Origin of the sequence: Microbispora sp. NPDC046933 (genome assembly GCF_040644635.1) — a bacterium.
GTDB lineage: Bacteria > Actinomycetota > Actinomycetes > Streptosporangiales > Streptosporangiaceae > Microbispora.
Genome location: NZ_JBEYWW010000050.1, coordinates 1 through 56,701, shown reverse-complemented (window position 1 = coordinate 56,701; position 56,701 = coordinate 1). Strand labels below are relative to the sequence as shown.

At 70.0% G+C, this 56,701-nt stretch carries 47 protein-coding genes; 11 read left to right on the top strand and 36 right to left on the bottom strand.

From position 1 onward, the window contains the following. Positions 1–90 precede the first annotated feature (90 nt). Positions 91–1,314, bottom strand: a complete 1,224-nt coding sequence (locus tag ABZ857_RS40275; RefSeq protein WP_357054890.1) for an aminotransferase class III-fold pyridoxal phosphate-dependent enzyme — start codon at positions 1,312–1,314, stop codon at positions 91–93. Between the two features lie 46 nt (positions 1,315–1,360). Continuing rightward, positions 1,361–2,266 carry a sugar kinase gene (locus ABZ857_RS40270; protein ID WP_357054887.1) on the bottom strand — a complete coding sequence of 302 codons (906 nt, stop codon included), beginning with the start codon at positions 2,264–2,266 and terminating at the stop codon, positions 1,361–1,363. Positions 2,267–2,318: 52 nt separating this feature from the next. Between ABZ857_RS40270 and ABZ857_RS40265 the strand changes: the two genes are divergently transcribed. Next, the gene (locus tag ABZ857_RS40265) at positions 2,319–2,909 is read left to right on the top strand and encodes a TetR/AcrR family transcriptional regulator (RefSeq protein WP_357054884.1); all 591 of its coding nucleotides are present in this window, start codon (positions 2,319–2,321) and stop codon (positions 2,907–2,909) included. Between the two features lie 44 nt (positions 2,910–2,953). On the opposite strand, the gene ABZ857_RS40260 is transcribed toward ABZ857_RS40265, so the two are convergent. Further along, positions 2,954–4,456, bottom strand: a complete 1,503-nt coding sequence (locus ABZ857_RS40260; protein WP_357054881.1) for an FHA domain-containing protein — start codon at positions 4,454–4,456, stop codon at positions 2,954–2,956. Between the two features lie 187 nt (positions 4,457–4,643). Further along, positions 4,644–5,813: a site-2 protease family protein gene (locus ABZ857_RS40255; RefSeq protein WP_357054878.1), complete on the bottom strand. Its 1,170-nt coding sequence runs from the start codon at positions 5,811–5,813 to the stop codon at positions 4,644–4,646. A gap of 160 nt (positions 5,814–5,973) precedes the next feature. Here ABZ857_RS40255 and ABZ857_RS40250 point away from each other — a divergent pair, with 160 nt between their 5' ends. From ABZ857_RS40250 to ABZ857_RS40240, 3 genes are all read left to right on the top strand, one after another. Further along, entirely contained in the window at positions 5,974–6,834 is an 861-nt protein-coding gene (locus ABZ857_RS40250; RefSeq protein ID WP_357054876.1) for a RecB family exonuclease, read from the top strand. A gap of 86 nt (positions 6,835–6,920) precedes the next feature. Then, on the top strand, positions 6,921–8,150 hold the full coding sequence (locus ABZ857_RS40245; protein ID WP_357054873.1) for a sensor histidine kinase: 1,230 nt from the start codon (positions 6,921–6,923) through the stop codon (positions 8,148–8,150). Positions 8,151–8,247: 97 nt separating this feature from the next. Continuing rightward, positions 8,248–8,931, top strand: coding sequence for a response regulator transcription factor (locus tag ABZ857_RS40240; RefSeq protein WP_357054870.1), 684 nt, complete (start codon positions 8,248–8,250; stop codon positions 8,929–8,931). A 207-nt stretch (positions 8,932–9,138) separates the two neighbouring features. On the opposite strand, the gene ABZ857_RS40235 is transcribed toward ABZ857_RS40240, so the two are convergent. The 8 genes from ABZ857_RS40235 to metH all read right to left on the bottom strand — a co-directional run bounded on the left by ABZ857_RS40235 (position 9,139) and on the right by metH (position 20,273). Then, the gene (locus ABZ857_RS40235) at positions 9,139–10,176 is read right to left on the bottom strand and encodes a dipeptide ABC transporter ATP-binding protein (RefSeq protein WP_357054867.1); all 1,038 of its coding nucleotides are present in this window, start codon (positions 10,174–10,176) and stop codon (positions 9,139–9,141) included. After that, the gene (locus ABZ857_RS40230) at positions 10,173–11,198 is read right to left on the bottom strand and encodes an ABC transporter ATP-binding protein (protein ID WP_357054864.1); all 1,026 of its coding nucleotides are present in this window, start codon (positions 11,196–11,198) and stop codon (positions 10,173–10,175) included. Before ABZ857_RS40230 ends, ABZ857_RS40235 begins: the two co-directional genes overlap by 4 nt. Further along, positions 11,195–12,208, bottom strand: a complete 1,014-nt coding sequence (locus ABZ857_RS40225; RefSeq protein WP_357054861.1) for an ABC transporter permease — start codon at positions 12,206–12,208, stop codon at positions 11,195–11,197. Before ABZ857_RS40225 ends, ABZ857_RS40230 begins: the two co-directional genes overlap by 4 nt. Before the next feature lie 109 nt (positions 12,209–12,317). Continuing rightward, positions 12,318–14,087: an ABC transporter substrate-binding protein gene (locus ABZ857_RS40220; RefSeq protein ID WP_357054858.1), complete on the bottom strand. Its 1,770-nt coding sequence runs from the start codon at positions 14,085–14,087 to the stop codon at positions 12,318–12,320. A 72-nt stretch (positions 14,088–14,159) separates the two neighbouring features. Beyond that, positions 14,160–15,158, bottom strand: a complete 999-nt coding sequence (locus tag ABZ857_RS40215) for an ABC transporter permease (protein ID WP_357054855.1) — start codon at positions 15,156–15,158, stop codon at positions 14,160–14,162. A gap of 366 nt (positions 15,159–15,524) precedes the next feature. Beyond that, on the bottom strand, positions 15,525–16,004 hold the full coding sequence (locus ABZ857_RS40210; RefSeq protein ID WP_357054852.1) for a cellulose synthase: 480 nt from the start codon (positions 16,002–16,004) through the stop codon (positions 15,525–15,527). Positions 16,005–16,089: 85 nt separating this feature from the next. Continuing rightward, positions 16,090–16,731 (bottom strand): HAD family phosphatase, encoded by a 642-nt coding sequence (locus ABZ857_RS40205; protein WP_357054849.1) that lies wholly within the window; start codon positions 16,729–16,731, stop codon positions 16,090–16,092. Between the two features lie 80 nt (positions 16,732–16,811). Beyond that, positions 16,812–20,273, bottom strand: a complete 3,462-nt coding sequence (gene metH, locus ABZ857_RS40200; protein WP_357054846.1) for a methionine synthase — start codon at positions 20,271–20,273, stop codon at positions 16,812–16,814. A 217-nt stretch (positions 20,274–20,490) separates the two neighbouring features. Between metH and ABZ857_RS40195 the strand changes: the two genes are divergently transcribed. Then, positions 20,491–21,345 carry a PAC2 family protein gene (locus tag ABZ857_RS40195; RefSeq protein WP_357054844.1) on the top strand — a complete coding sequence of 285 codons (855 nt, stop codon included), beginning with the start codon at positions 20,491–20,493 and terminating at the stop codon, positions 21,343–21,345. 201 nt (positions 21,346–21,546) lie between these two features. Here the strand turns inward: ABZ857_RS40195 and ABZ857_RS40190 are convergent, their stop codons facing one another. Further along, positions 21,547–23,358 (bottom strand): FAD-dependent monooxygenase, encoded by a 1,812-nt coding sequence (locus ABZ857_RS40190; RefSeq protein ID WP_357054841.1) that lies wholly within the window; start codon positions 23,356–23,358, stop codon positions 21,547–21,549. A 294-nt stretch (positions 23,359–23,652) separates the two neighbouring features. Next, positions 23,653–24,777, bottom strand: coding sequence for an NAD(P)/FAD-dependent oxidoreductase (locus tag ABZ857_RS40185; protein WP_357054838.1), 1,125 nt, complete (start codon positions 24,775–24,777; stop codon positions 23,653–23,655). A 138-nt stretch (positions 24,778–24,915) separates the two neighbouring features. Between ABZ857_RS40185 and ABZ857_RS40180 the strand changes: the two genes are divergently transcribed. Then, positions 24,916–25,626, top strand: coding sequence for a TetR family transcriptional regulator (locus ABZ857_RS40180; protein ID WP_357054836.1), 711 nt, complete (start codon positions 24,916–24,918; stop codon positions 25,624–25,626). Here the strand turns inward: ABZ857_RS40180 and ABZ857_RS40175 are convergent. After that, entirely contained in the window at positions 25,616–26,761 is a 1,146-nt protein-coding gene (locus ABZ857_RS40175) for a HAMP domain-containing sensor histidine kinase (protein WP_357054833.1), read from the bottom strand. The two genes, ABZ857_RS40180 and ABZ857_RS40175, sit on opposite strands and share 11 nt — an antisense overlap. Then, a complete protein-coding gene (locus tag ABZ857_RS40170; protein WP_357054830.1) occupies positions 26,758–27,420 on the bottom strand; it encodes a response regulator transcription factor in 663 nt (220 codons plus the stop codon). The genes ABZ857_RS40175 and ABZ857_RS40170 overlap by 4 nt, the downstream gene beginning before the upstream one ends. Before the next feature lie 140 nt (positions 27,421–27,560). Here ABZ857_RS40170 and ABZ857_RS40165 point away from each other — a divergent pair, with 140 nt between their 5' ends. Continuing rightward, positions 27,561–29,084 (top strand): hypothetical protein, encoded by a 1,524-nt coding sequence (locus ABZ857_RS40165; RefSeq protein WP_357054827.1) that lies wholly within the window; start codon positions 27,561–27,563, stop codon positions 29,082–29,084. Here ABZ857_RS40165 and ABZ857_RS40160 read toward each other — a convergent pair. The 7 genes from ABZ857_RS40160 to ABZ857_RS40130 all read right to left on the bottom strand — a co-directional run bounded on the left by ABZ857_RS40160 (position 29,081) and on the right by ABZ857_RS40130 (position 39,022). Then, positions 29,081–29,914 carry a CbiX/SirB N-terminal domain-containing protein gene (locus ABZ857_RS40160; RefSeq protein ID WP_357054824.1) on the bottom strand — a complete coding sequence of 278 codons (834 nt, stop codon included), beginning with the start codon at positions 29,912–29,914 and terminating at the stop codon, positions 29,081–29,083. The two genes, ABZ857_RS40165 and ABZ857_RS40160, sit on opposite strands and share 4 nt — an antisense overlap. After that, positions 29,911–31,089, bottom strand: coding sequence for a uroporphyrinogen-III synthase (locus ABZ857_RS40155; protein WP_357054821.1), 1,179 nt, complete (start codon positions 31,087–31,089; stop codon positions 29,911–29,913). The genes ABZ857_RS40160 and ABZ857_RS40155 overlap by 4 nt, the downstream gene beginning before the upstream one ends. Beyond that, positions 31,086–31,457 carry a nitrite reductase small subunit NirD gene (gene nirD, locus ABZ857_RS40150; protein WP_357054818.1) on the bottom strand — a complete coding sequence of 124 codons (372 nt, stop codon included), beginning with the start codon at positions 31,455–31,457 and terminating at the stop codon, positions 31,086–31,088. The genes ABZ857_RS40155 and nirD overlap by 4 nt, the downstream gene beginning before the upstream one ends. Next, a complete protein-coding gene (nirB, locus tag ABZ857_RS40145; RefSeq protein WP_357054815.1) occupies positions 31,454–33,907 on the bottom strand; it encodes a nitrite reductase large subunit NirB in 2,454 nt (817 codons plus the stop codon). The genes nirD and nirB overlap by 4 nt, the downstream gene beginning before the upstream one ends. A 14-nt stretch (positions 33,908–33,921) precedes the next feature. Further along, on the bottom strand, positions 33,922–35,331 hold the full coding sequence (locus ABZ857_RS40140) for an FAD-dependent oxidoreductase (protein WP_357054813.1): 1,410 nt from the start codon (positions 35,329–35,331) through the stop codon (positions 33,922–33,924). Then, positions 35,328–37,430, bottom strand: a complete 2,103-nt coding sequence (locus ABZ857_RS40135) for a molybdopterin oxidoreductase family protein (RefSeq protein WP_357054892.1) — start codon at positions 37,428–37,430, stop codon at positions 35,328–35,330. Before ABZ857_RS40135 ends, ABZ857_RS40140 begins: the two co-directional genes overlap by 4 nt. 236 nt (positions 37,431–37,666) lie before the next feature. Next, positions 37,667–39,022 (bottom strand): MFS transporter, encoded by a 1,356-nt coding sequence (locus ABZ857_RS40130; RefSeq protein WP_357054810.1) that lies wholly within the window; start codon positions 39,020–39,022, stop codon positions 37,667–37,669. A 463-nt stretch (positions 39,023–39,485) separates the two neighbouring features. On the opposite strand from ABZ857_RS40130, the gene ABZ857_RS40125 reads away from it, so the two are divergent. Next, a complete protein-coding gene (locus tag ABZ857_RS40125) occupies positions 39,486–40,295 on the top strand; it encodes a peptidoglycan recognition family protein (protein WP_357054807.1) in 810 nt (269 codons plus the stop codon). A 30-nt stretch (positions 40,296–40,325) separates the two neighbouring features. On the opposite strand, the gene ABZ857_RS40120 is transcribed toward ABZ857_RS40125, so the two are convergent. Beyond that, the gene (locus ABZ857_RS40120; protein WP_357054804.1) at positions 40,326–41,162 is read right to left on the bottom strand and encodes an EamA family transporter; all 837 of its coding nucleotides are present in this window, start codon (positions 41,160–41,162) and stop codon (positions 40,326–40,328) included. 68 nt (positions 41,163–41,230) lie between these two features. Here ABZ857_RS40120 and ABZ857_RS40115 point away from each other — a divergent pair, with 68 nt between their 5' ends. Both ABZ857_RS40115 and ABZ857_RS40110 read left to right on the top strand, forming a co-directional pair. Continuing rightward, on the top strand, positions 41,231–41,812 hold the full coding sequence (locus ABZ857_RS40115) for a cupin domain-containing protein (protein ID WP_357054801.1): 582 nt from the start codon (positions 41,231–41,233) through the stop codon (positions 41,810–41,812). A gap of 100 nt (positions 41,813–41,912) precedes the next feature. Further along, the gene (locus tag ABZ857_RS40110) at positions 41,913–42,560 is read left to right on the top strand and encodes an FMN-binding negative transcriptional regulator (protein ID WP_357054798.1); all 648 of its coding nucleotides are present in this window, start codon (positions 41,913–41,915) and stop codon (positions 42,558–42,560) included. A 29-nt stretch (positions 42,561–42,589) separates the two neighbouring features. Here ABZ857_RS40110 and ABZ857_RS40105 read toward each other — a convergent pair whose 3' ends face one another. The 9 genes from ABZ857_RS40105 to ABZ857_RS40065 form a co-directional block, all read right to left on the bottom strand. After that, positions 42,590–42,847 (bottom strand): UDP binding domain-containing protein, encoded by a 258-nt coding sequence (locus ABZ857_RS40105; RefSeq protein ID WP_357054795.1) that lies wholly within the window; start codon positions 42,845–42,847, stop codon positions 42,590–42,592. Between the two features lies 1 nt (position 42,848). Further along, positions 42,849–43,559, bottom strand: coding sequence for a PIG-L family deacetylase (locus tag ABZ857_RS40100; protein ID WP_357054792.1), 711 nt, complete (start codon positions 43,557–43,559; stop codon positions 42,849–42,851). Between the two features lie 18 nt (positions 43,560–43,577). Then, positions 43,578–44,351, bottom strand: a complete 774-nt coding sequence (locus tag ABZ857_RS40095; RefSeq protein WP_357054789.1) for a class I SAM-dependent methyltransferase — start codon at positions 44,349–44,351, stop codon at positions 43,578–43,580. A gap of 268 nt (positions 44,352–44,619) precedes the next feature. Beyond that, the gene (locus ABZ857_RS40090; protein WP_357054786.1) at positions 44,620–45,879 is read right to left on the bottom strand and encodes a nucleotide sugar dehydrogenase; all 1,260 of its coding nucleotides are present in this window, start codon (positions 45,877–45,879) and stop codon (positions 44,620–44,622) included. 234 nt (positions 45,880–46,113) lie between these two features. Next, a complete protein-coding gene (rfbB, locus tag ABZ857_RS40085; RefSeq protein ID WP_357054783.1) occupies positions 46,114–47,088 on the bottom strand; it encodes a dTDP-glucose 4,6-dehydratase in 975 nt (324 codons plus the stop codon). Beyond that, positions 47,085–48,152 (bottom strand): glucose-1-phosphate thymidylyltransferase, encoded by a 1,068-nt coding sequence (locus tag ABZ857_RS40080; protein ID WP_357054780.1) that lies wholly within the window; start codon positions 48,150–48,152, stop codon positions 47,085–47,087. The genes rfbB and ABZ857_RS40080 overlap by 4 nt, the downstream gene beginning before the upstream one ends. Before the next feature lie 147 nt (positions 48,153–48,299). Beyond that, a complete protein-coding gene (locus ABZ857_RS40075; protein ID WP_357054777.1) occupies positions 48,300–48,758 on the bottom strand; it encodes a GtrA family protein in 459 nt (152 codons plus the stop codon). A 60-nt stretch (positions 48,759–48,818) separates the two neighbouring features. After that, entirely contained in the window at positions 48,819–49,511 is a 693-nt protein-coding gene (locus tag ABZ857_RS40070; protein ID WP_357054774.1) for a WbqC family protein, read from the bottom strand. Between the two features lie 5 nt (positions 49,512–49,516). Further along, entirely contained in the window at positions 49,517–50,578 is a 1,062-nt protein-coding gene (locus ABZ857_RS40065; RefSeq protein WP_357054771.1) for a glycosyltransferase family 2 protein, read from the bottom strand. 391 nt (positions 50,579–50,969) lie between these two features. Between ABZ857_RS40065 and ABZ857_RS40060 the strand changes: the two genes are divergently transcribed. Continuing rightward, positions 50,970–51,833, top strand: coding sequence for a formyltransferase family protein (locus ABZ857_RS40060; protein ID WP_357054768.1), 864 nt, complete (start codon positions 50,970–50,972; stop codon positions 51,831–51,833). A 79-nt stretch (positions 51,834–51,912) separates the two neighbouring features. Here ABZ857_RS40060 and rffA read toward each other — a convergent pair whose 3' ends face one another. The 3 genes from rffA to ABZ857_RS40045 all read right to left on the bottom strand — a co-directional run bounded on the left by rffA (position 51,913) and on the right by ABZ857_RS40045 (position 56,651). Continuing rightward, positions 51,913–53,133 carry a dTDP-4-amino-4,6-dideoxygalactose transaminase gene (gene rffA / locus ABZ857_RS40055; protein ID WP_357054765.1) on the bottom strand — a complete coding sequence of 407 codons (1,221 nt, stop codon included), beginning with the start codon at positions 53,131–53,133 and terminating at the stop codon, positions 51,913–51,915. Between the two features lie 131 nt (positions 53,134–53,264). Then, on the bottom strand, positions 53,265–54,851 hold the full coding sequence (locus tag ABZ857_RS40050; RefSeq protein ID WP_357054762.1) for a hypothetical protein: 1,587 nt from the start codon (positions 54,849–54,851) through the stop codon (positions 53,265–53,267). A 201-nt stretch (positions 54,852–55,052) separates the two neighbouring features. After that, positions 55,053–56,651 carry a hypothetical protein gene (locus tag ABZ857_RS40045; protein WP_357054759.1) on the bottom strand — a complete coding sequence of 533 codons (1,599 nt, stop codon included), beginning with the start codon at positions 56,649–56,651 and terminating at the stop codon, positions 55,053–55,055. Between the last annotated feature and the right edge of the window lie 50 nt (positions 56,652–56,701).

Here is a 56,701-nt window from a genome sequence, read left to right as displayed (position 1 = left end):
CGCTCCGCCCACACCAAAATGATGGACCACAGTTGGACGGCGCGGCACGCCCGTCGGGGCGCCCCGGCCACGCCGGTGTCGGCGGGTCCCTCAGCCGGCTCCGTACGCGGCCCTCAGCTTGGCGAAGGCGGCGTCGGTGCCCTGGAGGGCCCGGTCGATCTCCTCGTCGGTGTGCGCGGCCGACAGGAACCAGTTGTGCCAGGGATGGAGGTAGACCCCCTCCTCCAGGCAGGCCCCGGCCCAGGCGATGCCCTTCTCCAGCGTGTCGTCGCCCTCGAAGGACAGCCACGGCACCTGCACCGGGCCGGTCTGGCGGACCACGAAGCCGTGCGCCGCCGCCTGGGCGGCGAGCCCCTCGCGCAGCCGGGTCCCGGCCCGGTGCATGAGCGCGACGCCGTCGGTCTCGCGCAGGATCTCGATCGTCGCCTTGGCGGCGGCCATGGCCGTGGCCGAGAACCAGAAGGAGCCGGTCGAGTACAGCGTCTGGGCCGCCCCGCGCAGCGCGTCGGTCCCGGTGAGCGCCGCGATGGGGAAGCCGTTGGCCATCGCCTTGCTCCAGGCCGTCAGGTCGGGGCGCACGCCGAGCGGCTCCCACGAGCCGCGCAGGTCCAGCCGCCACCCGGCGCGCACGTCGTCGATGACCAGCGCGGCGCCGATCCGGTCGGCCAGCGCGCGCACCCCCCGGGCGAACTCCGCGTCGGCGTGCTCCTGGTCCTCGAACGAGTCGTGCTTGAACGGGGTGACCAGGATGGCGGCGACGTCGCCGTCCGCCTGGGCCGCGGCGGCCTCGGCGCTCGCGAGGTCGTTGTAGGTGAACTCGATCGTGTCCGCCCGCTGGTTGGGGGTGACCCCGGACAGGCCGGGCGTGCACCAGGGATCGGCGCCGTGGTAGGCGCCATGGGCGACCAGCGCCTTGGTCCTGCCCGTCGCCGCCCTCGCCACCATCAGGGCCTGGGTGGTGGCGTCGGTGCCGTTCTTGGAGAACATGGCCCAGTCGGCGGAGGGGATGAGGTCCACCAGCAGCTCGGCGAGCTCCACCATGACCGGGCCGGGGCCGTTCAGGCAGTCGCCCTCCGCCTGCTGCGCCGCGGCGGCGGCCTCCACCCGCGGGTTGCGGTGGCCGACGATCATCGGCCCCCAGCTGCACATCAGGTCGACGTACTCGCGGCCGTCGGCGTCCCACTGCCGGGCGCCCTCGGCCCGCACGAAGAACTGGGGGTAGCGGTCCCCGTGCAGGGCCGCGTTGAGGTGGCCGTACATGCCACCGGGGATGACCTTCGCGGCACGGGCCCGCAGGGAGGCGTCGACGGACATGGGCGGCACTCCTGAGATCGGGGGAATCGGAGAGGTGGGGCGGGGATCAGGCGTCCGGCATGGAGCCGTCCAGCCCGGCGTCGGAGCCGAGCCCGCCCGCGACCCGGGCGGCGACGGCGGTGCCGAGGCGGGCGGCGCCGAGGACGTCCCGGCCGCGCAGCAGTCCCGCGGCGAATCCGGCGCAGTACGCGTCGCCGCAGCCCGTGGTGTCGACCACCGGCACGTCCAGGGCGGGCACACGGGTGACCCCGTCGGCGGTGGCCACGAGGCTGCCGGCCGCCCCCAGGGTGACGATCACGCCCTTCGGGCCCTCGGTGAGCAGCGCGGCCGCGGCCTCCTCCGGCGTCGGCGCCCCGCTGAGCATGAGGGCCTGCTCCTCGTTCGGCAGGAGATAGTCGACGTGGGGCAGGAACGCGCGGACGCCGGGCATGAGGTCGGGCATGTTGGACAGCAGGTCCAGCGTGACGGTCGTGCCGCCCTCGCGGGCCTTGTCGAGCAGTGCGAAGAAGGCGGGGTCGTGCAGGCCCCAGGTGACGTCCATGCCGCCGAGGTGCACGACGTTCGCGCCGGTGAGACGGTCCGCGTCGAGGTCGGCGGTCGCCAGGCCCAGGTTGGCCCCGGGCACGTGGAACGAGGGCCGTCCACCGTCGGGACGGATGGGCAGGATCGAGGCCGCCGTCTGCTCCCCCGGCCTGCGCACCACGCCGCTCACGTCCACACCGTGCCGCGCCATGATCATCAGGAGGAAGTCGCCGAGCTCGTCGTCGCCGACGGCGCCCATCGAGGCGACCGGCACGCCGATCTTCGCCAGGGCCACGGCCGCGCCCGCGGCCGCGCCGGCCGCGGTGATGCGGATCTGCTCCAGCAGGTGGGTGTCCTGACCGGCCGGGATGGACTCGACCGGGCGGGCCAGGACGTCGACGATATGCACGCCGACCGTCACTACCGTCATGAGCGGATAATAGACGGGCGCCCGACTAAAATGTCAACCGAGGTGATGGAGCATGCCGAAGATCGTCAATCACGAGGAGCGCAGGGGCGAGGTCGTCGCGGCGGCCCGCCGCGTCATCCTGCGCGAGGGCATCGAGGCCGCGACGACGCGGGCCATCGCCAAGGAGGCCGGCTACTCCAACGGCGTGCTCACGCACTACTTCGCCGACAAGGACGAGATTCTATTGTCGGCCCTGGAGGCGTCCCATCGCCGGATCACCGACCGGCTGCGGGAGAAGCTGTCGGGCCGCACCGGCCTGGCGGCGCTGCGCGAACTGCTGCTCGACAACGTGCCCCTGGACGACGAGCGGGCCGGGGAGACGGGGCTCGAGGTGGGCTTCTGGGGGCGCAGCCTGACCAGCCCCGGGCTGCTGGAGGTCCAGCGGCGGGAGGCCGCCGAGCTCCGCTATCTGGTGACGAGCCTGCTCAGGTCCGCCGCCGAGGCCGGTGAGATCCGTACGGACGAGGACCTGGAGGACGTCGCGGAACGGCTGCTCGCGCTCGTGGACGGGCTGAGCGTGCACCGGTTGCTGTATCCCGCGCACGTCACCGGCGAGCGGCTGGAACGGCTGATCCTGGGCGAGATCGACCGGCTGCGCCCCTGATCCGGCCGCCGGGAGCCGGTGGCCCCGGCGGCCTCGGGGGGTCGTCAGGCGCTGCGGTGGGGCTCGTACCGCATCGTGCGCGAGACGCCGACACGCACGGTCGTGCCGGGCAGGATCGGCACCGGCTCGTTCGGCGGGATGTCGTAGAAGTTGGGGTCGCCGGGCGGCTGGATCTGGGTGCCGTTCACCGAGCCCAGGTCGAGCAGGTTGACGTCCCAGTTGTCCAGGAAGACCCGCAGGTGCCGGCGCGACACCGAGCCGTCGGGGCTGGTGACCCTGGCCGGCCTGGCCTCGCCCGACTGCACCTCCGGCGCGCGCTCGGGGTCGCGGCCCAGCAGGTAGTCGGCCTCGAGCGGCAGCGCCATGCCGTCGTCGAGCAGCAGCACGCCGAGCTGCGGCCGCGGGCCCTTGTACGGCACCACCGCCCGCTGGTCGATGGGGATCCCGCAGACCGCGCAGTAGGGCGCGCGCGGGTCGTTGAAGTGGTCGTTCTTGCAGTCGACGCCGTAGACCATCGGCCGCTGCTCCGGCTCGGGCGCCGCGTCCATCTGGGTCGCCTCGCCCGGCTCCTCGTCGGCGGGTGCGTGCGGCACCGGCTCGAACGGCCCGCTCGGCGGGCCGTCCGGTCCGCCCAGGTCGTGCGGCAGCCCGCCCAGGTCGTGGGGACCCGAATCGTGCAGCGGGGCCCCCCGGTCCTCGGCGGGCTCGGGCAGCGGGGGCATCGGCTGCGGTCCCGAGTGGTGCACCGGTCCCGGGTCGGAGAGGGCGGGCGGCAGCGGCGGCAGCGGCTGGGAGACGTGGGACGGCGGCTGGACGGGCGGCGGCGCGAGCGGCTGGGACGATCCCGGGGACGGCGCCGCGTGCTCGGGCGACGGCCCGCCGCCGGGCATCGGACCGGCCGGGAACGGCGACACGGGCGGCGGCACGGGCGACGGCACTACGGGCCCGCGCGGGGCGATCGGCTCCGGCGCGCCGATGGGCGGGGGCTGGACGCCCTGCTGACCCTGCTGCGGCTGGGGCGGGCGCGGGGGCAGCGGCGGGAAGGCGAGGTCGCCGTGCCGGGTGAAGTCGCACTCCAGCCCGGCTCCGGTGACCACACCGCCGTCCAGCCTGGCGTACGAGCTCGCCGGGCCCGCCCCGGGCAGGCGCAGCTCGACCCGGGACACCGGGCCGTTGACGAGACGGTCGGTCCAGGTCAGCGCGTCGTGCCCGGCGAGGCGGACCTCGCCGTCGGGGCCTCCCGACACGGTCGCGTACGCGGCCCCGCTGACCAGCACCGCCACGCCGCCCCCCGCCGGCCCGGCGACCGCGCAGGCCACCGGCTCCCCGCCGATCGACCTGTCCATGGCGCGCGCGAGGACCTGGGCCACCCGCCGGGCCAGCGCCCGGCCGTCCCCACCCGTCGTGGCGGTCTCGCTCAGCGCGCCCAGCAGGTCCTCGACCGGCTGGTCTCCGCCGGTGGCGCACACGAGCAGCAAACCGTTCAGATGGGCGACCACGCCCTCCCCCGGCAGCGGGCGGACCACCCCCACGCCCTGTTCCGTCACAGAAGTTCTCCCTCCGGAAACGCCACCGGATGACCGGCACCATCGCCGGCACGCCATGTGCCGGATCGATCACCCCAGAAAGTAGCAAAAAAGAGTGATGAACCGGCCTGCCGGAGCGCGCGACGGGCGACCGAACGGCGCCTGGCCCCGGTCTCGATCAGCACCATAGTCCCCTGCGACGCCGCGCTCACACACCGGTGAACATGCGGTTCACGTCGGCTGTGGCGAGCACGCCGTAGATCTCCCCGCCCCGCTCGACGAGCAGATACTCCGGCGCCGGGGTCTCCCGCATGGCGTCGAGCAGGGACTCCCCCTCCAGGTCGGCGCCGAGCACGAGCGAGGGCTCCAGAGTGCGTGACAGGGCTCCGACGTTCACCCACGGTCTGCGCTGGTCGGGAGTGGCATTGACCGCCGCCTCGTTGACGATGCCGACCGGCCGCCCGTCGTGGTCGACCACCACCATGGCCCCCGCCCCGGCCTCCCGGGCCCGGCGCAGGCCCTCCGACAGCGGCACCTCGGCGGTGACCGGGATCGCCCGGCGGGCCAGCACCCTGGCCCGCAACTGCGGCAGCCGGGCCCGTACACGGGCGACCCGAAGCGACTGGGAGGCCCCGAGCCAGATGAAGGACGCCAGCACCACCGTCCAGAGCATGCTCCCGACGCCGGGCTCCTGCCCGGCCATCAGGTTCGTCAGGAGCGGCACCACGACCACCGCGACCGCCACGCCGCGGCCGACCCACGCGGCGGCCATCGTGCCCGTGCCCGCGTCACGCTTGACCTTCCACACGGCGGCCCGCAGCATCCGGCCGCCGTCGAGGGGCAGCCCGGGCAGGAGATTGAAGATTCCCACGATCAGGTTGGATGACCAGAGCTGCCAGATCAGCACCGCCACGAGCCCGTCGGGCGGGCGCATGAACATGGACAGCGGGTCGACGGGCCCGGTCACGAACGCGACCGCGGAGACCAGGTAACCGATCACCGCGAGGCCCAGCGAGAGCAGCGGCCCGGCGAGCGCGACGTTGAACTCCCGGCCCGCCGTCTCGGGCTCGCGCTCGATCTCCGAGACGCCGCCGAGCATGTAGAGGGTGATCCGGCGCACCGGCAGGCCGTAGTGCTTGGCCACGACGCAGTGCGCCAGTTCGTGCAGCAGCACCGAGACGTACAGCAGGACGGCGAAGACCAGCGCCACCAGGGAACTGCCGACGACCCCGTATCCGGGAAGGCTCGCGGCGAAGAGCGGCTGAAAGCTGTAGGTGATGAACGCCGCCACGATGAGCCAGGTGGGCGAGACGTAGACCGGGATGCCGAACGGCCGTCCCATCCGCAGTCCGGTGGACTCCTTGACCGGTGTGCTCATGTGGCCGCCTTCCCCTCCCACGCCCCTCGATGCTACGCGCCGCGAGGTGAGATCAGCCTAAGAGCTCGCCCGCCCGTCGCGTACCGTGCGATCGGCCCCGTGAGGGCGCCGGAGGGCGGGGCGGGAGCGTTCTGTCGGCCCGGTGTCCTACAGTTCCGGCATGACCCTCGCCGAAGAGCGCGCCATCATCGGGGCGCTTTCCCCCTCCCGGGCCGGTGACTTCATGACCTGCCCCCTGCTCTACCGGTTCAGGGTGATCGACCAGCTCCCCGAGCGGCCCTCGGCCGCCGCGGTCAGGGGCACGCTCGTTCACGCCGTGCTGGAACGGCTCTACGACCTGCCCGCGGAGGCGCGCACGGTCGCCGCCGCGCAGGATCTGCTCGAACCCCAGTGGCGGCGGCTGCTCGCCGAGGAACCCGACTACGCGGGGCTGTTCGAGGACGACGGGGAGCGGGACGCCTGGCTGGCGCAGGCCCGCGGCATGGTCGAGCGTTACTTCACGCTGGAGGACCCCCAGCGGCTGGAGCCCGCCGAGCGCGAGATGTACGTCGAGGTCGTGCTCGACAGCGGGCTGCTGCTGCGCGGCTACATCGACAGGCTCGACGTGGCCCCGACCGGCGAGATGCGGGTCGTGGACTACAAGACGGGCACGGCGCCGGGGCGCGAGTGGGAGGCCAAGGCGCTGTTCCAGATGAAGTTCTACGCGCTGGCGCTGTGGCGGCGCGGCGGCCAGGTCCCCCGGATGCTCCAGCTCATGTACCTGGGCAACGGCGAGATCGTGCGTTACGTCCCCGACGAGGCGGACCTGCGGGCGACCGAGCGCAAGGTCGAGGCGCTGTGGGCGGCCATCGAGCGCGCCGTGCGCACCCGCGAGTGGCGCGCCCGCCGCTCCCGGCTGTGCGACTGGTGCGACCACCAGGCGCTCTGCCCGGAGTTCGGCGGCACCCCGCCGCCCGTGCCCGACCGCGAGCCCGGGCTGTCCGCCCGTGTCAGCAGGAGATCGGCCAGCGACGAACTGTGACGCCCGTGGGGCTCCTCCGTGGGGAGGAGGCGGGATATCCCTCCCGGGCAGGGTGGACGCGGACGGCGAACGCCTAGATTTGGTACGTGCGCACCACCCCCGGCAGTACGCGGTCCTGGCTTCGGGCTCATCCCCTGGTCTCCGACTCGATCCTCGCGGTGGTGCTGACGACCGCGTCCCTGTGGTGGATCGCCGCGGCCGGCCTCGGAGAGGGGGCGGGCTGGCTGCGGTCGGTCCAGCCACGTCCGGCGGACGCGATGAACCTGATCCTGGCGGCGGCCTGCACGCTGCCGGTGGCCCTGCGGCGCAGCCGGCCCTTCGTGCTGCTGGTGGCCACCTGCGTCCCTCAGGCGGCGCTCGACGCACTCCACTACCACCCCGGCCTGAGCGAGTTCGGCGGGCTCGTCCTGCTCTATTCGGTGGCCGCCTACCGGGGGCTGGCGCTGAGCCTGGCCGCCCTCGTCGTCGCCTTCTCCTCCTACGTCTCCAGCGCCCTCGCCGGGGTCATCGCCCCGACCTGGACCGACCACGTCGTCGTCACCGCCGTCCTGCTGTTGTGCTGGGTGTGCGGCCGGGCGCTGCGGCTGCGCCGCGCCTACCTCGCGGAGCTGGTCCAGCGGGCGGACCGGCTGGAACGGGCGCGGGAGGCCGACACCAGGGCCGCCCGGGCGGAGGAGCGCTCCCGCATCGCGCGGGAACTGCACGACGTCGTGGCCCACCACGTCAGCGTGATGACGGTCCAGGCCGCCGCCGCCCGCAAGATGCTCGACACCAAGCCCGACGTCGCGCGGGACGCCCTCACCGCCATCGAGGAGATGGGCCGTACGGCGATGGCGGAGATGCGCAGCATCGTCGGCGTGCTGCGCACCGACGGCCCGGCCGAGCGCCGGCCGCAGCCGGGCATGCACGACCTGCCGGCGCTGGTGGAGCAGATGCGCGAGGCGGGGCTGCGGACCCAGCTGTGGATCGAGGGCGAGCGGCGCGGCCTGCCGCCCGGGGTGGATCTCGCCGCCTACCGGCTCGTCCAGGAGGCGCTGACCAACAGCCTGCGGCACGCCGGGCCCGCCGCCCGCGCCTGGGTCACCGTACGGCACGAGCCGAACGAGCTGACCATCCACGTCGAGGACGACGGGCGCGGCGCGGCGGAGGAGTCGGTGCGGATCGGGGGCAAGGGCCATGGCCTCGTCGGCATCCGCGAGCGTGTGGCGCTCTATGGTGGAGTCCTGCGGATCGGTCCCCGCACCGGGGGCGGGTTCGAGGTCCGAGCCCAGTTCCCCCTCAGTCACAGCCCCCTCAGTCACAGCCCCCTCAAGTGAAGCCCCATCACGCAGAGCCCCTTCAAGGACAGACGATGACGATCAGGGTGTCCCCCTCCACCCGGCGGCCCGCCGCCCACCCCAGGACGGACGCATCATGACGATCCGGGTGTTGCTGGTCGACGACCAGCCGCTGCTGCGCACCGGGTTCCGGTTCATCCTCGAGGCGGAGCCGGACGTCACCGTCGTGGGCGAGGCGGGCGACGGCGCGGTGGCGATGGAGCAGTCCCGGGCCCTGCTGCCCGACGTGGTGCTCATGGACGTCCGCATGCCCGGCACCGACGGCATCGAGGCGACCCGCCGCATCGTACGGGAGGCGGCCCCCACCGCCCACGTGCCGAAGGTGCTCGTGCTGACCACGTTCGACCTGGACGAGTACATCGTGGAGGCGCTGCGCGCGGGCGCGAGCGGCTTCCTCCTCAAGGACGTGCCGCCGGACGAGCTGGTCCAGGCGATCCGCGTGGTGGCGGCCGGCGACGCGATCGTGGCGCCGAGCGTCACCCGGCGGCTGCTGGACAGGTTCGCCACCCGGCTGCCCTCCGCGCACCAGCAGGCCACCCCCGCGCGGCTCGACCGGCTCACCGAGCGCGAGCTGGAGGTGCTGCGCCTGATCGCGAAGGGCATGTCGAACGCCGAGATCGCCGCCCAGCTCGTGGTCAGCGAGACGACCGTGAAGACCCACGTGGGCAACGTGCTGACCAAGCTGGGGCTGCGCGACCGGGTCCAGGCGGTGGTTCTCGCGTACGAGACCGGCCTGATCGTCCCCGGCGCCTTCTCCTGACCTTCGGCCTACGACCACGGGAGGAGCGAGGCGGGCCAGGTCCTCCCGCGGTCGCGGGCGCGAGCCGTACGGGAGGCCGATGCCGGGCGGGGGCGCGCCACGATACCGTCGAGACAGGGCGTGACCGAGGTGGCGGAACGCCCCGCCGGTACGGCTCCCGCGGACCGTCTGGGGGGAAGACGGCGGGGGCCGTACCGGCGGAAAGACTCACTCCACGGGCGCGGCGGCCGTCTCCAGCGGGGCCGCGGCCGTGCCGCCCGAAGGGGCGTTCTCGGGGAAGTGGCAGGCCACCTGGTGGCCGGGGGCGAGCGTCTCCAGCGGCGGCTCGACCTGCTTGCAGATCTCCTGCGCCTTCCAGCAGCGGGTGTGGAAGCGGCAGGCGGGCGGCGGGTTGAGCGGGGAGGGCACGTCGCCCTGCAGCCTGATCCGCTCGCGCTCCTTGCGTCGCTTCGGGTCCGGGATCGGGACCGCCGACAGCAGCGCGTTGGTGTACGGATGCATCGGCGTGTCGTACAGGCCCTTGCGGTCGGCGATCTCGACGATCTTCCCGAGATACATCACCGCGACGCGGTCGCTGATGTGCCGGACCACCGACAGGTCGTGCGCGATCACCACGTACGTGAGGTCGAGCTCGCTCTGCAGGTCCTCGAGCAGGTTGACGACCTGGGCCTGGATCGACACGTCCAGCGCGGACACCGGCTCGTCCGCGATGATCAGCTTGGGCTTGAGCGCGAGCGTCCTGGCGATGCCGATGCGCTGCCGCTGACCGCCGGAGAACTCGTGCGGGTAGCGGTTGTAGTGCTCGGGGTTGAGGCCGACCAGTTCGAGGATCTCCTGGACCGCCTTCTTGGTGCCCTGCTCGGTCTTGATGCCCTGGATGCGGAACGGCGCGCCCACGATGGCGCCGACCGTGTGCCGGGGGTTGAGGGAGCTGTAGGGGTCCTGGAAGATCATTTGCACGTCCCGGCGGAGCGGACGCAGCCGGCCCTGGGACATGTGCGTGATGTCGGTGCCCTCAAGGACGATCTTGCCGCCGGTGGGCTCGATCAGCCGGGTGATGAGGCGTCCGGTGGTGGTCTTGCCGCATCCCGACTCGCCGACCAGGCCGAGGGTCTCGCCCTTCTTCACGTCGAAGCTGACGCCGTCGACGGCCCTGACCGCGCCGACCTGCCGCTTGAGCAGGCCCTTCGTGACCGGGAAGTGCTTCTCCAGCCCCTGTACGGACAGCAAGGGCTCCTCGTTCACGAAGCCTCCAGGTTCGGCTTGATCTCGTTCTCCCAGATGGCGCGCCTGCGCTCGCGCGGCAGGTGGCAGCGCACGAGGTGGCCGCCCTCGGTCTCCAGCAGCTCGGGGACCGCTGTCTTGGCCTGGCCGCCCGTACGCTCCTCGAAGGCGCAGCGCGGGTGGAAGGCGCAACCGGACGGCACGTTGATCAGCGACGGCGGCGAGCCCTTGATCGGCATCAGCCGCTCGGTCGGCTCGCGGTCGAGGCGTGGCATCGAGCCGAGCAGGCCCCAGGTGTAGGGGTGTTCGGGCCGCTCGAAGACGTCCTCGGAGGTGCCGTACTCGACGCACTTGCCGCCGTACATGACAAGGATGTCGTCGGCCAGCTCGGCGACGACGCCGAGGTCGTGCGTGATGATGATCAGCGCGGCGTCGAAGTCGCGCTGCAGGTCGCGCATCAGGTCGAGGATCTGCGCCTGCACGGTCACGTCGAGCGCGGTCGTCGGCTCGTCGGCGATCAGCAGCTCGGGGTCGCAGCTCAGCGCCATCGCGATCATGGCGCGCTGCCGCATGCCGCCGGAGAACTCGTGGGGGTAGCTGTCCACGCGGCGCTCCGGCTGCGGGATGCCCACCCGGCCGAGCATGTCGATCGCGTGCTTGCGGGCGACCTTCTTGCTGACGTCGTTGTGGATGCGGTACGCCTCGGTGATCTGGTCGCCGACCGTGTAGAACGGGTGCATCGCCGACAGCGGGTCCTGGAAGATCATCGCCATCTTCTTGCCGCGCAGCGTCCGGACGTGCTCCTGGCTGGCGCCGACGAGCTCCTCGCCGTCCAGCCAGATCTCGCCGGAGATGCGGGCGCGCCCGCCCTTGTGCAGGCCGAGGATGCCGAGGCTGGTCACGCTCTTGCCGGAGCCGGACTCGCCGACGATGCCGAGCGTCCTGCCCCGCTCCAGGGTGAACGACAACCCGTCGACGGACTTGACCAGGCCGTCGTCGGTCGGGAAGTGGATCCGCAGGTCCTTCAGTTCCAGGAAGCTCATCCCAGCCTCACCCTCGGGTCCACGACGGCGTACAGGAGGTCGACGATCAGGTTGGCCACGACGATGAAGGCGGCCGCGAACAACGTGACGCCCATCACCTGAGGAAGGTCGTTGTGGCCGATCGCGTCGACGGCGTACTTGCCCAGGCCCGGCAGCGAGAACGTGCTCTCGGTGAGGACGGCGCCACCGAGTAGCAGGCCCAGGTCGAGACCGAGCATGGTGACGAGTGGGGTGAGCGTGGCGCGCAGGCCGTGTTTCATCACCACGGCCTTCTCGGGAAGGCCCTTCGCCCGTGCGGTGCGGATGTAGTCCTCCCCCATCGTCTCCAGCATGCCCGCCCTCGTGATGCGGGCGTAGCTGGCCGCGTAGAGGAACGCGAGCGTCACCCACGGCAGGATGAGGTTGTTGGCCCAGGTCAACGGATCCTCTTCGATGGGGACCCAGTCGGCGACGTCGCCCACGAGCCCGAGCTTGTCTCTGAAGATCGCGAGAGAGACGATGCCGGTGAAGAAGATGGGCAGCGAGACGCCGGCGAGCGCGACGCCCATCGACATCCGGTCGAAGAAGCTGCCCCGCCGGAGCGCCGAGACCACGCCCGTCGCCACACCGAACACCACCCAGATCACCACCGCGCCGGACGCCAGCGAGAGCGTGACCGGCAGGCGGTCGAGCAGGTCTGGCAGGACGGGGTTCTGCGTGACGTAGGAGTAGCCCAGGCAGGGGGCCGGGCAATGCTCCACGCCGGGGCCGTAGTTCCGGTCGACGCCCAGGAAGATGCCCTTCACGAACCGTCCGTACTGGACGACCAGTGGGTCGTAGAAGCCCAGCCTGACGGCCGTGTCGTGGATGATCTCGGCGTTGGCCGCCTTGCCCACGTAACGAGAGGCGAGGTCGTCAGCAGACATACCGGCGAGCCGGGGAACGAGAAAGAAGATAGCGAACGTGGCGATGCTTACCACGAAGAGCAGCATGACAGCCGCTATCAGCCGCTTGATTATGTATGTGACCACTGATCTCGGTCTGACAGCCGGGCCGCCCGACCGTCAGACCTTCACCTGCCTTCGACAGAGGGTTCCAGGGGGTTCCCGGGAGATCGTTGAGAGCTCCCGGGAACGCGGACTACTGGGTGCTCAGGGTGAGGTACTCGTACATGCCCCAGTTCTGGCTGACGAAGACGTTCTTGAGCGTCGGCGGCCGGTAGAAGAGGCTGTGGGCCCAGACGTAGGGAAGGACGAACGCGTCGTCCATCACCTTCGCGTCGACGTCGGCCCAGGCCTTCTCACGGGTGGCGTCGTCCGTCGCCGCCGCGGCCGTGTCGACGAGCTTGTCGATCTCCGGGTCCTTCACGCTGAGGTTGGTGTTACCGGCGGCGCGGATGGTCCGGCTGTCGACGATCTGCTGGAAGAAGCCGTAGCCCTCGGGGTAGTCGGCGGCCCAGCCGTAGAGCATGATGCCCAGGCCGTTCTTCTTGGCGAAGTCGGGCTTGCCGGCGTAGAGCTTGAAGTAGTCGCCCTGCGGGTAGCCCTTGAGGTCGAGCTTGATGCCGACCTTGCCGAGCGACTCCTGCAGCGCCTCGGCGCTCTGCTTCTCGTAGTCCCGCTCGTTGCGGAAGGAGACCGAGGTGCTGAAGCCGTCCGGCTTGCCGCACGCCTTGAGCTCTTCCTTGGCCTTCTCCAGGTCACCGGTGGGGTGGGCCTCGATGCCATAGGGGTCGATCTTCTGGTAGCCGGTCATCACCGGCGGCATGAGGCTGAGGGCGATGTCGCCGCCCGCCTCGGGACCGCCGAAGGCGCCCTGGATCGCCGACCGGTCCGCCGCGTACACCACGGCCTTGCGGCAGTGGATGTTGTCGAACGGCGGCACGTCGCCGTTGATGTTCGCGAACCAGGTGCGGGACAGCGCGGCCGAGTCGGCGTACTGCTTGTGCTTGGGATCGGTCAGCACGGTCGTGCGGGCGTTGGCTCCGACACCGGTGCTGTTGATCACGACGTCGATCTTGCCGGAGAGCAGGCGCTGGTCGAGGTCGTCCTCGTTCTGGCCCAGCAGCACCTCGATGGAGTCGTTGAGCTGCTTGCGGTTGGGGTCGGTGGCGGCGTCCCAGTTCGGGTTCTTGACCAGCTCGATCCGCTTGCCGAGGTCGTGGCTCTTGAACATGTACGGGCCGGTGGCGACCGGGTGCTCCTTGTACTTCGAGCCCGTGTCCTTGGCCTCCGGCACCGGAGCGGTCTCGGGGAGCATCGCGAAGTAGTCGAAACCGCCGTACGGCTTCTTGAGGTGGAACACGATGGTGCGGTCGTCGGGCGTCTCGATCGCCTTGAGGTCGTCGAGCTTGCCCTTCATCTTGTACGGACCGGTGTAGTCCTTCAGGTCCAGCCAGTCGTTGAAGTAGGTCGGGCCACTGGGCAGCACGTCCTTGTCCAGCGAGCGGGCGACGGCGTACTTCACGTCCTTGGACGTCACCGGGGTGCCGTCCTCGAACTTCACGCCCTCGCGGAGCTTGTAGGTCCAGGTCTTGCCGCCGTCACTCGGCTTGCCCAGGTCCTCGGCCAGGTCGCCGACGAGCTGGAGGCCCTCCTTGCCCGGCACCGGCTTGAACATGGTGAGCGCGCGGCTGTAGAGGCGGGCGAAGTTCCACGAGTAGGCGTAGTACATGTCACCCGGGTCGACCGAGTCGAAATCGCCCGGCATGCCCATGCGGAGCGTTCCGCCCACCTTGTCGGACGGGTTGACGACCTGGGTGACCGCGGCGTTGTACGCGCTGGACGGCGCTTCCGCCCCGCCCGAGCCGGACTTGCCGCCGCTCTTGCTACCGCCGCCGCCGCAGGCGGCGAGGGCGAGGGCGAGACCGGTGGTAACCGCGACCGCCGACGCCATTGATCTTAACTTCATCGACCTGACACCCCTCTGTAGGAGTTTGTTGATTGCCTTCGGGAGTACGTTGACTAGGGAAAAAGCACGCCGTTATCGGGCCTTGGGATCGAAGGCGTCCCTGAAACCATCGCCGAGCAGGTTGAACGCGAGCACGGTGACGAAGATCGCCAGGCCGGGGAAGATCATGTAGTTCGGCGCCACGTTGTACTTGTGCACCGCGTCGGCGAGCATGGCCCCCCAGGTCGGGGTCGGCGGCTTGACACCCACTCCGAGGAACGACAGAGCGGCCTCGAACAGGATGTTCGACGGGATCAGCAGCGTCGCGTAGACCATGATCGGCGCCAGCAGGTTGGGCAGGATCTCCTTGAACAGGATCGTGTGGTTGCGCGCGCCCAGGCTCCTGGCCGCGTCGACGAACTCCCGTTCTCGCAGGGAGAGCGTCTGCCCGCGAACGATCCGCCCGACGTAGGGCCAGTTGAAGAAGCCGATGATGAACACCAGCAGGCTGATCCTCAGCGCGTCCCCCGACAGGCCGAACGCGCTGTCGGGGATGACACCCGCCAGCGCCAGCGCGAACACCAGCAGCGGGAAGGCGAGGAAGATGTCCATCAGCCGGCTGATGACCGTGTCGACCCAGCCGCCGAAGAATCCGGCGACGGTGCCCAGCACGGTGCCGAGCACCACGCAGAGCAATGTGGCGAAGAACGCGATCAGCAGCGAGACACGGGCGCCGTAGACAACCCGGCTGAACAGGTCACGCCCCGTCGTCGGCTCGACGCCGAAGAGGTAGTCCCAGCTCATGCCGCCGAACGAGCCGAGCGGGGCCTGAATGGCGGGGTCGATCTTCTCCCGGTGCCACTCGTTGGGCGGGTGCCCCAGCCAGGACACCAGCAACGGCGCGAAGACCGCCACCAGGATCAGCAGGATGATGATCACACCGCCGGCCATCGCGACTTTGTCGCGCTTGAGACGCATCCAGGCGATCTGACCGAGGGACCGGCCCTGGATCGCCTTCCCGCCCGCCGCGTCGACGACGGCCTCCGGCGTGGCCTGCGTGTCCCCACCGGTGACGTCCATCGGCGCGGTCATCGATCCTCCTTCGCCCTGCCCGAGCGGACCGCACCCGCGGTGACGCGCTCGGGGTAGCCCGGGATCGATCCGGCGACGGAGAAGCGACGGCCGCTTACGACCTTGCCTCGCACGGCCATGTGGTGCAGGCCCCCTGGATCCCAGACGACATTGTCCGAAGGGGTCGCGTGGTGTGCGACCCCCGGAGGCAGAATCTATGGTCTGAGCTGGGCTGACCAGTCCCCAGAGGTGCCCTGTGGCTCAACTGTGATTCACGCGAAACTCATTCGTGTTGATCTTGAAGGGTTTGTCCGCGTCCCGTTTCGATTATGTCGTGGAACTGTAACATTGCACTGGTCGGTAACTTGGTCCCACGATGTGGGATTCTCAGCTGATCCCGCGGCGCTTGAGAATGTCCTCGATGTCGGAGAAATCATCCCCGGCGGGCTGTTCGACCTGTCGTGGCGCCGTCTTTCCCGTCTGTGCCTTTTTAGGCGAGGCAGGCCGCTCAGGCGCCGCGGTGGCGCCACCCGGCTCCTGCCGCGGCGTACGGGCCCGGGACAGGGCACGGCCGCGCAGCGTGCCGGAGACGACGAACAGCAGCGCCGACAGCCCGGCCAGGATCACCCCGGCCCACACGGCGGGCGACAGGACCAGGCCGGTCACGAAGCCCACCACCGCCGCGCCGATGTTCCAGAGCGTCTTCAGCGCGCCGGTGAGGTAGGCGGCCAGCGGCAGCAGGGACCAGGCGGTGGCCCGCAGGCCGGCGGTCGCCCCCCTGCGCCGGAAGGCGAGATAGCTGAGCCCCATTCCCACCGCGGTGAGGCCGGCGCACAGCGGCAGCCAGGCGATGTCGGTGAAATTCATGGCGGGGCCCCCCTTTGTCGCGGTGTACCCCCATCCTGGCACTCGGCAGGCGATCTTGCGGGGGCCCGCGCCACCGGACGACGCGCTACCGGACGAGCGACCGCAGGAAGTCCACGTCCACGTCGAGCAGCGAGGGCATGACGACCCGGCCGGGCGCCTGGGCGATGGGCAGGACGCCCGGCACGGCGACGACCCGGCAGCCCGCCGCAGTCGCCGAGGCGACGCCGTTCGGCGAGTCCTCCAGCGCGACGCACCGCTCCGGGTCCACCGACAGCAGGTCGGCCGCGGTCAGGTAGGGCTCCGGGTGAGGCTTGGTGCGCGTGACGTCGTCGGCCGTCACGATGATCTCGAAGTGCTCCCGGCCGACGGCCTTGAGCACGGCGTCGGCGATGGTCCGCAGCGACGAGGTGACCAGCGCCGTGCGCACACCCTGGTCGCCGAGCCCGCGCAGCAGGTCGAGGGCGCCCGGCATGGGCACGACGCCTCTCGACAGCCGGCTCTCCATGCCGTCGATCAGCCACTCCCCCACCACCGCGGGGTCGACGTCGGCCTGCGTCAGCTCCAGCATGTACGCGACGGTGCGGTCCCAGGAACCGCCCACGAGCTGCTCCTGGTGCTCCGGGCCCCAGGCCCCGCCGAGGCGGGTGACCACCTCGGTCTCGACCTCGAACCACACCCCTTCGGTGTCGACGAGCAACCCGTCCATGTCGAACAGCACGGCGTCCACGTGGCCCCTTCCCCCGGCGAGACCCCCGATCAGGGGGGACCAACATGGTAAGGGGCGCGCGTGAACGTCCGTGCGGCCGGTCAGACGTTGAAGTACTTCGCCTCGGGGTGGTGGACGACCAGGGCGGAGGTGGCCTGCTCGGGGTGGAGCTGGAACTCCTCCGACAGCGTCACGCCGATGCGCGCCGGGTCGAGCAGTTCCATGACCTGCACCTGGTCCTCCAGGTTGGGGCAGGCCGGGTAGCCGAAGGAGTAGCGGCAGCCGGTGATGTTCACCTTCAGCATGTCGTCCAGCGACTCGTCGCCGCCGATGCCCAGCTCCGACCGCACCCGCGCGTGCCAGTATTCGGCCAGCGCCTCGGTGAGCTGCACCGACAGGCCGTGGAGCTCCAGGTATTCGCGGTAGGCGTCCTTGGCGAACAGCTCGGCCGTGGCCTGGCTGATCCGGTTGCCCATCGTGACGACCTGGAGGGCGACGACGTCGGTCTCACCGGACTCGCGGGAGCGGAAGAAGTCGGCCAGGCACAGGTGCCGGTCGCGGCGCTGGCGCGGGAAGGTGAAGCGGGTCCGTTCCTTCCCGTCGCCGTCCAGGATGATCAGGCTGTCGCCCTCGCTCACGCAGGGGAAGTAGCCGTAGGCGACCGCGGCCTCCAGCAGGTTCTCCGTCTGCAGCCGCTCCAGCCACATCCGCAGCCGGGGCCTGCCCTCGGTCTCGACGAGTTCCTCGAACGACGGGCCCTCGCCGCCGCGCGCGGCCTTGAGGCCCCACTGGCCCATGAACGTGGCCCGCTCGTCCAGGAAGGCGGCGTAGTCGGCCAGCGGGATGCCCTTCACCACCCGGTCGCCGAGGAACGGCGGGGTGGGCACCGGGTTGTCGGCCGCCACGTCGGAGCGGGCCGGCAGGTCCTCCTCCGCCGTCCGCGTCAGCACCGCGCCGGTCTTCACCCGCCGCGCGCGCAGCGGCGGCAGCGTCGCGCCGTCCTCGCCGCGCTTGACCGCCATGAAGGCGTCCATCAGGCGCAGTCCCTCGAACGCGTCGCGCGCGTACCGGACCTCGCCCCGGTAGAGGTCGGCCAGGTCCTGCTCGACGTACGCCCTGGTCAGGGCGGCGCCGCCGAGCAGCACGGGGTATCTGTCCAGACCCCGGGAGTTCATCTCCTCGAGGTTCTCCTTCATGACCACGGTGGACTTCACCAGCAGGCCGGACATGCCGATCACGTCGGCCCGGTGCTCCTCGGCGGCCTCCAGGATCGCCGACACCGGCTGCTTGATGCCGAGGTTCACCACGTCGTAGCCGTTGTTGGACAGGATGATGTCCACGAGGTTCTTGCCGATGTCGTGGACGTCGCCCTTCACCGTGGCCAGCACGATGCGGCCCTTGGTGCTGCCCTCGACCTTCTCCATGTGCGGTTCGAGGTAGGCCACGGCCGTCTTCATCACCTCGGCCGACTGCAGCACGAAGGGAAGCTGCATCTCGCCTGAGCCGAACAGGTCGCCGACGACCTTCATGCCGTCGAGCAGCACGTCGTTGATGATCTCCAGGGCCGGCCGCTGGGCCAGGGCCTCGTCGAGGTCGGCCTCCAGGCCCTTGCGCTCGCCGTCGATGATGCGCCGCTTGAGCCGCTCCCACAGCGGCAGCCCGGCCAGCTCGGCCGCCTTACCGGCCTTCATGGACGCCGCGTCCACGCCCTCGAACAGCTCCATGAACCGCTGCAGCGGGTCGTAGCCCTCGCGCCTGCGGTCGTACACGAGGTCGAGCGCGACCTGCCGCTGCTCGTCCGGGATGCGGTTCATCGGCAGGATCTTGGAGGCGTGCACGATCGCGGAGTCGAGCCCCGCGTTGACGCACTCGTTGAGGAAGACGCTGTTCAGCACCATGCGGGCCGCGGGGTTGAGTCCGAACGACACGTTGGAGACGCCCAGCGTGGTCTGCACGCCCGGGTAGCGGCGCTTGAGCTCGCGGATCGCCTCGATCGTCTCGACGCCGTCGCGCCGGGTCTCCTCCTGGCCGGTGGCGATCGGGAACGTCAGGCAGTCGACGATGATGTCCTCGACCCGCATGCCCCAGGTGTTGACGAGGTCCTCGATGAGCCGGGTGGCGATGCGCACCTTTCCCTCGGTGGTGCGGGCCTGGCCCTCCTCGTCGATGGTCAGCGCGACCACGGCCGCGCCGTGCTCCTTCACCAGGCGCATGATCTTCTGGTAGCGCGAGTCCGGGCCGTCGCCGTCCTCGTAGTTCACCGAGTTGACCACGGCCCGGCCGCCGAGCATCTCCAGCCCGGCCTCCAGCACGGCGGGCTCGGTGGAGTCGATCACGATCGGCAGCGTCGAGGCGGTGGCGAACCGGAACGCCAGCTCCTTCATGTCGGCGACGCCGTCGCGGCCGACGTAGTCGACGCACAGGTCGAGCATGTGCGCGCCGTCACGGGCCTGCGCCCGGGCGATCTCCACGCACTCCTCGTAGTCGCCGGCCAGCATCGCCTCGCGGAACGCCTTGGAGCCGTTGGCGTTGGTCCGCTCGCCGATGGCGAGGTAGGAGGTGTCCTGCCGGAACGGCACGTGCTGGTAGAGCGACGCCGCCCCCGCCTCCGGGCGGGGCCGCCGCTCGCCGCGGGCGCGGCCGCCCACCCGCTCGACCACCTGGCGCAGGTGCTCGGGGGTGGTGCCGCAGCAGCCGCCCACGAGCGCGAGCCCGTAGTCGCGGGTGAACGCCTCGTGCGCGTCCGCCAGTTCTCCGGGGCTCAGCGGGTAGTACGCGCCGTCGGCCGTGAGCTGCGGCAGGCCGGCGTTCGGCATGCAGGAGATCGGGATCCGCGAGTGCCTGGCCAGGTAGCGCAGGTGCTCGCTCATCTCGGCCGGGCCGGTGGCGCAGTTGAGGCCGATCAGGTCGACGCCGAGCGGCTCGATCGCGGTCAGCGCGGCGCCGATCTCGGAGCCGAGCAGCATCGCGCCGTTGGTCTCGATGGTGACCTGCGTGATGATCAGCACGTCCCGCCCGGCGGCCTCGACCGCACGCTTCGCGCCGACGACCGCCGCCCGCACCTGCAGCAGGTCCTGGCAGGTCTCGATGATCAGGGCGTCGGCCCCGCCCGCGATCAGGCCGGCGGCGTTGTCCCGATAGGCGTCGCGCAGCGTCTCGTACGGCAGGTGGCCGAGCGTGGGGAGCTTCGTGCCGGGGCCCATCGAGCCGAGGACGAACCTGGGCCGGTCCGGCGTCGAGAAGTGGTCGGCGCGCTCCCTGGCCAGCCGCGCGCCGGCCTCGGAGAGCTCGAAGATGCGGTCCTCGATGCCGTACTCGCCCAGGGCCGCGCGGTTGGCGTTGAAGGTGTTGGTCTCGACGCAGTCGACCCCCACCTCCAGGTACGCGTCGTGCACGGCCCGCACGATGTCGGGGCGGCTCACGTTGAGCACGTCGTTGCAGCCCTCATGGCCCTGGAAGTCGTCAAGGGTGGGGTCGTAGGACTGCAGCATCGTCCCCATGGCTCCGTCGGCGATCAGAACCCGCTCGGACAGCACTTTTCGGAACGACGGTCTGCTGGTCATGGAGCAAGCCTATCGGCCCCGCCGGATGGAATATCGTCCGCGCGCGCGAAACGGGAATACCGGTGCTGTGAGAGGGGGCAGGTCCACGTCCGCCCGCGCGGCGCCGCAGGTCACGGCAGCGCGACGGGCCGGTGCCCGGCGGAGGTGACGTACGGGGCCCCTCACCGAATAGTCTTGGACTGAGCCATACTGCACAAGGCCAGTGAGGAGGCGGCGCGTGATCGAGTTCGAAGGGCTCCCCGAGCTCGTCGACCCGGTGCTGATCGCCGCGTTCGAGGGATGGAACGACGCCGGCGAGGCGTCCAGCGGCGTGCTCGCGCACCTCGAGTCCGAGTGGAAGGCCACCCCACTCGTCGAGCTGGACCCCGAGGACTACTACGACTTCCAGGTGACCCGGCCGGTGGTCGAGCTCGGCGACGGCCTGACCCGCTCCATCGTCTGGCCGACGACCCGGCTGCTGCTGGCGCGCCCGCCGGGCGCCAAGCGCGACGTGGTGCTGCTGCGCGGCATCGAGCCCAACATGCGGTGGCGCTCGTTCTGCGCGGAGATCGTCGGGCTCTGCCACGACCTCGGCATCGAGCTGGCCATCCTGCTCGGCGCGCTGCTCAACGACTCGCCGCACACCCGGCCGGTGCCGATCACCGGCTCGGTCAGCGACCCCGGCATGGCCCGCGCGCTCAACCTGGAGCTGACCAAGTACGAGGGCCCGACGGGGATCGTGGGCGTGCTGCAGCACACCCTGGGCACCGCCGGGCTGCGGACGGTGTCCCTGTGGGCGTCGGTCCCGCACTACGTCGCCCAGCCGCCCAACCCCAAGGCCACCCTGGCGTTGCTGCGCCGCATCGAGGACATGCTGGACATCCCGATGCCGTACGGCGACCTGGCCGAGGAGGCGCGGGCCTGGGAACACGGCGTAGACGAGCTGGCGGCCCAGGACAGCGAGGTGGCCGAATACGTGCGGGAGCTCGAGGAGCGCAAGGACGCGGCCGAGCTGCCCGAGGCCAGCGGCGACGCCATCGCGGCGGAGTTCGAGCGCTACCTGCGCCGCCGCGACCGCGGCACCGACCGCTGACCCCGCTGAACAACGTCTGGGCCTCGATCGCCGGCCGGGCCGGGGAGCGTCCCGCTCACCGCCCCGGCCAGGACGGGCCCCTGCCGGCGAAACCCGGCGGTCTGGTCTGCGCGTCCGCATCGCCGGGCGGCCGCGGAGAGTACGAAGACGGACGTCGCATCGGCGGGCGGCTCTCGGAGATCCCGCCGGGGTCGGCAGAGCTCAGGCGGTGGCCGGGTCTCCGGAGGGACCGACCCCGGCCGACTCGGCGATCGTGTCCAGCGCCTCACGCAAGGCCGCTCGGGGTTCACGGGGAAGCCCTGCGTGCCGCCAGGCGACGACGGTGTCCGGCCGCACCAGGAGGGCTCCGTCGCCGCCGACCTCGCGCAGCCGTTCCCATCGGCCCTCGGTGTCGTGGTACGCCTTGCCCGGTGAGGTGCCCACCTCGGCCACGTCCACCAGCCGGGCGAGCGGGTGGTCCAGCCCGGCGAGCGCCGTACGCCAGGCGTCGGCGCGCTCGTCGACCACCAGGGCGAACCTGCCGGGCGCCGCCAGGTCGAGCGTGGACGCCCGCCCGGCCGGGGTCGCCAGCCAGGTGTGCGGAACGTGGTGTCCGGGCGCGGACGTCGGACGGTAGACGAGCATGTCCTCGGGCACCGAGACGCTCCCGCCCTCCGGGACGAGCGCCCCGGCCTGGTACGCGAAGCCGTTCTCCGCGCCGTGGGCGTGGAACTCCTTGTCGAGCAGCCTCATCGCCTCGGCGACCGCCGCCCGCTTCGCGTCGCCCTCCGGGCCGTCCGACCACAGCGTCTCCAGCGCCGCCCAGCCCTCTTCCGGCGCAGTGTCTGGCGACAGCCCGAGGGCGACGTCGACGACGCCGCCGTGGTTCCGGAAGTTGTGCAGCGACGTCTCGGCGACCGCGACCGCGACCGGACGGCGCTCCGTCTCGTAGCTGTCCAGCAGACCTTTCAGGCTCGAGTCGCGCAGCGCCGCAGCGATCTTCCATACCAGGTTGTGCGCGTCCTGGATGCCGGTGTTCAGCCCGAGCGCGCCCCACGGCGGGATCCGGTGCGCGGCGTCGCCGACCAGGAAGCAGCGGCCCTCGCGGAACCGCTCCGCCACCACCGCCTGCAGGTACCAGTGGCTGATGGAACGCAGGGAGATGTCGAGGTCGGGCAGGCCGAGCGAGCGGATGATGCGGCCGCGCATCCCCTCCTCGTCGAACCGCTCCGGGTCGTCGGCGTGGAACCCGCAGGCGAACACCCACTCCTCGGAGACGCCCTCCGGAGACCAGGGGCCGAGGTGGTAGAGGTAGCCGCTGCCGATGGACCCGCCGAAGTCGGGGTTGACGAACCAGTTGATCAGGCAGCCGTCGTCGGGCAGGTAGCCGCTGAGATCGGCGCCGAAGTGGGCGCTGACCATGTCGACGAGGTTGGTCGGCCCGATCATCCGGATGCCGAGCCGGTCGGCGACCGTGCGTCCGCCATCGGCCGCCACCAGGTAGTCCGCACGCACCCGCCGCGTGGTCCCGTCGGCGTGCTCGACCGTTACCGTCACGTCGTCCCGACCTGCCGCCACCTCGGTGACGCAGGCGCCGAACACCACGTCGGCCAGCGGCGACGACTCGGCGTGGGCGCGCAGGATCGGCTCCAACCTGATCTGCGGGAGCACCGTGTAGCGCGCGGGGCTGGCCTGGGCGTACTCGTCGGCGTAGACGCCGACGCCCCAGGCGTCCCGTACGGCGATCCTCCGGCCGTGCAGCGGAGTGGGACCGCCGAAGGAGGTGTACCAGGCGGTCCGGCCGACCGTGTGCGGCGGCGCGGCAGCAGCCTCGATGTCCTTGGCGAGCCCGGCGGCTCGCAGGATCTCGATCGTCCGCTGGTTGAGCCCCACCGCCTTGGGATGCACCGACGTGCCGGGGTGCCGCTCGAACACCGCGTGCCGTACGCCGAGCCGGCTCAACAGGATCGAGGTGGTGAGCCCGACCGGGCCTCCGCCCACGACGACGACGGGAAACTGGTCGATTCCGTTCACTCGTACGACCTCCAGTGGTAGCTGGCCGTTCCTGATCAGACGGGAAACGACAGGCGGAGTCGGCGGACGAGCGTCCGCACGATCACCGCGACCCGGATACCCAGCGTCTGCCCGTCACCCGTGCCCCGCCCATCCTGGCTCGATCGATGGTCGGTTGTCCATACAGCGGACACATGTCCGTAATGTGACGAGCATTTCGAAGTGCCATTCACCCCCGGCTAGCAGGCTCCACCGAGGACGGGTCAGCGCTTCCCCCTGTGGGCGGACATTCGTCCGAAAGACGGGACATCGGTGCTACTCGTGTCCGGTGAACATGTCGATCAGGCTGTGGGGCGCGTCGTCGCCGAACATGAGCTCGTGGAGGTGGGCGGCCTCGGCGGCTTCCGCGGCGCCGCGGGGGAACAACGCCTGCTCGTATTCGGTGAGCGCGGCCTCGACGTCATCGGGGTGCGCGGCGATGGCCTCGCCGAGTTCGGCGCCGTCGTACATGGCCAGGTTGGCGCCTTCGCCCGACGGGGGCATGAGGTGGGCGGCGTCGCCGAGCAGGGTCACCCCCGGCACGCGATCCCACCGGTGGCCGCTGGGCAGGGTGTTGAGGGGGCGCAGGATCGGTGCGGTGTCGCTGTCGGTGATCAGCGCGGTGAGCTCCGTCGCCCAGCCGTCGAACTCCCGCGCGATCCGTGCGGCGGCCGCGGCTGAATCGGTGAAGTCGATGTCCGCGAACCAGTCCTGCGGCTTGCGGAGCGCCACGTAGGTGTGGAGGGTCCCGCCGCTCTCCCGATGGGCTTGGATCGCCTTCCCCGGCGCGAGCGCGTACATCGCCCCGCCGCCGACCGCCTTCGCGCTGGCCGGGTGCCGGGTGTCGGCGTCGAACAGGTAGGTCTCGATGAACGACATGCCGACGTACTCGGGTGTGGCGTCGGAGAGCAGCGGCCGGACCCGTGACCACGCGCCGTCCGCGCCGACCAACAGGCTCGTGACGACGGAGGCGCCGTCGGCGAAGGTCACCTCGTGGCGGCTGTCGCCGAGGGCACGAACGTCGCCGACCTTGTGGCCCCATCGGACGACGCCGGCGGGGAGCGAGTCGAGCAGCATCCGTCGCAGCTCGCCGCGCATCACCTCGGGCCGCCCACCCGTGCCGTCGTCGGGTTCGTCGAACAGAACGGTCCCGTCCGGGGCGAGGGCCCGTGCCGCCTGGCGGCCCTCCAGGACGAGGCCGCGGAACTCCTCGATCAGGCCCGCCGCCCGAAGAGCCGGCTGGCCGTTGTGGTCGTGGATGTCGAGCATCCCGCCCTGCGCGCGCCCCGCCGGGGAGGATTCCGCCTCGTAGACGGTGGCCGGGATTCCGTGGACGTGCAGGACGCGGGCGAGCGTGAGGCCGCCGAGTCCGGCGCCGATGATCGTGACGTGAGTGGTCATGGTGTTTCCTTCCTGATCGCCGACTGCTGGGTGGACACCCGCGAGGTCGCGCTGGAACGCTGTTCCAGCGTGGAGTGTGGAACGGCGTTCCATCGGTTGTCAAGCTGGAACGACGTTCCAATGCTCTAGAATGGGCGCATGGCAACCAGGACCCGCCGCCCGGAACGACGGCAGGAGCCGCTCTCACGGGAGCGCATCGTCAGCGCCGCCGTCGAACTCCTCGACACGGTGGGCGAGGGCGGTCTCACGTTCCGCGCACTGGCCGAGCACCTCGCGACCGGCCCCGGGGCGATCTACTGGCATGTCGAGGGCAAGACCGAACTCCTCGCCGCCGCCACCGACGCCGTAGTCGCCGCCGCTGTGGCCGTCGAGGCCGCCGAGTCTCCGGACTCGCCGCAGGACGGGATCCGCGCCGTCGCGCTCGGCCTGTTCGACGCGATCGAAGAACACCCGTGGCTTGCCACGCAGCTCGCGACACAGCTCTCCCGCAGCCCCTGGGGGACGGTGGCGCCGCGCATCTTCGAAAGCATCGGCCGGCAGGTCCGTGCGCTGGGCGTGCCCGAGGGCAGCTGGTTCACGGCGACCTCGGCGCTGATGCACTACATCCTCGGCGCCGCCGGCCAGAACGCCGCGAACACCGCGAGTGCCGGCACTCTCGGGTCCGACGTGGACCGCGCCGAGTTCCTCGACGCCGTATCGGCGGCGTGGAAAGAGCTCGACCCCGACGACTACCCGTTCACCCGGGCCGTCGCGGACCAGGTGCGCGGGCACGACGACCGCGAACAGTTCCTCGCCGGGATCGCTCTCATCCTCGCCGGCATCACCGCGATCCACCCGCTCACCACGTAGCCGCCTCGATCGGGCGCTCCACCGGCCCGCCCGAGTCCGGTCCGTGCGCGAACCGCACGGTGATGGACAGGCCGCCTTCGGGGCGTGCGCTGACGGCCAGGGTGGCGTGGTGAGCTCGGGTGACGGCATCGACGATGGCGAGGCCGAGGCCGTAGCCGTCGCGGCTGCCGTGACGATCAGGCGCCAGTTTCTGGAAGGGGTGGAAGAGGCGCTGGATCTGGTTGCCGGGGATGACCGGCCCGCTGTTGGTGACCGTAAGGGCCACCTGCGTGCCGGACGTACGCGTGGTGATCTCTACGTGTCCGTCTGCGTGGTTGTGGCGGATCGCGTTGTCGATGAGGTTGGCGACGAGGCTTTCGATGAGTCTCGGGTCCCCGGCCGTCACCGCCGGCGTCAGGTGTTCGGCGAGGTCGACGCCTGCCTCGTTCGCTTGGTCGCGGCGGGAGGCGAGCACTCCTTCGACGACGTGGGCGAGGTCGAGGGTGTCCCAGCGGGTGACGCCGCGCTCGCTGGTGGCCAGGGCGAGCAGTGCCTGGACGAGCCGCTCCTGGTGTCCGCCGAGAGCGAGGGCCTCCTGACAGGCCGAGCGCAGGGTGCCGGCGTCGGCGTCGGGGTCGGCGAGGGTGACTTCGAGCAGGGTGCGCAGGCCGGCGAGAGGGGTGCGCAGCTCGTGGGAGGCGTTGGCGACGAAGTGGCGTTGGGCGTCGAAGGAGGCTTCAAGGCGGGCGAACAGGTCGTCGAGGGTGTGGCCGAGTTCGGTCAGCTCGTCCGTGGGCTCACCGAGGTCCAGGCGCCGATGGAGGTCTCCGGCGGAGATGATTTTGGCGGTGGTGGTGATGGCACGCAGCGGGCGCAGGAACCGGCCGGCGACGTACCAGCCGAGAGCCAGGGCGACGGGAATCAGAACCACCAGGGCGACGGCGGATCCCGCGAGGAGTCGGGGCAGGCTGACCCCGGACCCGGTTTCGTTGATCGCGCCCGATGAGGGGTGCCCTACGGGTGTGGCCGCGTGGATGCCGGCGAGCGGGACGTCGACGAACACGAGCACGAAGACCCCGGCCGCGTAGATGCCCGCCGCGTAGGCGAGCGCGAGCCTCTTCTGCAGGGACCTTCTGGCGAGCTGCCGGGTGGTCATGACGATCCGATGCGGTAGCCGCCTTCGCGGATGGTCTCGATCACGGGAGGGTCGCCGAGCTTGGCCCGTAACCGGTGCATGGTGTGCTTGACGGCGCTGCTGAAGGGGTCGGCGGCCTCGTCCCAGACGCGTTCGAGTAGTTCCTCTGCGGAGATGACCACGCCGGGTGCGGCGAGCAGGCATTCGAGCAGGGCGAACTCCCTGGGGCTCAGGTCAAGGCGCCGACCGGCCCGGGACGCGATACGGCGGGCCGGATCGACGGTGATGTCCCCGCATGTCAGGGTGGGCGGCAGCGGCGGGGTGGCGCGGCGGGCCAGGGCACGGACGCGGGCGACCAGTTCGGCGAACGCGAAAGGCTTGGGCAGGTAGTCGTCGGCGCCGAGGCTGAGCCCGTCGACGCGGTCTTCGATCGTGCCGGAGGCGGTGAGCATCAGGACGCGGGTCTCGCAGCGGCCGTGGGCGAGTCGCCGGCAGATCTCGTCCCCGTGGACGCCGGGCAGGTCGCGGTCGAGGATCACCACGTCGTAGCGGGTGACGGCCAGGCGGTCGAGGGCGGCGGTTCCGTCCAGGACGACGTCGACGGCCATGCCCTCGCGGCGCAGCCCGGTTCCGATGGAGCGGGCGAGGACCTCGAAGTCCTCGACGACGAGGACCCTCACCGCCGCTCACCGCCGGCCGTCGTGGGGCCGGGGCGGCCGGTTTCAGGTGCCATGTCCGCCACGATGCCAGATCCCCGGTCGCAGCCGGGTCGCAGCGGCCGCGACCCGGCTGGAACCGTGAGCCCCGTACAACCGTCGGCATGAATCCATTCACCCCTCACCGATTCGGCGAACGGGCCGGGCAGGACGGCTTCCCCCGGGTGCTGCGCGCGGAGTGGACCAGGTTCCGCACCTCGCGCGGCCGGGTGCTCGCCATGGCGGCCTCCGTGCTGGTCGCCGTGTCGCTCGGACTGCTGATCGCCGGGAGTGTCCACAGCGCTTGCGTGATCGTGAAGGGCGAGGGCCCCTGCCCCGCGCCCCTGGTGGGACCCGATGGCACGGCGGTCAGGGACAAGTACTACTTCGTGCACCAGCCGCTCAAGGGGAACGGCGGCATCACCGCCCGGGTGTCGGACATGACCGGGCGGATGCGGGTGCCGGACGCCGTACCCGGGGTGCGCAACGTCAAGGAGGGGATGGTGCCGTGGGCGAAGGCCGGGCTCCTCGTCAGGCAGAGCCTCAGGCAGGGCACACCGTACGCCGCCGTCATGCTCACCGGAGATCACGGCGTGCGGATGCAGTACAACTACATCCACGACGTGGCCGGCGGCCCTCACGACGGCCCGCAGTGGCTGCGGCTGACCAGGTCGGGCGACACCGTGACCGGCTACGAGTCGGACGACGGCACGACGTGGACCGAGGTCGGCACGGTCACGCTGACCGGGCTGCCCGAGACCGTCGAGATCGGGCTGTTCGCCACCTCGCCAGGCGCGCTGTGGGATATGGCGAAAGCCTTCTCGCAGGTCACCGCCACCTTCGACCAGATCAGGCTGGAGGGCGCGAACGGTCCGTGGCGCCGCGACGACGTCGGCGTCGGTATGGAGTCCGACGGCAGGACCCCGCATCACCCGGGCGGGGCCGTCGAATCCGGCGGCAAGCTCATCGTGACCGGGGGTGGTGACATCGGGCCCGCCACGGTGGAGGGCGGTCTGCGCGCCGACCTCATGCTGATCGGCGGGGCGGTGGGGCTGATCCCGGTGCTCGTGGCGGCGGTCACGTTCTTCACGACGGAACGCCGGCGCGGGCCGATCGGGACCGGCCCGCCGGCCGCGCCGCGTCCGGCGCGGCTGCTGGGGGCCAAGGCCATGGTGGTCGGCGCGGTCGCGTTCGTGGCGGGGCTGGTGACCTCGGGGATCGTGGTCCCCGTCGGCCTGGCGATGTTGCGTGCCAATCAGAACCCGGTTCAGCCGATCACGCTGAGTACCGAGCTCCGGATGATCGTCGGCTACGCGGCGCTGACCGCGGCCGCCGCCGTGCTGGCTCTGGGCCTCGCCGCGCTGGTCGAGCGGGGCGTCGTCGCCATCGGGCTGGCCGTCGCGCTGGTCGTCGTGCCCTACCTGCTGGCGACCGCGGGTCTGGTGCCACGGCTGCTGATGATCACCCCTGCCGCCGGGTTCGCGATCACGCAGAGCGTCCCCACGTTCGCGCATGTGGACGTCGGCCCGTCACTGCTCGTGGGCTACTACCCGCTCCCGCCATGGGCCGGTTTGACCGTGACCTGCGGATACGCCGCCCTCGCCCTCGGGGCGGCGATGGCCGTACACCACAGAAGAGTGCCACGTTAGGTTCGGCGCAGCCGGGCCGGGTCGGCTTCGGCCACGGCCGTCTTCCCGTCCAGCTCCCAGCCCTTCCCGTACGCCGCGGCGAAGGCTTCCTCGCCCAGCACGGCCCGCGCGCCGGCGGCGTACGGCGCCCGGGCGGGCGGAACGGCCGCGACGGGCCGGGCGAGGGCCTCGTCGAAGCGGGCCCACACGAGGGCGGCCAGGTCGTCGTCCACGCCGAGGGGCGCGCTGACGAGGTCGGCGCCGCTGCCGGCCAGCCGGTCGTGGAAGAAGCCGGGCGCGAGCAGGTAGGAGGCGACGGCGACGCGCGGGGCGAGGCCGGCCCTGGTGCGCTCCAGCGCCTCGGCGACCGTGGGCGTGCCGGCCGACGCGAAGGCGGCGGTGACGGGACGCGAGAGCCGTACGGACAGCAGCCGGGCGGCGGCGCGGACGTCGTCGAGCGCGGCGGGGTCGGACGAGCCGGCCGCGCCCAGGATCACGGCGTCGCAGGGCCGCAGGCCAGCCACGGCCAAGCGGCGCGCCAGCACCGAGGTCAGCAGCCGGTGCGGGCCGAGCTGCCCGGCGACGACGGCGTCGGGCCGGGTGCGGGCGACGACGGCCGGCAGGTCGATGTGGGCGTGGTATCCCCCGGCGAGCAGCATGGGGACCACCACGACCGGTCCGGGCACCCCCGACAGCACGTCCGGCAGCAGCGGCGCGCTGATCTCCAGGAACCCGAGTTCGACCCGTGCGCCGGGCCTGGCGCGGCGCACGCGGGCCGCCAGGGAGTCCATGACCGACTCCCAGTGGCCGCTGCGCGCCCCGTGCGCCGCCATCACCAGAGCCGGGGTCATCGCTCGTCCCGGCCGCAGGCGAGGCGGTAGCCGCGCTTGACGACGGTCTCGACGATGCCCGAAGGGCCGAGCGCCCGGCGCAGGCGGGTGACGGCCATCTCGACCGCGTGCTCGGCCGAGTCGCGGGAGGGGCCGCCGGGCAGCACCACCCGCAGGTCGGCCCGGTTCACGACGTGCCCGGGACGCTCGGCGAGCCGCTTGAGCACGGCCATCGGGGCGGGCGGCAGCGGCTTGAGCTCGCCGTCGACCACCACGGCGTGACCGCGGATCTCCAGCTCGTGCCCGCCCGCGACGAGCCGCGTGACGCCGCTTTCCGGCAGGTGGCGGGCGAGGGTCCGGGCGAGCGCGCCGAGGCGGGCCCGGTCGGGCTGGACGGCACGCACGCCGCGCTGGGTCAGCGGCCCGGCCGTGACCGGGCCCACACAGGCCGCCACCACGCGGGTGTCGAACGCGGCGAGCAGCGCGTCCTCCAGCCCGTCGGCGCGGGCGGCGCCCAGCATGGCCAGCACGGCGGGCGCGCTGGTGAAGGCCACCGCGTCCACCGAGCCGGTGATCACCTGGCTGATCAGGCGGCGCAGCGGAGAGGTGTCGCGGTAGGGCAGCCACCGGTAGACCGGCACCTCGATCACGTCGGCGCCCGCCTCCCGCAGCGAGGCGACGAAGCCGTCCAGTGGCTCGCCGTGCAGCTGCACGGCGATGCGGCGGCCGCGCAGGTCCTGCGCGAGCAGATACTCCTTGACCTCCTCGCAGGACTCCGTGGCCGGCGTCCAGAAGTCCACCAGGCCGGCGGCGCGGACGGCTCCGCGTGCCTTGGGGCCGCGGGCGAGCAGCCGCGCGCCGCCGAGGTGCGCGTTCAGGTCGGCGGACAGGCCCCAGCCCTCCGCCGCCGCCATCCATCCGCGGAACCCCACGCCCGTGGTGATGACCACGTCGTCGACGGGCGCCTCCAGGCAGGCCCGGGTCGCGGCGAGCAGCCCGGCGTCCTCCGCGAGCGGCACGATGCGGATCGCGGGCGCCCGCACGACCCGGGCGCCCCGCCGCTCGAGGAGCGCGGCCAGCTCCTCGCTGCGGCGGGTCGCCGTCACCCCGATCGTGAACCCGGCCAGCGCGTCCGGCGCCGTCTCCAGGCTCACCGGGGCCTCGTTCACGAGTGCGGGGTCCACCAGCGCGGTCATACCGCGCTCACCTCCACGGTTCCGTCGGTGACCCGGATGGGATAGGTCGGTACGGCGACGGCGGAGTCGTCCACGCACACGCCGGTGACCAGCGAGAACACCTGCTTGTGCATGGGCGAGGCCACGGTCGGCTCGCCGTTCCTGGTGCCGACGATGCCCCGGGACATCACGTACGCCCCGCTGAACGGGTCGAGGTTGCCCAGGGCGTAGAGGGCGCCGTCGAAGGTGCGGAAGACCGCCACCTGCCGGTCGCCGACGAGCACCGCCGCGCCCCGCTCGGGCAGCAGGTCGGTGTAGGAGCAGACCGGGGTCCAGTGGGCGGAAAGGGCCAACGTCTCGTTCGGAGCCGTCGAGTCGAGTACGGTCATCTGCGGGTCACCTCCAGTGGGATCAGCACCGGCTTGATCTGGTCGCGCTCGGTCTCGAAGGAGATCGAGGGGTCGGGAACGCCGGGGGCGTTCACGAAGCTGACGAAGCGGCGCAACTTGTCGGGGTCCTCGATGGCGGCGCGCCACTCGTCGACGTACGTGGACACGTGCCGCTCCATCTGCGCGTCGAGTTCGGCGCAGATGCCGAGCGAGTCCTCCATGATCACCTCACGGAGGTAGTCGAGCCCGCCGTCGAGGCTCTCCAGCCACGCGGCGGTGCGCTGGAGCCGGTCGGCGGTGCGGATGTAGAACATCAGGAACCGGTCGATGGTCCTGACCAGGTCGTCGGTGGACAGGTCGGCCGCCAGCAGGTCGGCGTGGCGGGGCTTGAAGCCGCCGTTGCCGGCGACGTAGAGGTTCCAGCCCTGCTCGGTGGCGATGACGCCGAAGTCCTTCGACCGGGCCTCGGCGCACTCGCGGGCGCAGCCGGAGACCGCCGCCTTGAGCTTGTGCGGCGAGCGCAGCCCCCGGTAGCGCAGCTCCAGGGCGATGGCCAGGCCCACCGAGTCCTGCACGCCGTACCGGCACCAGGTGGACCCGACGCAGGACTTCACCGTACGCAGGGCCTTGCCGTAGGCGTGGCCGGACTCGAAGCCGGCGTCGACGAGCCGCCGCCAGATGGCGGGCAGCTGCTCGACCCGGGCCCCGAGCAGGTCGATGCGCTGCCCGCCGGTGATCTTCGTGTAGAGCCCGAAGTCGCGGGCCACCTCACCGATCACGATGAGCTTGTCCGGGGTGATCTCGCCGCCGGGGATGCGCGGGACGACCGAGTAGGTGCCGTTCTTCTGGATGTTGGCCAGGAACTGGTCGTTGGTGTCCTGCAGCGTGGCCTGCTCGCCGTCGAGGATGTGGCCGCGGCCGAGGGAGGCGAGGATCGAGGCGACCACGGGCTTGCAGATGTCGCAGCCGCGTCCGGTCCCGTGCTCGGCGATGAGCTGGGAGAACGTCGTGATCCCCCGGACGTTGACGATGTCGAACAGCTCGGCCCTGCTGTGCGGGAAGTGCTCGCACAGCGCCTTGCCGACGTCGACGCCCGACTTCACCAGGATCTGCTTGAGCATCGGCACGCAGCTTCCGCAGGTGGTGCCGGCCCGGGTGCAGTCCTTGATGCCCTGCACGTCGGTCAGGCCCTTGTCGGCGATGGCCTCGCAGATCCTCCCCTTGGTGACGTTGTTGCAGGAGCAGACCTGCGCGTCGTCGGGCAGGTCGACCGACGCCTTGCCCGCGCCGGCGAACAGCAGGTCGCTCGGCGCGCCGGGCAGCGGCTTGCCGACGAACGGCCGCAGCGCGCTGTACGGCCCGGCGTCGCCGACGCAGATGCCGCCCAGCAGGGTCGTGGCGTCGTCGCTGATGAACAGCCGCTTGTAGACGCCGCCCACGGGGTCCATGTAGGTGACGTCGAGCGCGCCCGACATCGCGCCGAACTGCGCGACCTCCACGCCCAGCAGCTTGAGCTTGGTGGACATGTCCGCGCCGGTGAAGGCGGCCGGGCGGCGCAGGATGCGGTCGGCGGCCACCTCCGCCTGCGTGTTGCAGGGCCCGACGAGGCCGTAGACCATGCCGCCCGCCAGGGCGCACTCGCCGATCGCGTAGATGTGCTCGTCGGAGGTGCGCATGCCCTCGTCGACCACGACGCCGCCGCGCTCGCCGACCTCCAGGCCGCAGGCGCGGGCCAGCTCGTCGCGCGGCCGGACGCCGGCGGAGAAGACGACGACCTGCGCGTCGATCGCCTCGCCGTCGGGCTTCACGAGCGACGCGACCCGGCCGTCCGGGCCGGCCTCGATCGACCGCACGCCCGCGCCCGTGTGGATGGTCAGCCCGAGCCCCTCGATGTGCCCGCGCAGCACCGAGCCGCCGCCCTCGTCCACCTGGCGCGGCATCAGCCAGCCGCTCATCTCGATGACGTGTGTGTCGAGGCCGAGCCCGCGCAGGGCGTCGGCCGCCTCCAGGCCGAGCAGGCCGCCGCCGATGACGACGCCCGCGCGGGCGTCCCGCGAGGCGTCCCTGATCGCGTCCAGGTCGTCGATGGTCCGGTACACGAAGCAGCCCGGCAGGTCCCGGCCCGGCACCGGCGGCACGAACGGCGCCGACCCGGTGGCCAGCACCAGCACGTCGTACGGCTCGTTGTCGCCGGCGTCGGTGGTGACGGTGCGGTTCGCTCGGTCGACGGCGGTGACGCGGACGCCGGTCCTGAGCGTGACGCCGTCCGGCACCGGGTAGGTGAGGTCCTCGACGCTCTTGCCGCTGAGGTAGGAGGTGAGCGCCACCCGGTCGTAGGCCGGGCGGGGCTCCTCCCCGAACACGGTGACCGTCCCGTCGAAGCCCCGGTCGGCGAGCGTCTCGATCAGGCGGTGTGCCGCCGGGCCGTGGCCTACGACGACGAGTCTCATGCGTTCACGGTCCCTCATGCGTTCACACCCTCCTGCTCGCACAGCCAGCCGACGATGCCCTCGACCGCGTCGCGGCAGCTGCCGCAGCCGGTGGTGGCCCTCGTCGCGGCGGCCACGGCCTCCACGTCCCGCGCGCCGGACTCCCAGCACGCCCTGATCTGGCCCTTCGTCACGTTGTTGCACTGGCAGACCCGGGCCGAGTCCGGCATCCGGGTGGGGCTGTCGGCGACCGCCGCGCCGCCCACTCCTGCGAGATCGGGGAACAGCAGCCCGGTGCGGTCGCCGGGCAGGGGGCCTCCCCGGTCGAAGAGCTGGGTCAGCGTGCCCACCGCGGAGGTCTCGCCCAGCAGGATCGCGCCGACCAGCCGGCCGTCCCGGATGACGAGTTTGCGGTAGGTGCCCTTGTGCCGGTGGGAGAAGCGGACGATCTCCGCCTCGTCCTCCGTCAGCTGGGTCTCCCCCATCGCCGCGAGCTCCACGCTCCTGGCCTTCAGCCGGGTGACCAGCCGTGAGCCCCGGTAGCGCGCGCCCTTGTCGGCGCCTGTGACGAGGTCGGCCACGACCGACGCCTGCTCCCAGCCTGGGGCGACCAGTCCGTAGACCCGGCCGGCGTGCTGGGCGCACTCCCCGATCGCGAAGATGGACGGGTCGTCGGTGCGCAGCTCGTCGTCGACCAGGATACCCCGTTCCACAGCAAGTCCTGCCTGGTCAGCCAGGCCGACGACCGGGCGTACGCCGCAGGCGAGCACGACCAGGTCGGCGTCGACCAGCTCCCCGGTGGCCAGCTCGACGTGCCGTTCACGGACCGCGCTCACGGTGACGCCGGTGCGGATGGCGACGCCGAGCGTGCCGAGCGTCTCGCGGAGGATGAGCCCGGCCTCCTCGTCGAGCTGGCGCTCCATCAGGTGCCCGGCCAGGTGCAGCAGCGTCACCGGGACGCCCCGGCCGGCCAGGCCGCGCGCCGCCTCGATGCCGAGGAGCCCGCCGCCGACCACGACCGCGCTGCGCGCGCTCGCGGCGGCCTGCCTGATCCGGTCGCAGTCGTCCAGCGTGCGGAACGCCGTCGCCCGCTCCACGCCGGGGATCGGCGGGACGACCGGCTCGCTGCCGGTGGCGAGCACGAGCACGTCGTACGGCTCGCGCGTCCCGTCGGCGGCGACCACCGTCTGGCAGTCCCTGTCGATCACGGTGACCTCGACGCCGAGGCGGGCGGTCACGCCGTGCTCGGCGTACCAGCGGGGGTCGAGCAGCCGGACCTGGTCCGGGCTCGACGTGCCTGCCACCACGTTCGACAGCAGGACCCGGTTGTACGGCTGCCACGCCTCGGCGCCGAACACCGTGATCTTCACGTCCTTGTCCCGGGCGCGGACCTCGCTCACCAGGCGCGAGCCCGCCATCCCGTTCCCCACCACGACGAGCCTCACGCCACACGCTCCCCGTCCTCGGCGCACCGCTCGACGGCGGCGGCGCAGACCTTGAACTCCGGCATCCGCGACATGGGGTCGAGCGCCGGGTTGGTGAGCAGGTTGACGCCCTCCCAGTGGAACGGCATGAACAGCGTGTCCGGCCGGATCGAGACGTTCACGCGGGCGACGCCCTCGGCGGCGCCCCGGCGGCTGCGCACCCGGACGCGGTCGCCGGAGGTGACGCCGAGCCGCTCGGCGAGGTCCGGGTGCAGCTCCACGAACACCTCGGGCGACGCCTGCGTGAGCGGGCGGATGCGGCGCGTCTGCGCCCCCGACTGGTAGTGGGCGAGCACCCGCCCGGACGTCAGGTAGAGCGGGAACTCCTCGTCCACGTCCTCGGCGGGCGGGCGGTGGTCCACCGGCACCAGGCGGGCCCGGCCGTCCGGGGTGGCGAAGCCGTCCAGGAACGGCCGCGGGGTTCCCGGGTGCTGCTCCTCCCCCGCCGTCTCCGGACACGGCCAGAACACGCCGGTCTCGGCCGCGATGCGCTCGTAGGTGATGCCGGAGTAGTCGGCGACGCCCCCGGCGGACGCCCTGCGCAGCTCGTCGAAGACCGCGCGCGGGTCGGTGGGGAACTTCTCGCCGCAGCCGAGCCGCTCGGCCAGCCCCCGCAGGATCTCCAGATCGCTGCGCGCGCCCGGCGGCGGCGCGGCGGCCTGGCGGCGCAGCAGGACCCGGCCCTCCAGGTTGGTCATCGTGCCCGCCTCCTCGGCCCACTGGGTCGTCGGCAGCACGACGTCGGCCATGGCCGCCGTCTCCGACAGCACGAAGTCGGAGACCACGAGCAGGTCGAGCGCGTCCAGCCGCCGGGCGACGTGCCCGGCGCGGGGCGCGGAGACGACGGGGTTGGAGCCGAACAGCAGCAGCGCCCTCGGCCCCTCCGGCGTGCCGAGCGCGTCCAGCAGCTCGTACGCGGACCGGCCGGGGCCGGGCAGGTCGGCGGGGTCGATCCCCCACACGGCCGCGACGTGCGCCCGCGCCGCCGGGTCGTCGATCTTCCGGTAGCCGGGGAGCTGGTCGGCCTTCTGGCCGTGCTCCCTGCCGCCCTGGCCGTTGCCCTGGCCGGTCACGCAGCCGTAGCCGGAGCCCTCGCGGCCCGGCAGCCCCAGGGTGAGCGCCAGGTTGACGAAGGCGGTCACCGTGTCGGTGCCCTTGGCGTGCTGCTCCGCGCCCCGGCCGGTCAGCACCATCGCGCGCTCCGCCTCGCCGAGGATCCGTACGGCCTCGCGCATGTGCGCGACCGGGACGCCGGTGACGCGCTCCACCCGCTCGGGCCACCAGGCCGACACCGACGTGCGCACCTCCTCGAAACCGGTCGTGCGGGCGGCCAGGTAGTCCAGGTCGGCGTACCCGTCGGCGATCGCGATGTGCAGCAGGCCGAGCGCCAGCGCGAGGTCGGTGCCGGGGGTGACCTGCAGGTGCAGGTCGGCCATCTTGGCGGTCTGGGTGAGGCGCGGGTCGGCGACGACGAGCCGGCCGCCCCTGGACCGCATCGCGTTCAGGTGCCGCACGAAGGGGGGCATGGTCTCGGCCACGTTGCCCCCGGCGAACAGGACGGCGTCCGCGCGGGCGATGTCGGTGATGGGGAACGGCAGCCCCCGGTCCATGCCGAAGGCCCGGTTGACCGCGGCCGCCGCCGAGGACATGCAGAACCTGCCGTTGTAGTCGATCTGGCTGGTCCGCAGCGCGACCCTGGCGAACTTGCCGAGCTGGTAGGCCTTCTCGTTGGTCAGCCCGCCGCCGCCGAACACCGCCACCGAGTCCGGCCCGTGCTCGGTCCTGATGGCCTCGATCCGGGCGGCGACGTAGTCGAGCGCCTCGTCCCAGCTCACCGGGCTGCCGTGCAGCAGCGGGGTGGTGAGCCGTTCCGGCGAGGTCAGCAGTTCGGCCGCCGTCCAGCCCTTCTGGCACAGGCCGCCGGCGTTGGCCGGGATGTCCTCCCGCGGGGTGATCTCACCCTTCGCGACGTACATGCCGCACTGGAGCGCACAGTACGGACAGTGCGTGGCCGACCCCACCGTCGTATCCGCGGCTGTGCCCGCGGCGGCCTGTGACATCACAGGACCGGGAGCGTGTAGTGAGATCGGCATGGATCCGATGGTGCTGACAGGCGGTTTCACCGCTGGGTCCCTTCTGTTACCGCTGTGCTACAAGGCGCCAACCGCGCTAACCTCGGCGAGCGCGGCGTGTGAGAGACCCCGTCGTCTCGAAAGCTCACTTGTGCTGTCGCCGCTTGTGAGCCGTGAGCCCGGAAAAGGCGGGCGCCGCGCGGGCGCCCGCGAGAGACCGCGTCTCAGACCCGGGCCGCCGCCAGGCTCGGCGCCGACTTCGCGCCGAGGGTCCGCATGTAGCAGAACCAGGTGAGCGCGAAGCAGAGGGCGTAGAAGGCGGCGAAGGCCGCCAGCGCCGCCCCCGCGCCGCCGGTGGCGGAGATGGAGCTGCCGAACCCGCGGTTGATGAAGAATCCGCCGAAGGCGCCCACCGCGGAGATGAACCCGATGGCCGCCGAGGCGTCGCGCTTGCCTGTCGCCAGCGCCTCCTCGTACGCGGGGGTGCCGGGCTCGACGCCGGCGACCGCCTTGGCCCGGAAGATCGCCGGGATCATCCGGTAGGTGGAGCCGTTGCCGACGCCCGCGGTGCCGATCAGCAGCATGAACGCGGCGAAGAACAGCGCGAAGCTGTGCGCGGACATGGCCTGCCAGACGAGCAGGACCGAGGCGGTCATGGCGGCGAAGTTCCAGAACGTCACCGAGGCGCCGCCGAGGCGGTCCGACAGCCAGCCTCCGACGGGCCGGATGAGCGACCCGACCAGCGGGCCGAGGAACGCGAGCGAGGTCAGCGCGGCGTGCTCGGGGAACTGCGACTTGATGAGCAGCGGGAACGCGGTCGAGTAGCCGATGAACGAGCCGAACGTGCCGATGTAGAGGACCGACATGATCCAGGTCTGCGCCCGGCCGGCCGCCCTGGCCATCTCCCTCGGCTCGGCCTTGGCCGAGGTGAGGTTGTCCATGCAGAAGTACGCCCCGGCGGCGGCGGCCAGGATGAACGGCACCCAGAACAGTCCGGCCGCGGCCAGCCCGAACCCGGCGATGACCAGCGGCATCAGCAGCTGCACGGAGCTGACGCCGATGTTGCCGCCGGCAGCGTTCAGGCCGAGGGCGGCGCCCTGCCTGTTCTGGGGGTAGAAGTAGGTGATGTTGGCCATGCTGGAGGCGAAGTTGCCGCCGCCGAGCCCGGCCGTCGCCGCGATCACCAGGAAGACCCAGTAGGGCGTGCCCGGGTCGTTCACGGCCACCGCGAGCAGGACGGCGGGCACCAGCAGCAGCATCGCGCTGACCACCGTCCAGTTCCGGCCGCCGAACCGGGCGGGCGCGAAGGTGTAGGGGATGCGCAGGGCGGAGCCCACCAGGTTGGGCAGCGAGACGATCCAGAACAGCTGGTCGGTGGAGAACTTGTAGGCGCCGAGCTTGACGGAGACGATGCTCCAGACGGTCCACAGCGTGAAGCCCAGATGCTCGGCCAGGATCGAGAACGCCAGGTTCCGCCGGGCCACCTTCTTGCCGGTGCTCTCCCAGAACACGGGATCGTCGGGTCGCCAGTCACCGATCCAGCGGCTCTTCCCTGGTACCGCCGCCTGCGTCGCCGTCATCGTTCCTCCCGCGTCGTCTCTGTCGGCTGGGGCCGGTATCAGAAACTAGGAAGAGCGCGTTACGCACTTTGACCAAGCGTGACCGTGCGGCCGTTACATGTGCCGCACCCGCGAAACATGCAATCCACACGCATAACGGACGCAACATCGGGTTAACACGGGCCCGCCTCTCGTGTAGCCCGCGTTTCGTCCGCGTGACCCCTGCCCGGCCCGCCGTCATCACGCATGGTCAGCACCCCTGCCACGGCCCGTACGCGGGTATTTCGGGAAATTCCCGCGATCGCGGTAGCGCCATTCCATGACCGGACTACGGCATTTTCCTCTCCGGGATGGCACGGACATTTCGGTTGACATGTGACCGGTTTTCCGTGCGCAGGAATATCGCGGCGGCGAAAGGGGATATCGATGCCGCCTCCCGCCGGACGAGGGCCCCCGAGGGCCCGCGCGCACTCGGGGAGGACGGATGCCAGCGATCTCACGCCGCGCGTTTCTTTCGACGGGGCTCCTCTGGCCGGCGTGCCTGCCCGCGGCGATCCTGACCGCGCAGGGCGCGCTCGTCGCGACGGCCACGCCCGTCTGGGCCGGGAACCGCCCGCGGCGGCCGCGCGTGTACACCCGGTCGGATTGGAAGGCCGATCCGCCCAGGAGCAAGGCCGAGGTGCTCGACCGGGCACCGGACCGGCTCGTCGTCCACCACACGGCGACGGCGAACACGGGCGCGACCGACCTCGACGCGGCCTTCCGGCTGTCGCGGACGATCCAGCGCTACCACATGAAGCACAACGGCTGGGGGGACATCGGCGAGCAGTTCACGGTCAGCCGGGGCGGATACGTCATGGAGGGCCGCAACCGCTCGCTGCCGGCCGTCGAGGCGGGCAAGCACGTCATGGGCGCGCAGGCGGCCGACCACAACGACCACACGCTGGGCATCGAGACCGAGGGGACGTACACGTCCTGCCTGCCCCCGGCCCGCCAGCTGTCCGCGCTGACCGCCCTGCTGGCCTGGCTGTGCGGCGCCTACGCGCTCGACCCGCACGAGGCGATCATCGGCCACCGCGACCTCAACCGGACCGCCTGCCCCGGCGACCGCCTCTACGCGTACCTGCCGCAGCTGCGGGACGACGTCGCGCGCCGCCTGGGCGGGCGCGGGCGGTCCGAGCCGCGGCCGCCGCGGCTCGCGTTGCCCGAGGGTCCGTACGAGGGAGCCGCACTCATCGGCGACCTGCCGTTGGAGCACGGTCCCGCCCTCGGCCCGCACGACCTGTCCCGCTGAACGGCGTTGCGACGACCGGGCGGCCGGTGGTCAGTTGAGAGCGAGGAGGCTGACGGCGACTGCGGCGGCGCCGAGTCCGGCGAGCTGGCTGCGGTGGATGCGCTCGGCCAGGACGACGCGAGCCAGCAGGACCGTGCCGGCCGGGTAGAGGGCGGTGATGACGGCGACGACGGCGAGGTCTCCGCTGCGGGCGGCCAGGAGGAAGGCGAGGTTCGCCAGGGAGTCCAGCACGCCCGCGGCGGCGCACAGGGCGGGCGCGGGGCGCCGGGCGCCCAGGCGCTCGCGGAGCAGGGCGGCCGCGGTCAGGACGAGGCCGGAGGAGACGGCGCGGCCGGCGATGATGGGGGCGAGGCCGCTGTCGGCGGGGGCCTGATGAAGGCAGATGAGCTGGGCGGCGATGGCGGTGCCCGCGCCCAGGGCCAGCAGCAGGGCGGTGCGGGCGGGACGGGAGGCGCCCGCGCCGGGGCCGGCGCTGACCAGGACGACGGCCACCAGCGCGAGCGGGAGGCCGAGCAGGGCGTACGCGGTGAGGCGCTCGCCCTGGGCCAGGCCGAGGCCGACCGGCAGGACGGCGGAGACCAGTGCGGTGATGGGGGAAAGCACGCTCATGGGACCGATGGCCAGGGTGCGGTAGAGCAGCGCGAAGGCAGCGGCCGACGCGACTCCGGAGGCGGCGCCCCAGGCCAGGGCGGCCGGGCTCCAGTGGGCGCCGAGGAAGGGCCACAGGGCGAGTTCGACGGCGAGACTTGCGGGAGCCGCGATGACGACGGTGCGCAGGACGTGCGCGCCGCGGGCACTGAGCCCGCCGAGGAAGTCGGCGCAGCCGTACGCGAGGGAGCTGGCCAGGGCCAGCAGAAGAGCGGTCACAATGCGAACCTTTCAGTGGAACGACCGTAAGGTACAATAGAGTGACCGACGAGGAGGGGTGACAGGCGGTGGGGCAGACGGCGGCGGCTCTGCGGGCGGTGGCGTCCAACGTCAAGGCGGCCCGGCTGCGGGCGGGCCTGTCCGTGGAGCAGCTCAGCACCCGGGCGCAGGTGAGCAAGGGTGCGCTGGTCAGCCTGGAGAACGCCCAGGGCAACCCCAACCTGGCCACGCTGGTGCGCCTCGCCGACGCCCTGGGCATGTCGGTGTCGGCACTCACCGAAGGCCCCCGGCACCGCGGGATCCAGATCGTCGAGGCCGCCGGCGCCGAACCGCTGTGGACCGGGGATCTCGGCGGCGAGGCCCGCCTCATGCTCACCACCGGCGGGCCGGCGCCGGTGGAGGTGTGGCGCTGGCGTCTGCACCCCGGCGAGGAGTACCCCAGCCACCCCCACCCGGCCGGGGTGGTGGAGACCGTCAGCGTCACGCGCGGCTGCCTGACCCTCGTCCTCGACGGCGCGGAGCACCGGGTTCCCGCCGGAGCCACCGCCACCTTCGACGGCGACGTCCCCCACACCTACCGAGGCGGTGGCGCCGAGCCCTGCGAGCTCCTCATGACCGTGCACCTGCCGCCGCACGCCGCCGGCGGATAGCGGCCTTCACCCGGACGGCGCCGCGGTGGATGACCATCACCACGTCATGGGGTCGGCGTGGGCGCGACCCGCCACACCAGCCAGCACGAAGGAGATCAGCATGTTCATACAGCCCTGGGACGCCGGCCTGGACGAAGCCGAATGGCAGGCCTGGATCGCCGAAGGCCACGACTTCGGGCAGCTGATCGTCAACGGACCGCCCGGCCACCCGCCCATCGCCGTCCCCACCCACTTCACCCGCGACGGACGCCACCTTCTCGTCCACCTCGCCCGGCCCAACCCGGTCTGGAAGGCGATCGAGCACGACCCGAACGTCGTCTTCACCGTCATCGGGGACTACGCCTTCGTTCCCGGCCCCTGGCGCGCCCAGGCCGGCACGCCGCCGCACGACGGCGTCCCCACCAGCTACTACACGGCCGTCCAGTTCACCTGCCGCGCCGGCATCGTCGACGACCCCGAGGCCAAGGCCGAGCTGCTGCGCCGCCAGCTCGCCCACTTCCAGCCCGAGGGCGACCACGCCCCCGTCGCCGTCGACGAGCCCCCCTACGGCCGCATGCTGTCCGGCATCCGCGGCCTGCGCCTGGAGGTCCTCGACGTGCTGGCCAAGTTCAAATACGACGACCACAAACCCGTCGAGCACCGCGCCGCCGTCGCCGGCCGCCTCACCGCACGCGGCGAGGGCCTCGACGTCCCCACCGCGCGCCAGCAGCGCCGCCGCCTGGACCGCATCGGCCCCTGGCAGCCCTGACCCGCCCTCCACGCCGCCCGTGACGGCCGTCAGAGCCGCTCGACGTTCGGCCCCCGGCAGCGGTTGCGGGTATCGAAGACGAAGGCGCCCTCGTGCTGGACCATCGTGTAGTCGAAGCAGTCGTGGTCGGTGAGGACCACGACAGCGTCGGCCGCCGCGATCTCCCGGGGCGACGCCTCGGCGATCGCCACGCCCTCGGGCACGAGGGCGAGGTCGACGTGCGGGTCGACCTCGCCGGGCTTTGCCCCCTGCCTCGTCGCTTCCCAGGTGCGGGTCCGCCCGGTCACCTCACGCTGTGAACCGAAGGCAGCTGAAGGCCTCGGCGAGTTCGTGCCCGCACTGGACTCCGCGAACCGCGGCAAGGGCACGGAGCGCCTCCTCGGAACGGGTGTGCGGGTGAGTGCGCCACTGGCTCGTGTAAAGACGGAGCCCTTCTATCTTCTGATCCAGGTCCACCTGCTCGATGCCGACATGGAAGTTCCGCGGCGAGATGCTTTCACCACTCCAGCCGTCCGCCACCTCCTCGTACGTGAGGACCACCGACGGCTGATGACGGTCACCCCTCGGCCCTGGCCGCAGGGCGGTGATCCCCGCGTGCGCGACGCTCTTATGATCTTGGTTATAACTGCTTATTTCAGGCAGGAGGACCACCGAGGGACGGACCTCGGAGATCGAGAGCGGACTGTCGCGCTCCAGGAGGTCGATCAAACGCTGCCGGGGCAGGTGGTCGAGCCGTAGATGGTAGTCGCTCCCCGGCAGCGCGACGTGGTAGCCGTCCAGATCGAAGTGCTTCACGACATCCGCGATCTCTCGTTCGCGCTCGGAGCCGGTTGAGTGGCCCGCCTGCGAATAATCCCTCGTGTCACCGACCGTGACAAAGAGCACGAATACCTGTCCACCCGATCGCTTCACCAGGTTGATCAGGCCGCCACAGCCCAGCAGTTCGTCGTCCGGATGCGGAGCGACCACCAGCAGCCGCTGCTTCGCCCAGTTAATCATTGCCACCCTCTCGGGATTTCAGGCGGATTTCGCGGCCACGACCGCGACCATCTCCTTTGACACCGTCATCTTTCCGGCCGGCGGGCAGTAGGCCTTCAGATCGTCCAATGAGTATCCTTCACGCTCGGCGATCTCCTCGTAGAGAAGGGTCGAGCAGAAGTAGCGAAGGAATTCGGCGGGTTCCGGGAAGGTGAGCACGGAGTGGAGCACCTCCGCCTGCACCCGGCCGAACACTCCCAGCGCGAGAGGCAGGAACTCCTGGACGGTCCGCGCCGTACGTCGCAGCGTCCTCTCGTCCGCCTTACGGCCGGTCACCTTCTCGTTGAACTCGTACAACTCCGCCACGTTGTTGGGCGTGGGGCCGATCATGACGACCTCCCCGCCTTCCGCCGTCACCCGATGCAGTTCGCGGAGGGTGAACTCGGCGTCTCTCGCGTTATAGATGGCGAAAGTCACCATGCAGAGGTCGAAGACCCCGTCGTCGAAGGGAAGCTTCTCGTCCATGGAGGTGACGTGCAGGGCGAGGTTCTTGGCGGCGGGATGACGAGACCTCACGCGCTCGATCAACGCCTGGTCTCGATCGACCCCGGCAACGGTTCCCTCCTCGCCGACGCAGCGGAGGTACAGATCGATGTGGTTCCCGTCACCGCACCCGAGGTCGAGAATACTGCCAGGGGATCGACGGCCGATGTAATCAGCGATCCAGTCGGAGATGTCGAAGTTGCCGAAGAGCTTATGCGCGCGTATCCGACTCGCCAGACGGTCCTGAGTTTCCTGGTAGCTGATATCCATGGTGAGTCTCTCCTTAGGTTGGCGATCCGGTGCTGCCCCCGCTCGTATTTGATAGCCACGCCGTTTCCCAGTCAAGGACGCGGCATCCACGCGTGTCGCCGACGAGCGGAGATCGGAACTGACAGCAATCAAATCAGCAGTTCTGTCATCTGGAGGGGGTCGCACGAATCGGGCAACCCCCTAAGAAACGAGAAAATTCGGGAATTTGCGACCAATTGGGCCCGGCTATCGCCCGGCCCTTCAGCCGGGCCCGTACGCGATCAAGCGATCAAAGGCGCTCGACATTGGGTCCCCGGCAGCGGTTGCGGGTGTCGAAGACGAAGGCGCTCGCGCGCTGGACCAGTGCGTAGTCGAAGCAGTCGTGATCGGTGAGGACCACGACGGCGTCCGCCGCCGCGATCTCCCGCTCCGACGGCTCGACGATCACCACTCCCCCAGGCACGAGTGCGAGGTCGACGTGCGGGTCGGCCGCGCGCACGTCCGCGCCCAGCTTGCGCAGGTGCCTGGCCACCTCGAGCGCCGGGGACTCGCGGCAGTCTCCGGTGTTCTTCTTGTACGACAGGCCGAGCAGGAGCACGTGGCTGCCGTTCATCGGCTTGCGGCGGTCGTTGAGCGCCAGGACCAGCCGGTCGACGACGTGCGCCGGCATGTGGTCGTTGACGTCGTTGGCCAGCTCCACGAACCGGAAGTTGTGCCCCAGGCTGCGCTTGACCTTCCACGACAGGTACGACGGGTCGATCGGCAGGCAGTGACCGCCGACGCCCGGCCCGGGGGTGAAGCGCATGTAGCCGAACGGTTTGGTGGCAGCCGCGTCGATGGCCTCCCACACGTCGATGCCGAGCTGCCGGGCGAAGACCGACAGCTCGTTCACCAGGGCGATGTTGACGTGCCTGAACGTGTTCTCCAGGAGCTTGCACAACTCGGCGACGTGCAGCGAGGAGACCGGGACGACCCGCTCGACAACCGACTCGTAGAAGGCGCGGACCCGCGCGAGGGCTGCCTCGTCGAGTCCGGAGACGACCTTCGGCGTGTTCTCCAGGCGCCACCGTGCGTTGCCGGGGTCGATCCGCTCCGGGCTGTAGCCCAGGTGGAAGTCGCCCGGCGCGCGCAGGCCCGATCCCTCCTCCAGGATCGGGCGCAGGTACTCCTCCGTCGTGCCCGGATACGTGGTCGACTCCAGCACCACGGTCGCGCCCGGCCGCAGGCGGGGGGCGAGCGACCGCCCTGCCGACGCGATGTGGCTGAGGTCCGGCACACCGTCGGTCAGCGGCGTCGGCACGGTGATCACGCAGACGTCGAAGCCCTCCGCGTCGGCGTAGTCCGCGCTGGCCAGGTAGCGGCCCGTCTCGTGCGCCGCCGCCAGCGCGTCGTCGCCGACGTCCTCGACGTACGACTGGCCGGCGTTGAGGCGCTTGACCCGCCACTCGTCCACCTCGATGCCCACGACCCGGTATCCCGCCTCGACCGCACGCATCGAGAGCGGCAGCCCCACATAGCCCTGGCCGATCACGACCAGTTTGTCTTCCATCCCAGACCCCCGTCGTCCATGACGTGACGCGCACCGACCGCAGATGTGCGGAGATTCCACATCCCCACCCGGCGACGTTCCAGTCTTCGACCCTGGTTCTGCCGCCACTTCGAAAACTGCCCGAGGCACAGCCGACCGTGATCCGGCTCATCGCCGACGCAGAACGAGCTCGGCCGGCATTCCCACTACAGATCGACGCGTTACTCTCGAATCTTGTCGCTCGGCCGGCGGTCGCTACGGCCGCCCGGCGAGCCCGCGCCACCAGTACTCGTGGTCCCGGTACCACCGGACGACCTCGGCCAGCCCCTCATCGAACTCGACCAGGGGCTCGTAACCGAGCGAGCGGATCTTGGTGGAGTCGACCGAGTATCGCCGGTCGTGCCCGGGCCTGTCGGGCACGTGCACCACCATCTCCCAGCCGACGCCGAAGGCCTTGAGCAGCCGTTCCGTCAACTCCAGGTTGGTCAGCTCGACCCCGCCGCCGATGTTGTAGATCTCGCCTCCCGAGCCCTTGTCCAGCACAAGCTGGATGCCCCGGCAGTGGTCGTCCACGTGCAACCATTCCCGGACGTTACGGCCGTCGCCGTACAGGGGGATTGGCCGCCCCTCGATCAGGTTGGTGACGAACAGCGGGATGACCTTTTCGGGATGTTGGTAGGGACCGTAGTTGTTGGAGCACCTGGTCACTCGTACGTCGAGTCCGTAAGTCCGGTGGTAGGCACGGCAGAGCAGGTCGGCGCCGGCCTTGGCCGCCGAGTAGGGCGAGTTGGGCTGCAGCGGCTCCGCCTCGGTCCACGATCCCGCCGCGATCGACCCGTAGACCTCATCGGTGGAGACCTGGACGAACGCGTGAACGCCTGTCTCGAGCGCGGTCTGCAGGAGCTGCTGGGTGCCCTGGACGTTGGTCGCCACGAAGTCGCCGGCGCTCGTGATCGACCGGTCGACATGTGTCTCCGCGGCGAAGTTCACGATCAGGTCATGTCCGGGAACCAGGTCCCGGAGCCGCTCGACGTCGGTGATGTCCCCTCGCACGAAAGTGAAGCGGGGACTTCCCTCGACCGCCGCCAGGTTGGCCAGATTGCCCGCATAGGTGAGCTTGTCCAGCACCGTCACGTGGGCGTTCTCGTAGCCGGGGTACGCGCCGGACAGCAGCGACCGGACATAGTGGGAGCCGATGAACCCGGCGCCGCCGGGAACAAGGATCTTCATGCGTGCACCTGAACCCTGCTGTGGTCTCCGACCATGAGCTGATGTGTGTTGGGAAGTCCGGTCGCCCGGGTCACCTGGACGTTGCGTCCGATCAGGGAATGCGTGATACGGGAGACGCCCCTGATGACCGAGTCACCGAGCACGATGCTGTAGTCCACTTCGGCATCCTCGAGCACGCACCCCTCCCCGATGGAGGTGTAGGGGCCGACATAGGAGTGGACGATCTTGGTGTCGGCGCCGATGACGACCGGTCCTCTGATGATCGACCCCTCCACGACGGCGCCTGGGGCGATGACCACGCGCCCCGTTATGTCGGAGAGCCCGTCCACAGTTCCTCCGACAACGGGCTCGATCGTCTCCAGCACGATGCGGTTGCACTCCAGCATGTCCTGTAGTCGGCCGGTGTCCTTCCAGTACCCCGTGACGAGATGCGACTGGATGCGGCGGCCGGTGTCGATGAGCCACTTGATGGCATCCGTGATCTCGAGCTCGCCCCGGGTCGACGGCCTGATCGCGCGCACCGCCTCGTGAATCGCCGGCGAGAACGCATAGGCCCCGACGATCGCGAGGTCGCTGCGCGGGTGCTCCGGCTTCTCCTCCAGTGCGACGATCTCCCCGCCCGGGCCGAGTTCGGCCACACCGTAGTACTGGGGCTCGGACACTCTGGTGAGCAGGATGCGCGCGTCGCAGTCGGCCGCGCGGAAGGCGTCGACCAGGCCGGTGATGCCGTTCACCAGGAAGTTGTCGCCGAGATACATCACGAACGGATCGTCGGCCAGGAACTCCCTGGCGATGAGGACGCAGTGCGCCAAGCCGAGAGGGGCCTCCTGCTCGATGTAGGTGACGTCGAGCCCGAACGCGGAGCCGTCGCCCACGACCTCGCGGACCTCGCGGCCGGTGTCGCCGACGATGATCCCTACGCTGGTGATGCCGGCGTCCCTGATGGCCTCAAGCCCGTAGAAAAGCACCGGCTTGTTCGCGATAGGGACGAGCTGTTTCGCCGACGTGTGGGTCAGCGGGCGCAGTCTCGTCCCCTTGCCGCCCGCCAGAACGAGTGCCTTCACCGCTTCCTGAGACCTTCCATGATTTCCCCCAACTGAAGATATGGCCGCAGCCAGACGATCGCTCGAAACTATCGGGAAGTCACGTCCGGGACCTCCCGCCGCCAGTCGCGTTTACCTAACCGCGTGGCACAGATTTCCGGGGCCGGGCTAGAAATTGACCCGATCCCGGAACGCCCAGGTCCGATTTATCACATAACTCAACGGTGGGCTCAGCAGGATTATCAACGCCTGCGCGACCATGAGGGGAATCCCGGCGAATTCCACCAGAACAGGCAGACCGATGACGGAGGCGCCGAGGAAGGACAGCCCGACGGCGTAGAAGCGCAGGTAACCGGGCAGCCAGCGCTCACTCGAGACCTTGAATACAACCGATCGGTACACCGGATAGACGATCGATGTGGTCAGGAAATGGCTTCCCACGACAAGGAAAAGGTAGGGCACCGAATTATCGACGACCAGCAACAGCAGGCCGAGAACAGCGTAGTACACTCCGGCCGTCATACCACCGGCCAGCAGATATGCGATACGCCGGCCAAAGCGAGCCGGGATTCGAGCCCACCGTGGGACAGCAGCCTCTTGGGCGCTCCGGCCTTTCAGGTCGAGCATATTGCCGTCACTCAGGGCCCGCGATGAATCCGGGCCAACAGGGGCGCCGGCGACCGCGTTTCAAAGCTCAGGACCTTTCAAGTATTCCGCCGCGGCGGAGCCCACGTTGAAGAGTAGATCAAGCACTGTCACCTGGTGGTCGAAGGGCGGGTGAAGCTGTGGATATTCAGGGTAACCGGAGTAGTCGAACCATCGAACCTCGATCCCCGCTTGCCGGAAGATATCTTCATCGAGATAGGCTCGGGCGGCAGGACCCGTCAAATATTCGTCGGCGCCGGCCTTTCGGCAGATATCGAGGACACGCGCACTGCTCGATCCTACGGCGGAGTAGTCCTCCGACCGGCTGATATTGGCCCGGACACCGAGCAGAGGGCAGAGCCCCTCAAGGAAATGCCGGTTTATTTCGGACAGTCTATTGCTTGCGCATTCCTGGTAGAGCTTCTCCAGGCCGGGCGAGACCTCGTCGAAACAGGGAGCCTTTTTGTATGCCTCCACGAGGATCCGCCAGTGCCGCTCGCGCCAATTCAGGTCGCTTATCGTCACCTCGTTGATCAGCTGGCTCAGCGGACCGCGCTTGATTGGGAGCGAGAGCCACCTGGGGCCCGTCGCCGTCTTGATACGATTACGATTACGCCAACTGCCGGAAGAATACTGCGCGTCGTCGAACAGTATGAACTCGTCGACATTGGCGATCAGATCGAAATATCCCTTCCAGGGGATATAGCTCGACTGGACCAGGGCAACTCGTTTCATAGGCCTCACGCTTTCGTCCTGCTCGAACTACGAACTGCCTCTGCCAGAGACTCTTCTGACGGTTCACCGAAGTCACGAGCGTCGACCGCCGATTGTGCGAGAGACGCCGTGCTCACGTCGAGCGCCGATCCCAGGCGTGAGGCGCCGATATCGTAATGCTGACGAACGATGTACGTGGGACGTCCCATACGCTCTACGTGAATCCTGCCGAGATACTCCCCGATGATGCCGAGTGCGATCATCTGGGCCGCGGCGAACAGCGAGATCATGGATGCGGTCGACGTGAATCCCTTGACCGTTCCGTCCCCGAACCAATACGTCCAGAGGAAGACCACGAGCAAGGTGAGACCGAGTGCTCCCGTCAACAACCCGAAGTAGGTCACCAGGCGGAGCGGGAGGGTGCTGTAACCGACGAAGATCCCGATCGCGTGACGGATGAGCATGGAAAGGGTGTAGTTTGAGCGACCGAAAACCCGGCCCTGCATGCCCACGCGGACTGTCCCGATCTTCGTTGTAGCCCACGAGAACGCGATGTCGATCTGGATGTACGGGGCTCCCACCCCATCCAAGGCTTGACGCAGGAAACTCCGGAAAGCCCGGAAGGCAGAGATGTCGTGGCCGTTCTCCGCGCCGAATCGTCCAGAGAGTGCCATCTTGAGTGACTTGGAGGCGAGATCACGTATGGCGCCGTGCGTTCCAGTGGCCGGCACTCCATAGACGATGTCCAAGTCGGGGCGAAGACCTGCCAGTAGTTTGGGGACCTCCTCCGGTGGATGCTGAAGATCATCATCCATTGTCACCACAATCTCGTGACGCGCGCAGCGGATGCCGGCCACAAGAGCATTGTGCTGTCCGTAGTTCCGGGCCAGCAGCAAGGCACGGACGGCATCGTGCCTCTCGGCGAGTTCCTGAGCGACCTCCCACGTATTGTCCGGAGAGCCGTCGACGACGAGTACGACCTCGGACTGGGAGGCCGTGCTGGACAGCACGGCGAGAAGGCGCTCAACCAACGTGGGCAATGTCTGCGCGGACCGGTAACACGGGATCACGACGGATACGCTGGTCATGGCGTCAGTCTGACGAACCCCGGTCCCACACTCGGGACCACACAACGGAATTTGCATTTTGTTGAGAAAGTCAATTCATATCCATCATTAAGACGGCAGGGCGGACCGTCGGTCGATGACGGTCGACGACGCATGCGGCGCGATGCCGGACAGCGACGACTCCAACGCCGACGACAGGGGCACCGGTCGGCGATCCTCATTGTCGACCGCTTCATGGAATCACCCCCTACTCGTCAAAATTTTTGCCGACCCCATCTTGGGCGGTAGACGATTACCGCGTGGCAGCTGCTAGCGTAATCGTCGAAGTTCCCAAAGCGCCGGTCTCCTTTTTCGGGCGACCGGCAAGACAAGATACTGCCAGACAAAACCGAGGCAAGGAGCGAGTGCGAGAATGCCCGACTCGATGCGTGTAGTCCTGATCTTTTATACTGCCGGTCGTCTCACGCTCCTGCACGAGGCATGCATAAGGGCCGGCCACACACCGGTCGCCCTCGTCTATGCTCGTAGTCTTCGGCAGGGAAGGACCACCAGCAAGGCCTCCGCGGAGACCATCGCGGCCATCAGTGAGGCACTGCCTCCCGGCTCGAATCTATTGCTGCCTGGAAATGTCGATGGCCTGGCCAAGGCGTTGGCCGGTTATCATCCCGACCTCATCGTGGTCTATGGGTTCCCCTGGAAGCTCTCCAGAGAGGTTCTGCAAATACCGCGAATCGGTGTCATAAACATCCACCCGTCTCTCCTGCCCAAATATAGAGGGCCGCTGCCAGTTCAGTGGGCGGTTCGGAACGGAGACCCGGAGATCGGGGTGACGATCCACTGGATGAAGGAAGAGTTCGACACGGGAAACGTCATCGTACAGAAAGGCGGAATTCGAATAGAGGAAGACCCGGTACCCGCCCTCCTGTGGAGGGAGATCGATCTCCTCGTCAGCGATCTACTCGGTGTCGCTCTCGAAAACGTGGCCACCGGCGCCCCCGGCGAACCCCAGAACGAGACCGATGCCACCTACGCCGGTTGGATGGAGCCCGATTTCATGTTCATCGATTGGGCGCACACCGCTCGTGAGATACATAATCAGGTCCGCGCGTTCCGGTTCAACCTTTTTGGGCTTCGCGGGCCGTTCGGCAAGGTGAACGGTAAATGGATGACGGTGCTCCGCACGAGGATCGAGCCTGCGGAAGGTCTCCGAATGGAGTGTGCTGACGGGCCGATCTGGATCACCGAAGCCATATCGGCGGTACCCCCTGATCGCTGAACGGGGCCATTCCAGCCTCGCCCCTGACAGCGTCGCCGACAGACGTGGATCGCCGACGCCGTCAGGGTCGAGAAACACGTCATCGGCTCGGCTTGTAGGCGGACGCGCAGGCGATGACCCGAGACACTTCATCCTCGTCCAGGTCGGCGAACAGCGGCAGCCGTACGAGGCGGTCGGCGACATGCGCGGTGACGGGGCAGCCTCCGGGTGCGAGCCGGCCGTGCGAGACGCCCGCAGGTGCGGCATGCAGCGGCTGGTAATGGAACGATCCGCACACGCCCATCTCCGCGAGGTGGGCGATGAACGACTGTTGGTGCTCAGGGTCGGGGAAAAGCAGGTAGTAGAGATGCGCCGGGTGTTCACAGCCATCCGGCACGAGCGGGCGACGGATCCCGTTCTCCTCCGCCCAGCCGGCCAGTTCATTGTCGTATCGCGCCCACACCGTGTGGCGCTTTTGCTGGATGACGTCGAACGACTCCAACTGGGCGGTCAGTTGCGCGGCGAGCACGTCGGAGGGCAGGTAGCTGGAGCCGATGTCGACCCAGCGGTACTTGTCCACCTGGCCGCGGTAGAACCGGCTCCTGTCCGTGCCCTTCTCCCTGATGATCTCGGCGCGGGCGACGAGTTTCGGGTCGTTCAGCAGGAGGGCGCCGCCCTCGCCACACTGAATGTTCTTCGTCGCGTGGAAGCTCTGCGCGGCCATCTCCCCGAAGGAGCCGAGTGGCCTGCCGTGATAGAACCCGCCCAGTCCGTGGGCGTTGTCCTCGACCAGGGCGAGCCCGTACCGCTCACAGATCTTGCCGATGGTCTCCATCTCGCAGGCGACACCCGCATAGTGGACGGCGACCACAGCTCGGGTACGCTCGGTGATCGCGCCTTCTATCTGCTGCTCATCGATGTTCAACGTGTCCGGCCTGCAATCGACGAACACCGGCACCGCCCCCCTGAGGGCGTAGGCGTTGGCAGTCGAGACGAAGGTGAACGATGGCATGATCACCTCGTCACCGGGCCTGAGATCGAGCAGGAGCGCCGACATCTCCAGAGCGTGCGTGCACGAGGTGGTCAGCAACGCCTCACCTGCCCGTGTGAACTCCTTGAGCAGCGCTGTAGCGCGCCTCGTGAACGGTCCGTCGCCACAGGTGAAGCCACCGCACACGGCCTCCCTCAGGTAGGCCAGCTCGTTTCGAGCGACATGCGGTCGATTGAAGGGAATGGGATTTGGGCCAGTTGCGGTCACCGTCGCAGTGAACAACGAGCGCCCGGCCGTCTCCCGCCGCGCCACCACCGCTTGGCGAGCCATTGCGAAATCCTTACCGCAAACCGCATCAGGGCAATCGATACGGTTCGAAACCGCCAGAGCAGAACCGGAAATCGGCGAAGTCACCGAGCCTGCCTCGCAACGACCGCGCCGGCTCGCTCGGCACGGTGCGATCACTCCGTGCGCTCGTACAGAGCGCCAAGCGGGGTTGTGGTGAGCAACCGGAGCCGGTCCAGACCGAGCTTCAGTACGTCTTCCCTCGTCATGAGCAGATATCTCGATTTGACCGAATGTTCGCTCGCGCGCCAGTACAGCGTCAGGCCTACACCTGCAGGGACGTTCAGGAGTCCAGGGCCGAAATTGGCGTGATCGACCAGAACGGTGTTCTCCCAGGGCGATGCCGCCGGCTTGTACGTGATGTAGTCGCCGAGCGCGGCGGTCTTGGGATCCACGGCCACGAAGTGCTGGTGGTGCAGCGTAGCGAAAAGAGGGCCGACAGCCCCGATGACGGCTAGATCGGCGACGAACACGACGACCACGACCACGCGTTCGGAGCGAGCCAGCGCGACCAGCGCCGAGAGCAGCACGTATGGGGCGACGACCCGGTAGTCACGCCAGTCGAAGACGTCATAGAAGGCGACCAGCAGGACGAGCAGCGGCACCAGGTTGAGGATGTGGAACGCTGCGGCGGCCAGGTCTTCGCGGTGATCGGCACCGTCACCCCGAAGGTGGCGAACAACGTTCAGGACACCTCCCGCCACGACGATGGCCAGCAGCGCGGCCCGTAGCGCCAGTTCAAGCCGGCTACCCACGGCGAGAGCTTTGGCACTGTGGTAGAGGTGCAGGAGCAGCAGGTGCGCCGCGCCCGGTGGCGAGATGGCGGCCCGCGCCGTCAACTGTGAGACGAAGTTCGGATAGGGCGTCGACACGGCCGCCGAGAGCCCGAAGGCTGCGACGATGATCGGGCTCGCCTTGATGACCGCCCACCCGAGTCGCCGGCCCGAAAGCGTCGCCCCGCGCAGAAAGAAAAGCGGTACGAACAGCAGGGCCCACGTCGGCCGAAGCAGGCACGCCAGCGCGAGCAACACGGCCCCGGCGACGTACAGCGCGCGGCTCATGTCCGGACCGCCGCGGATCAGCCGGAAGAACATCCCGGCCAGGACAATGGCCGTCGCCTGGTGGACGCTTTCTTGCATGGTGCTCGTCATGTACAGCATCAGTGGCCAGAACGTGAGCACGAGCGCGGCGGTCAGCGTGGCCCGCACCCAGCCGGCCCTTATCAGCGCGAGGAAGCCGAAGATCGCCGCCCCCACGACGGCCATGTTGATGAGAGGTCCGGAGAACAGACGCCAACCCGCAATCGCGCTGATGCTCGCCAGCAACATCGGAAATGCGGGTCCGTGCGAACCGAAGTGCAGGAAGGACAATTTCGCCTGTCCCTCGTCCACGCCGTAGACGCCGCCCGCGAAGCCGACCGTACGGAAGGTCGCAATCTGGTGCCAGTACTCGATCTCGTCCGACCACGCGGGCGTGAAGCTGAGCAGGCCGACGTTGAAGTAATGCCGGACGAGAACCGTTACAACGAGTGCAGGGGAAACACCGACAATCGTCCAGAATACCGCTTTCAGCCGCCAATCGCACATCAACCGACGGCTACCGCGGGCCGGCCCTTTCAGCGGATCCCGCATACTGGCCGACCGGTCTTCTTTTGAAGGTGAAATTGCCGGACCTGATTTGCTCGACGTTACCTGACCGCTCATGACACGAACGATAGCTGGTGACTGGGGGAGAAACCCGATGCCCCGGGGTCAAGCGGGATCGTGTCCTGCAGGCACCGTGAAGTTGTCCCGTTAATTCTTCGGCACGGACTGCGGGAGGGCCGGAGCCTCATTCCGATACGAAAGTCCAACACGCCGATTCCCGAAACATCTGAGGCGGTTCTGTGAATACCTGGGAACCTCTCAGGGCAATTGATAGAGCGCGAAGTCGCCAGAGCGGAACCGGAGATCGGCGAAGTCGTCGAGGTTGGCGTCGCGGGTCCCGTATCGCTCGTCGGCGAACAACCAGCGCACCCCGTACTGATGGCGCAGTCGCTGGATCGTCGATCGCGACGGCGAGGTGAAGGCGAGATCATTCACCCGCAATCGCTCCCGGTCCCAGAACGGGAGGTTCTCCGGCAGGTCGCCGGGCCGCCAGCGGCTCATGTTCGTCGTCGTGTATGTCCACCCTTCGGCCAGCACGCGCCGCTCCGTCAGAGCGGACACCCAGAACTGCCGGCTGTCGCAGGGATGCGCGTATCCCCAGCGGCAGTGAACGTTCGTCGCCACCAGATCGTCGGGTGCGGAGTTCGCGCGCAACCACCGGGCCGCGGTCATCAGGCCATGAGGAACGGCCTCAGGCGCCACCGGCCGCACCTCGCCGAATGAAGCACCGCCGGACGGGACGTGCGTCAGCGCCGACAGCACCCGCGCGGACCAGGCTGCGGGCCAGCCGACGGCGGCGAACATGACGAGCACGAAGGCCCAGGCGCGAAGGCCGGCCCTCCTGCTGATCAAAACCACGACCACCGCTGCGGCGACTGCGGCCAGGATCGCGTAGGGCCGGTAGAGGACGCTCTGCGGTTGCCCGGAAGACAGCGGCGTCCTGACGTCGGAAAGCATGCGCACCAGGTAGGTGCCGACCACCCCGGCGGTCACCGCGTACGCGATCGTGCGCGGCGGAACCGCCGCCTGACGGACCAGGGTGACGAGTCCGTAGGCCGCGAGGATCATCAGGTACGGGTAAGCGGCGCCGAAGAAGTAAAGCTGCCCAAGATGTGGGTGGCCCAAGAGCAGCGCGGCACAGATGCACGAGGCGCCCATGCCGAGAAGGAGGATCACGGCCGGTCGCAGGAGGAGCCGTGGCCTGCAGAGCAGGCCGAGGACTCCGCACCACGTGATCGCGAGGCACAGCAGGTAGAGCGTGGTGAGACCGAGAAGCGACGTGAACGGCACGGCCGCGCCGGGGTGGCCGGTCAGCTCACCCCACGCGCGGCCGAGCAGCGAGAGAGGCTCGATCGTCATGGCCTGCCGCGCCCCGCCGAACAGCACGAGCTGCGCGTAGACACAACATGTCACGATCACGACGAGCATGGTGATCGCCGTCCACGGCGGCCGGCGATGCCTGACCGCCTGGAATAGCGCAACCAGTGCGAGGCCGATGGCAAGCGGAGGAAGATGGGTCGCCTTCGCCCCCATCACCGCGAGGGCGAAAACGGTGAGCAGCAGCCAGGCGCGCGTGTCCCGCCGCCGTGCCTCGAAAATGTCGACCAGCAGCAGCACGAGCGGGGCGAAGAGGAGGGCGCCGAAGGTCTGGCTCGGGCCGGTCCAGGACTGGAAGCCCCGCCAGGTGAAGACTCCGATGTTCGCGCCCACGTACAGATTCGGGGCCGTCATGAGGACGGTGCCTGCCAGCGCCACCAGAGCACCCACGGTCGAACCGATGACTCGCTTTCCGACCATGCCGAGCAGCACCGGGATCGCGGCCATCATGGGCAGCATGCCGAGGCGGAACAGCAGCACGAGCGGCTCGATGCCGGTGATCCAGCTCGACGCGGCGAAGTGGGCGTAGA

Coding starts and splice junctions, on each gene's coding strand:
- ABZ857_RS40275 (WP_357054890.1), bottom strand. CDS start 1,314: ATGTCCGTCGACGCCTCCCTGCGGGCCCGTGCCGCGAAGGTCATCCCC.
- ABZ857_RS40270 (WP_357054887.1), bottom strand. CDS start 2,266: ATGACGGTAGTGACGGTCGGCGTGCATATCGTCGACGTCCTGGCCCGC.
- ABZ857_RS40265 (WP_357054884.1), top strand. CDS start 2,319: ATGCCGAAGATCGTCAATCACGAGGAGCGCAGGGGCGAGGTCGTCGCG.
- ABZ857_RS40255 (WP_357054878.1), bottom strand. CDS start 5,813: ATGAGCACACCGGTCAAGGAGTCCACCGGACTGCGGATGGGACGGCCG.
- ABZ857_RS40250 (WP_357054876.1), top strand. CDS start 5,974: ATGACCCTCGCCGAAGAGCGCGCCATCATCGGGGCGCTTTCCCCCTCC.
- ABZ857_RS40240 (WP_357054870.1), top strand. CDS start 8,248: ATGACGATCCGGGTGTTGCTGGTCGACGACCAGCCGCTGCTGCGCACC.
- ABZ857_RS40230 (WP_357054864.1), bottom strand. CDS start 11,198: ATGAGCTTCCTGGAACTGAAGGACCTGCGGATCCACTTCCCGACCGAC.
- ABZ857_RS40220 (WP_357054858.1), bottom strand. CDS start 14,087: ATGAAGTTAAGATCAATGGCGTCGGCGGTCGCGGTTACCACCGGTCTC.
- ABZ857_RS40215 (WP_357054855.1), bottom strand. CDS start 15,158: ATGACCGCGCCGATGGACGTCACCGGTGGGGACACGCAGGCCACGCCG.
- ABZ857_RS40210 (WP_357054852.1), bottom strand. CDS start 16,004: ATGAATTTCACCGACATCGCCTGGCTGCCGCTGTGCGCCGGCCTCACC.
- metH (WP_357054846.1), bottom strand. CDS start 20,273: ATGACCAGCAGACCGTCGTTCCGAAAAGTGCTGTCCGAGCGGGTTCTG.
- ABZ857_RS40185 (WP_357054838.1), bottom strand. CDS start 24,777: ATGACCACTCACGTCACGATCATCGGCGCCGGACTCGGCGGCCTCACG.
- ABZ857_RS40180 (WP_357054836.1), top strand. CDS start 24,916: ATGGCAACCAGGACCCGCCGCCCGGAACGACGGCAGGAGCCGCTCTCA.
- ABZ857_RS40175 (WP_357054833.1), bottom strand. CDS start 26,761: ATGACCACCCGGCAGCTCGCCAGAAGGTCCCTGCAGAAGAGGCTCGCG.
- ABZ857_RS40165 (WP_357054827.1), top strand. CDS start 27,561: ATGAATCCATTCACCCCTCACCGATTCGGCGAACGGGCCGGGCAGGAC.
- ABZ857_RS40160 (WP_357054824.1), bottom strand. CDS start 29,914: ATGACCCCGGCTCTGGTGATGGCGGCGCACGGGGCGCGCAGCGGCCAC.
- ABZ857_RS40155 (WP_357054821.1), bottom strand. CDS start 31,089: ATGACCGCGCTGGTGGACCCCGCACTCGTGAACGAGGCCCCGGTGAGC.
- nirD (WP_357054818.1), bottom strand. CDS start 31,457: ATGACCGTACTCGACTCGACGGCTCCGAACGAGACGTTGGCCCTTTCC.
- nirB (WP_357054815.1), bottom strand. CDS start 33,907: ATGAGACTCGTCGTCGTAGGCCACGGCCCGGCGGCACACCGCCTGATC.
- ABZ857_RS40135 (WP_357054892.1), bottom strand. CDS start 37,430: ATGTCACAGGCCGCCGCGGGCACAGCCGCGGATACGACGGTGGGGTCG.
- ABZ857_RS40130 (WP_357054810.1), bottom strand. CDS start 39,022: ATGACGGCGACGCAGGCGGCGGTACCAGGGAAGAGCCGCTGGATCGGT.
- ABZ857_RS40125 (WP_357054807.1), top strand. CDS start 39,486: ATGCCAGCGATCTCACGCCGCGCGTTTCTTTCGACGGGGCTCCTCTGG.
- ABZ857_RS40110 (WP_357054798.1), top strand. CDS start 41,913: ATGTTCATACAGCCCTGGGACGCCGGCCTGGACGAAGCCGAATGGCAG.
- ABZ857_RS40100 (WP_357054792.1), bottom strand. CDS start 43,559: ATGATTAACTGGGCGAAGCAGCGGCTGCTGGTGGTCGCTCCGCATCCG.
- ABZ857_RS40095 (WP_357054789.1), bottom strand. CDS start 44,351: ATGGATATCAGCTACCAGGAAACTCAGGACCGTCTGGCGAGTCGGATA.
- ABZ857_RS40090 (WP_357054786.1), bottom strand. CDS start 45,879: ATGGAAGACAAACTGGTCGTGATCGGCCAGGGCTATGTGGGGCTGCCG.
- rfbB (WP_357054783.1), bottom strand. CDS start 47,088: ATGAAGATCCTTGTTCCCGGCGGCGCCGGGTTCATCGGCTCCCACTAT.
- ABZ857_RS40075 (WP_357054777.1), bottom strand. CDS start 48,758: ATGCTCGACCTGAAAGGCCGGAGCGCCCAAGAGGCTGCTGTCCCACGG.
- ABZ857_RS40070 (WP_357054774.1), bottom strand. CDS start 49,511: ATGAAACGAGTTGCCCTGGTCCAGTCGAGCTATATCCCCTGGAAGGGA.
- ABZ857_RS40065 (WP_357054771.1), bottom strand. CDS start 50,578: ATGACCAGCGTATCCGTCGTGATCCCGTGTTACCGGTCCGCGCAGACA.
- ABZ857_RS40060 (WP_357054768.1), top strand. CDS start 50,970: ATGCCCGACTCGATGCGTGTAGTCCTGATCTTTTATACTGCCGGTCGT.
- rffA (WP_357054765.1), bottom strand. CDS start 53,133: ATGGCTCGCCAAGCGGTGGTGGCGCGGCGGGAGACGGCCGGGCGCTCG.
- ABZ857_RS40050 (WP_357054762.1), bottom strand. CDS start 54,851: ATGAGCGGTCAGGTAACGTCGAGCAAATCAGGTCCGGCAATTTCACCT.